The organism is Streptococcus castoreus DSM 17536, assembly GCF_000425025.1.
GTDB classification, from domain to species: domain Bacteria; phylum Bacillota; class Bacilli; order Lactobacillales; family Streptococcaceae; genus Streptococcus; species Streptococcus castoreus.
Window position 1 is genome coordinate 57,672 of sequence record NZ_AUKZ01000003.1, and the last position, 57,671, is coordinate 115,342.

Here is a 57,671-nt window from a genome sequence, read left to right on the forward strand (position 1 = left end):
GGCGATAGCACCCATACCGTTATTACAGCGCATACAGGACTACCCCAAGCTAAGTTGTTCACGGATATTCACAAGATGAAAAAGGGAGATCTATTTTTTATTCATAATATCGACAAAACCCTTGCTTACAAAGTCGATCAGATTTTAGTTGTAGAACCCGATGATTTTCCCCCGGTTTTAGTGACAAAAGGTTTTGACTATGCAACGTTACTAACTTGTACCCCATACGGCATTAATAGTCATCGACTGTTAGTACGTGGATACCGTGTTCCTTATCAAAAAGCTTTTAAAAAAGCTGACGCTCAAAGACCATGGTACGCAAAACCTATTTTTCTTGTAAGTTTGCTACTGTTTGTTATACTAGTGATGATTCTTTTAATCAATTGGTATCGAAAACGATACAGAAAGGACTAGTGTCGTGTCTAAACAAAAATGTGTTGGCTATGTTTTAATGATTTTGGGACTTGGGCTCCCCTTATGTTTTGTAACACTAATGTTTCTTAACCAATGCCAAGAAAAGTTTGCTTATCAAAACTTTCGATTAGAGAGTAAACCATGGGTACAGTCACAAAAAGAGTGGGTTAATCGTTACAATCAAGAACAAACATTAGCCGACAAAGCTACAACAGATCCATTTGTAGATGCAAAAAGCCAGCTGCAACAAAGCCCTTTTGACGACAATATTATTGGTTACCTTAATATTCCAAAGCTCCATATGATACAACCGATTCGTTTAGGGGCAAGTGAACGTAATCTTGAAAAGGGAGTAGCGCAAGTTACCGGAACGAACTTACCCATTGGTGGATTAGGGACGCGATCGGTTATTGCAGGGCATCGTAGTTGGTATGATAATGAACGTTTTTTTAGGATAGCAGAATTATCTCCTAACGATCAGATTGTTATTGATTTAGGTACTCATCAATTAGAGTATCGTGTTAAGAATATTGAGATTATTGATGCTAAAGATTGGCGCCAATTAATGGCTAAAAAAAATCAAGATTTATTAACGTTATTGACCTGTAACCCTCTTTATCCCCCTTTTAATGAAAGGCTATTAGTTAATGCAGAGAGAATATCAGCTGGCTCTTCTGGTTTATCCACGAAAAGGCAAAATAGTGTGAATCAATCGCAACTAGCAAGTCCATTGACAGCCTACAAGACTTCACTTGCCAATTTGCTATTAGCATCACCGTTTGGGATCTGGTGCTGTTTGGGCTGGTTACTGGAAAGTTATCTCATATACCGTCTATTTCGGCAATGTAACAGTAAAAAGTAATGTTCGTTTTTTATATTTATTTTTATGAATTGAAAAATCATTTTATCTTTTTTAATGAATCATGTTGTGGAAATCTGGCAGAAAAAAACATTTTTTGCTATAATGAGTTGTAAGATAGACTCGCAGGTGAGATTCCTGCCTTGTTTTCTAGAAAGGTGAAGGCCACTGCTTACAGTTTAGCAAGCCTGTATCGTAAATTATTATGACATCAGTAGTAGTCGTTGGTACCCAATGGGGTGATGAAGGTAAAGGGAAAATCACAGATTTCTTATCTCAAGAGGCAGAGGTGATTGCACGTTATCAAGGTGGTGACAATGCTGGACATACCATCGTTATTGATGGCAAAAAGTTCAAATTGCATTTGATTCCATCTGGTATTTTTTTCCCGGAAAAGATTTCTGTTATTGGTAATGGGGTTGTGGTTAATCCCAAATCCTTGGTGAAAGAATTGGCTTACTTGCACGAAGAAGGTGTGACAACAGACAACCTTCGTATTTCAGATCGTGCCCATGTCATCTTGCCTTACCACATTCAGTTGGATCAATTGCAAGAAGATGCCAAAGGTGACAACAAGATTGGAACAACTATTAAAGGGATTGGACCAGCCTATATGGATAAGGCGGCACGTGTTGGTATTCGTATCGCTGACCTTTTGGACAAAGATATTTTTGCTGAGCGTTTGAAAGTGAATTTGGCAGAAAAAAATCGCCTATTCGAGAAAATGTATGGTAGCACACCGCTTGAGTTCGAGACTATTTTTGAAGAATACTATGCGTATGGTCAGGAAATTAAGCAATACGTGACGGACACATCGGTTATTTTGAACGATGCTCTTGATGCTGGCAAACGTGTTCTTTTTGAAGGTGCACAAGGGGTCATGCTTGATATTGATCAAGGAACTTACCCATTTGTTACGTCATCAAATCCAGTAGCAGGTGGTGTAACGATCGGTTCAGGTGTTGGACCAAGTAAGATTGATAAGGTTGTCGGTGTCTGCAAAGCCTATACTAGCCGCGTTGGAGATGGTCCATTCCCGACTGAACTCTTTGATGAAATTGGCGAGCGTATCCGTGAAGTTGGTCATGAATATGGCACAACAACTGGTCGTCCTCGTCGTGTGGGTTGGTTTGACTCAGTAGTCATGCGTCATAGTCGTCGTGTATCAGGTATCACTAACTTGTCACTGAACTCCATTGATGTCCTTTCAGGACTTGATACGGTTAAAATCTGTGTGGCTTACGACCTTGACGGGGAACGTATTGACCATTACCCAGCAAGTTTAGAGCAATTAAAGCGTTGCAAACCAATCTACGAAGAATTGCCAGGCTGGCAAGAAGACATCACAGGTGTTCGTGGTTTGGATGAATTGCCTGAAAATGCCCGCAACTATGTTCGCCGTGTCGGAGAATTGGTTGGTGTCCGTATCTCAACGTTTTCAGTTGGTCCAGGACGTGAACAAACCAATATCCTTGAAAGTGTTTGGGCATCTCTTTAATCTCAATATTTTTGGCAGTCGATTTCCCTTTGGGAAATCGTTTTTTGATGTTATTTATACAGCAGGTATAAGGCAAATAAACCATCCGTTCACTAATGCCATTCTAGAAGTCAGATAGGATACTCACTTTTAGAGTTAGGACAAATGGGTGGTTTTGATAATTTGACAATGCCAATGTTTTTGGAACAATTTAGAAATAGCAATGAATCTTATGACTGAGGAAAACGTTTTGGTAATCTTCTAAATCTTCAGGGTGATAGACCTTGACTCCTGCCATATGGTAATCTCTACCTAGTAACTGATATTTATTTTCCCCAAATTGGTGGAAAGGGAGAAGTTGCACTTGATTAATATTAAGCTGATTGAAAAGTTCCGAAAAAGCTTGGGCATCTTCAAGAGAATCATTGAAATCTGGGATGACAGGAATTCGTAGCACAATTTCTTTGCCAGCTTTGAATGCATAATGAATATTCTTGATGATTAATTCGTTAGGCACGCCAGTGACCTTGCGATGTCTTAGTTGGTCATAATGTTTCAAATCAGTGTAGATAAAATCAACGTAACCCATTAAGGTCACAAATTGCTCATGTTTGGCATATGCTGTGGTTTCAATAGCTGTGTGAAGTCCCATTTCTTTGGCTGCTTTCAAAAGGGCTAAAGCAAAGTCAAATTGTGCAAAGATTTCACCACCAGATAGGGTCATGCCGCCACCAGATTCTTCATAAAAGTCCCTATCTTTGAGAACTTCGGTGATGATTTCTTCTACGGTTTTTTCTTGTCCAATGGTTTCAGTTTTAAGACCATCGGCAGTCAACATTTGTTCAGGAGATTTTTGTTGGGATTCTGGGTTGGCACACCAAGGGCATCTTAGCGGACAGCCTTTTAAAAAGACTGTTGTCCGAATGCCCGGACCGTCATGGATGCTAAAATGTTGAATGTTAAAAATAATACCACGTTCAGCCATAAGAATAAATTCCTTTCGTTCTAAGTCAATCATAGCAGACAAACGTAAATAAATCAATTACGAATGAAAGACAGTTCCCCTTTTATTTTAGGCAGATAACTGTTACAATAGAAAGGAGGTGAATTATGAATCGATTAGAACATATTATTCAATTAGTTTCTCAAAAGAAAAAAATAGGTGTTAATAGCTTGTCAGAGCAATTACAGGTTTCAAAAGTGACGATCCGTAAGGATCTTGATAAGCTTGAAAATAAGGGATTATTGCACAGAGAACATGGCTATGCTGTCTTAAATAGTGGTGATGATTTAAATGTTCGCTTATCCTACCATTACAATATCAAAAAACGTATTGCTGAGAGAGCCGCTGAATTGGTGCAAGATAACGATACGATTATGATTGAGTCAGGCTCGACCTGTGCTCTTCTAGCAGAAGTGCTCTGTCAGACTAAACGAAATCTGAAAATTATTACCAATTCTTGCTTTATTGCTAATTATATTCGCCAATACAATAGCTGTCAGGTTATCCTTTTAGGAGGCTATTACCAGCCCAATTCAGAAGTAACGGTGGGACCTTTGTTGAAAGAAATGATTTCCCTTTTTCATGTGAATCGTGTTTTTGTTGGAACGGATGGTTTTAATCCTAACATTGGTTTTATGGGCAAGGACATGATGCGTTCTGAAGGTGTCCGTTATATGTCAGAAGCAGCTGACGAGATGATTATTTTGACCGATTCTAGCAAATTTTCAAAGCCTAGTCTTGTTCATCAGCTCTCTTTAGAAGCTGTTCATCGCGTGATTACAGATAGTGGGTTGGACAAGCAGTCTCGTGAGCTTTTAATGGCTCATCATATCACTCTTGATTTTGTATCTTAGAAGGTAGGTGGTGCAGATGAAGGAAGAGCGAAGACGTCTCCTTGCTAAGGTAGCTTACTTGCACTACATTCAAGGAAAAAGTCAAACCCTCATTTCAAAGGAGATGAATATATACCGGACAACGGTTTGTAGGATGCTGGCAAAGGCTAAAGCAGAAGGTATTGTTCGGATTGAAATAGCCGATTATGATGCTAATTTATTTGGTTTAGAAGAGTATGTTCGCCAAAAGTATGGTTTGGAAAAGCTAGATATTGTTTCCAATCAAGTAGAAGATAGCCCAGTGGATACGCTTGTTAAGGTGTCTAAAACAGCAGCAGAAGTCCTGCGCCACACCGTCAAAGATGGGGACAAGATTGGTTTGTCATGGGGAGCAACTTTATCGAGTTTGATTGACGAATTGGATCCCAAAGCTATGAAAGGCGTTCTTATTTGTCCTTTGGCTGGTGGTCCAAGTCATATCAATGCCAAGTATCATGTCAACACTTTGGTTTATCGTTTGGCGAGAATTTTCCATGGGAGTAGCGCCTTTATCAATGCTATGGTTGTTCAAGAAGATAAGCAGCTAACCAAGGGGATTTTACAGTCCAAATATTTTGAAGAAATCCTAGCGAGTTGGGATCAGCTTGATCTTGCCTTGGTGGGAATTGGTGGAGAGCCTAATAGCCATGAGGAAAGTCAGTGGCGAGACTTGTTAACAAATAAGGATTATGAACAACTCAAAAGTGAAGAGGCCGTTGGGGAAGTTTGTTGTCGCTTCTTTGATCAAGGCGGTTGCCCTGTTTATAAGGGGTTGCAAGATCGAACAATTGGCATTTCCCTAGAGCAATTAGCACGTGTTCCAAAAACCATTGCTGTTGCAACGGGGCAATATAAGGCTAAGGCAATTTTAGCTGCGTTGAAGGCTGGATTTATCAATTATCTTGTGACTGATAAAGGGACCATGATGACCGTTTTAGCCTTGGACGGAGAGACAGCTTTTGCCCAAAACATTTTTTGACATTTGAAAGGATTTAAATAGAGCTTGAGACGAGAAGTCTTGGCTTTTTTTGCGTTTAAGGAACATCTTTGGGGTTTGTTAAAAATATCTTAATAAGTGGATACTGTTTTGGGCTAATTGTTCTATTCTTAAAGACCAAATGGTGAAAGATGTTACTATTAATTTTTCTTAGTTTTACAAAATAAACACCAGCACATTAGTGCATCATAATAAATATCGCACAAATATATTGATCCTAAGAATGAAAGTGGTAGAATAAAGTTATCAACGAAACGAAAACAGTTACAAACGCAATAGAATTGTCTTTGAAAAAAAGACTTGTGACCGTTGCATAAAACTAGAAATAAAAAAAGGAGTCAACAATGGAATTGATTGTACCGGATCAAATGATTATGGGTTTAATTTTAAATGCAGGAAATGCCAAGCAACACATTTATCAAGCTTTAAAATTTGCGAAGTCTAAGGATTATGAAAACAGTGATAACGAAATAGCCTTAGCTGAAGATGCCTTGTTAGAAGCGCATAACTTACAAACACAATTTCTTGCTCAAGAAGCTAGTGGTAACAAATCGGAAATAACAGCTTTATTTGTTCATTCGCAAGACCATTTAATGACAACCATTACAGAGATTAATCTCATTAAAGAAATTATTGAACTTCGTAGAGAGTTAGTGACCAAATAAAACTTAATCATTAAAAAAGGAGGCTAGATATGATCAAAATCGGTTTGTTTTGTGCAGCAGGATTTTCGACTGGAATGTTGGTGAATAACATGAAAGTAGCAGCAGAGGAAAAAGGAGTTGCATGTGAGATTGATGCTTATTCGCAAGGGAAGTTGGCAGATTATGCTCCAACCATTGATGTCGCTCTCTTAGGTCCTCAAGTGGCTTACACTTTGGATAATTCAGAAGCAATTTGTAAGAAGAATGGGGTTCCGATTGCAGTTATTCCAATGGCAGACTATGGGATGTTAGATGGAAACAAGGTGCTTGACTTAGCCCTTAGCCTTATCAAAGAATAGGAGTTAACTATGGCAAAGATGAATGTTCAAAAAATAATCATGCCAATCATGAAGTTCGTTAATATGCGTGGCATCATTGCGTTAAAAGATGGTATGTTAGCCATTTTACCGCTAACGGTTGTCGGAAGTCTTTTTTTGATTATGGGTCAGATTCCTTTTCAAGGGGTAAATGATGCGATTGCTCGTGTCTTTGGACCTGATTGGACAGAGCCATTCATGCAGGTTTATCATGGGACCTTTGCTATTATGGGCTTGATTTCCTGCTTTGCCATTGGTTATTCTTATGCGAAGAATTCTGGTGTTGAGCCGCTACCTTCTGGCGTTTTATCCTTATCATCCTTCTTTATTCTATTGAAGTCATCTTATGTGCCAGCCAAGGGTGAAGCAATTAGTGAGGCTATTAGTAAAGTGTGGTTTGGTGGTCAAGGGATTATTGGGGCTATTATTGTTGGTTTGGTGGTCGGGGCAATTTATACCGAGTTCATTCGTCGCCACATTGTTATCAAAATGCCAGAGCAAGTACCACAAGCGATCGCTAAACAATTTGAAGCAATGATTCCGGCCTTTGTTATCTTTACGCTGTCAATGATGATTTATATTATTGCTAAACTGATTACTGGCGGTACCTTTATTGAAATGATTTACGCTGCCATCCAAGTACCTCTTCAAGGCTTGACTGGCTCGTTATATGGTGCTATTGGAATTGCCTTTTTTATTTCTTTTTTGTGGTGGTTTGGAGTGCATGGGCAATCCGTCGTCAACGGTATTGTGACAGCTTTGCTCTTATCAAACTTAGACGCTAATAAAGCCTTGATGGCAACAGGTAACCTCTCTTTGGATAAGGGAGCGCATGTGGTAACTCAACAATTTTTGGATAGTTTCTTGATTTTATCAGGTTCCGGCATTACCTTTGGTTTGGTTGTCGCCATGGTTTTTGCCGCCAAATCAAAACAATATCGGGCACTAGGTAAGGTTGCTGCTTTCCCAGCACTTTTCAATGTTAATGAACCGGTTGTCTTTGGCTTTCCAATTGTGATGAATCCAGTCATGTTCTTGCCATTTATCTTGGTACCAGTAGTAGCAGCGCTTCTTGTGTATGGTGCTATTGCCATTGGTTTTATGCAACCTTTTGCAGGAGTTACTTTGCCTTGGTCAACACCAGCCATTATTTCAGGCTTTATGGTTGGTGGTTGGCAAGGTGCTTTGGTACAAGTAGCTATCTTGGTCATGTCAACTGTAATTTATTTCCCATTCTTTAAACTTCAAGATAACATTGCCTACCAAAATGAAACAGCAGCAGAAACAGTTTAATGCTTGGGTTGAATCTCAAAGACCATCTCTAGTTGGGGATGGTCTTTTGGAAAGAAAAGGGTATTTGCACTATTGTGCAAGATTGAGTGACTTTTAATTCTCGAGTGCAAGCATTTCCAATAGCCTTGAGATATGGTAAAATATTTACGAAAGAAAGATTTATACTTACGAAAGAAATAAAGGAGATGGAAAATGACTGAAATAAAGCCCCCATATTTTGGCGAATTAACAGGTAGGATGAGCCAGTACCGCGAAGCTGTTTTAGATAAGAAACCTTATATTGATGCGGAACGTGCTATCTTAGTTACAGAAGCCTACAAAAAACATCAAAACAAGCCAGCTAACCTTAAACGGGCTTATATGTTACAAAATATCTTGGAAAATATGACAATTTATATCGAAGAGGAAAGTTTGATTGCCGGCAACCAAGCCTCGTCAAACAAGGATGCTCCAATTTTTCCAGAGTACACTTTGGAATTTGTTATGAACGAACTTGATCTCTTTGAAAAACGTGATGGAGATGTTTTTTATATCACGGAAGAAACCAAGCAGCAGCTACGAGAGATTGCCCCATTTTGGGAAAACAATAACCTACGTGCTCGCTGCGGTGTCTTGCTTCCAGAAGAAGTACAAGTCTATATGGAAACGGGCTTCTTTGGCATGGAAGGCAAGATGAATTCAGGAGATGCCCATTTAGCTGTTAATTACCAAAAGCTGTTGGAACATGGGTTGAAAGGGTTTGAAGAAAGAGCACGTGCTGCTAAGGCTGCGCTTGATTTGACTATTCCTGAAAATATTGACAAGTACCATTTTTACGACTCAGTCATTATCGTGATTGATGCGGTCAAGACTTATGCAGAGCGCTATGCTCGTTTGGCAAGAGAATTAGCAGAAAAAGCCAACCCAAAACGTCAAGTAGAATTATTAGAAATTGCACGTATTTGTGACAAAGTTCCTTATGAGCCAGCAGAGACCTTTGCAGAAGCCGTGCAATCGGTCTGGTTTATCCAGTGTATCTTGCAAATCGAGTCCAATGGACATTCGTTATCCTATGGTCGTTTTGACCAATACATGTACCCGTATGTGAAGGCTGATTTGGAAGCTGGACGTGAAACGCAAGATTCTATCGTTGAACGCTTGACCAATCTTTGGATTAAAACTTTGACCATTAATAAAGTGCGTAGCCAAGCCCATACCTTCTCATCAGCGGGTAGCCCACTTTACCAAAACGTGACGATAGGTGGTCAAACAAGAGACAAACAAGATGCGGTTAACCCACTATCATACCTTGTCTTACGTAGTGTAGCCCAAACCAAATTACCACAACCAAACTTAACTGTTCGTTACCACAAAGGTCTAGACAATGCCTTTATGAATGAATGTATTGAAGTCATGAAACTTGGCTTTGGCATGCCAGCTATGAATAACGATGAAATCATTATTCCATCTTTCATTAAAAAAGGTGTTCTCGAAGAAGATGCCTACGACTATTCTGCTATTGGCTGTGTGGAAACAGCTGTGCCAGGCAAATGGGGCTACCGTTGTACTGGTATGAGTTACATCAATTTCCCTAAAATTTTGCTGATTACCATGAACGACGGTATTGACCCAGCTTCAGGCAAACGTTTTGCGACAGGTCATGGTCACTTCAGAGACATGACGTCTTACGAAGAATTAAAAGCAGCATGGGATGCAACTTTACGCGAAATCACCCGCATGAGTGTTATCGTTGAAAATGCCATTGACTTGGGGCTAGAACGTGAAGTGCCAGATATTCTTTGCTCAGTCTTGACAGATGATTGTATCGGCAGAGGCAAGACCTTGAAAGAAGGCGGAGCTGTCTACGACTATATTTCTGGGCTTCAAGTGGGAATAGCAAATCTTTCGGATTCCTTAGCTGCGCTGAAAAAATTAGTTTTTGAAGAAGGTCGCTTGACCCCAGAAGAACTCTGGCATGCCCTTGAAAGTGACTTTGCGGGTGAGCGTGGCGAGGAAATTCGTCAGATGCTGATTAATGATGCCCCAAAATATGGTAACGATGATGATTATGCGGATAATTTAGTGGTGGAAGCTTATAACACCTATATTGACGAAATTGCTAAGTACCCGAATACCCGTTATGGTCGTGGTCCAATCGGAGGTATTCGTTATTCTGGAACGTCATCAATCTCAGCCAATGTTGGTCAAGGAAAAGGGACCTTAGCCACTCCAGACGGGCGTCATGCAGGAACACCTTTAGCAGAAGGTTGTTCACCCGAACACAGCATGGATAAAAAAGGACCAACATCAGTCCTTAAATCGGTTGCCAAATTACCGACAGATGAAATTGTCGGAGGTGTCTTATTGAATCAAAAAGTCAACCCACAAACCTTGTCAAAAGAAGCAGACAAGATAAAATTGATAGCCTTGCTTCGCACGTTCTTCAATCGCTTACATGGCTATCATATCCAATACAATGTGGTTTCTCGTGAGACCCTGATTGATGCCCAAAATCATCCTGAAAAACACCGTGACTTAATCGTCCGTGTCGCTGGCTATTCTGCCTTTTTCAATGTCTTGTCGAAAGCCACTCAGAATGATATTATTGAACGTACCGAACATACGCTTTAGGAGATATGTGTTATCGATAAGGGGATCTTCTGACGAGAATCCTCTTGTCGATATAAAGTAGACTGGCTTTTTTAGAAAAGTTGAGCTATCATAGAGTAAACTAACGTAGGGTAGGAATGCTATGAAAGAAGAAAAACGAAAACAACTAGTAAAAGTTGCCTACTTGTATTACATTGAAGATATGAAACAAGATGACATTGCTAGAGAGTTTGGTATTTATCGAACAACCGTTAGTCGGATGCTGACTCAGGCGAAACGTGAAGGTATCGTCCAAATTAACGTTGAAGATTTTAACCCAGAAATTTTTAAATTAGAGACCTTTTTCAAAAAAGAGTATGGACTAAAGCATATCGAAATTACTCCAACTTCTGAAACGGATTCTGAAGCAGATAGAGAAGATCGCTTGGCTGCTTTAGCAGGACAATGGTTACGTAAAAATATTAAAGAGGGTGATACCATTGGTTTGGCTTGGGGAGCAAGTATTGGCAAAGCAGTTAATTACATAGCCCCTAAATTTTTAGATGACGTTACTTTTGCGCCTATAGTCGGAGGACCAAGTCGCATTAATTCAAAGTATCATATCAATACTCTTGTTTATGAGTTGGCCAGGAAATTTCATGGACAAAGTATTTTTGTTAATGCAGCTGTCGTTCAAGAAAGTAAGGAATTAGCAGACGGAATTTTCAATTCTAAATATTTTAAAGAACTTCGTGAGACTTGGAAACATTTAAATATGGTGATTTTAGGGGTAGGAGGAGTTCTTTCTTATCGAAAAAGTCAATGGCGTGATTTGATTGATGAAGAAGATTATGAGGACTTAAAATTAAGAGAAGCAGTGGGAGACTGTTGTTGTCGCTTTTTTGACCAAAATGGTAAAATTTTAAAAGGTCGTTTGGACCAAAGAACAATTGGGTTACCACTTGAGGATTTAAGCACGATTGAAAATTCTGTTGCAATTGCAAGAGGAAAGGCGAAAGCTAGGGCTATAAGAGCCTTGCTCAAAAAAGGTTATATTAATACCTTGTTAACAGACCAAGAGACCTTGATGGCTATATTAAAATTAGACAAGAAATGCTTATAAAAAAGATACTAGAGCGTTAATAAACAATACTTCCTTGTGGTGATACCATAATATTTTCGCAACTTTATCACATCGGAAGTATCAATCTTGACTCGCTTCGCTTGCTAAGAATCTATCTTTAAATTTAGGATTGTTTTCATTCATTTTTAATAAAATAAGTTTGTATACGTCCTGATACGATCATATTTGATCGTTTTTTTATGAGTAAAATAAGCACATTTGTGCTCATTTTAGAGAAAATGAATTATTGTTCGATTATGTAAACGCTTACCAACACTATGTTTCCACCAAATAAGATGGCTAATGACTATCAATTGATGTAGAAAGAATAAATTAGCTACGGTAAGATAAACTGAGAAAAGGAATAAGCCCCTAAAAATATTTTAAAATGCAGAAAGGAGGGTATGCAAGATGGAAGTTACTCGTAAAGAATTAATCAATCTAGAGTTAACAGAAGAGACGAAGGAGACTGTCATTCAGTCATTAGCTAAACAAATTGATGCTTGTGGTCTGATTGAAAGTTTTGATACTTATTATGACAGTGTCTTGGAGCGAGAAGCGTTAACCTCAACAGGTATTGGGTTTGGGATTGCAATTCCTCATGGGAAAAGCCTTGCTGTAAAAGAATGTGCGGTGGCTTTTGGGCGTCTGAGTCAGGAAGTTGATTGGGAAAGCCTTGATAACGAACCAGTTAAAATGGTCTTTCTCTTGGCAGTTCCAGAAAGCTGTTCAGGAAATCAACATTTGAAAATTATAGCTAGCTTGTCCCGTAAGTTAATTCATGAAGACTTTAGAACTTCATTAGAGAAAAGTAAGAATTCTCAAGAAATTGTAGATTTAATTAATGACTGTTTACAAAATATGATGTCATAAAAGGAGAATATTTATGTTAAAACTAGTTGCTGTTACCGCTTGTCCTTCAGGAGTTGCCCATACTTACCTTGCTGCTGAAAGTTTGGAGGTGGCTGCAAAAAAATTAGGAATTAGTCTTTTTGTTGAAACACAAGGGTCTATTGGTATAGAAAATGAATTAAGCAAACAAGCTATTCAAGAAGCAGATGCTGTTATTTTAACAAATGCTATCGCTATCAAAAATGAAGAACGTTTTAAAGGAAAACCAGTTATACGAGTTAGTCCAGCTGATTGTATAAAAAAAGCAGATGTTATTTGTAAAAAATTACAAGAAAAACTAGCTAAATAAAGGAGTAGCACATGATTGAATTGTTAAAAGATACTCGAAAGAGTATGATGACAGGTGTTTCTTACATGATTCCTTTTGTTGTTGCCGGTGGGGTTATGTTAGCACTTAGTGTCCTTCTATCAGGAAAAGCAGCAGTTCCAAGTAATGGTTATTTAGCAGATGTTGCTAAAGTAGGTATAGCTGGACTGTCTTTAATGGTGCCTATTTTATCAGGTTACATTGCTTTTGCGATGGTTGACCGTTCTGGTTTAGCACCTGGAATTATTGGTGGGTTGATTGCTAGTCAAATTGGAGCTGGATTCTTGGGAGGAATTTTATCGGGGTTAATTGCAGGAATTGTTGTTTATTATCTTAAAAAAATTCAACTTCCTAAATCGTTCAAATCATTAATGCCAATTTTTATCATCCCTTTATTAGGAACATTTATTGTTGGTGGCATTATGTACTGGGTTATAGGGAAGCCTATGGCTGCTGCTATGACAGGGATGACTGCTTGGTTAGAATCACTTGGTTCAGGAAATCTTGTTCTTTTAGGACTTATTTTGGGTGCAATGATTGCTTCAGATATGGGGGGACCAATAAATAAGGTTGCCTTTGGATTTGGTTCAGCAATGGTTGGTACAATTAACTCTTCTACGGGTCTGCCAAGTGGAACTGCTCTTTCTATTATGGCAGGAATCGGAGTGGCAATTTGTATTCCGCCTTTAGGAATGGCCCTTGCGACATTTTTGGCTCCTAAAAAATTTACTGAAGAAGAAAAAACTTCTGGAAAAGCGGCTATTGTTATGGGAATGGTAGGAATTACTGAGGGAGCTATTCCATTTGCAGCGGCTGATCCGCTAGCATGTATCCCGGCTAATATTGTTGGTAGTTCTATTGGAGCGGCTTTAGCTATTTGGCTAGGGGCAGGTAATCCTGCCCCTTGGGGAGGTTGGATTGTTGTGCCAGTTTCACATCAACCTTTCATTTATATTTTATCAAGTCTGATAGGGGCTGTTATTACAGCTGTGACAGTAATTTTGTTGAAAAGAACTGTTAAAGAATTGACTTTAGAGGATAATGGTGTGGAAGAGGACGACTTTGATCTTGAATTTGAAATACTCTAAAGAGTATGTTTGTGCAATTTGCCAAAACAATTGCACAAACGTGCTTTTTGTATAAATCCCATTTTTCTTTTGTCTTAAGAAGATTGATACGAAAGCCTTTTATCCCTAAAAAACTTTTTGTTGACAATTTATATAGTTATTATTTTTAGATCGTTTTACAATAGAAGTATAAAGTAACTTGTGCTATCAATGAAAGGATTATATTATGGCAGCAGGAGTAATTGATAAGAGTAAAAATATTGCCAATTTAGTTTTTAATGGGAATCCTCGCATTCAGCTTATGAAAGAGAATCTTTTTAAAGAAGAACGACAAATTTCTTTAGAAAGGGCTCTTCTTTATACAGAAAGTTATCAAAAAACGGAAGGACAACCAGTAATTATTCGTCGTGCTAAAGCAGTTCAGCATATCTTAGAGAATGTTCAAATAAGTATTCGAGAAGGAGAACTATTGGTTGGAAACAGGACAGTACGACCTCGCTCAGGGATTTTATCACCGGAAATGGATCCTTACTGGATAATCAAGGAAATTGATACTATTGCTACAAGACCTCAAGATCAGTTTGTCTTTACAGAAGCTGATAAAACAATTTACATGGAAAAGCTTTATCCCTACTGGAAAGGTCGATCAATGAAGGACTTCATCAATGCGCAATTAACAGATGATGTCAAAGAAGCTATGGCTGATGAAGTGTTTAAACTTAACCAAACAGATAAGGGTCAAGGACATATTATTATGGACTTTCCAGCTATATTGGAACATGGGATTCAATATTATATTAATATCTTATCTGATAAAATGACTGAGCAGCCAGATAATAGCTTTTTTAAAGCAGGCTATATTATTTTCCTGGCAATGAGAGATCACTTTCTTAGATATGCAGATTTAGCACAAGCTATGTCTGCAAAATCAAATGGAAAACGGCGTAATGAGTTAGAAAAAATCGCACAAATATGCCACAAATTAAGTAAAGAAAAACCAGAGTCTTTTTATGAAGCTTTGCAATTATTATGGATGACAAGCATTGTTGGTCAATACGAGTCAAATGCTTCCTCCTTATCTCTAGGACGAACTGATCAGTACCTCTACCCATTTTACAAAGCCTCTCTTGAAGCGGGTGAATCAGAAGTATTCATGTATGAAGTTTTAGGGGATTTTTATATCAAAACCAATGATGTTGTTCTTTTGAGAAGTCAAAGCAGTGCTAAATGTTTTGCCGGCTTTCCAACAGGCTATACCATTGCTTTAGGTGGTTTAGATGAATATGGTCATACAGCGGTTAATCCTTTATCCTATATTATGCTAGATATTTACCATGAGATTCTATTGCCACAGCCTAATTTGTCTGTGCGGATGAATGAATTGATTCCACGTCGTTTTCTCTTAAAAACATGTGAAACGATTCGTCTAGGAACTGGGATACCACAATTATTTAATGATGAAGTGTGTATTCCGGCCTTTTTAAGCAAAGGTGTTAGTTTAGATGATGCTCGTGATTATGCCACAGTTGGTTGTGTAGAAACATCTATTCCAGGACGTACTTATGGTCTCCATGATATTGCACTTTTTAATCTCCTAAAAATCATGGAACTTAGTTTATACCACTTGCGCCATAGAACTGAGGTGACCTACCAAACACTGTGGAAAGATATTGAAAATAAAATTGATTATTATGTCAAGTTGGTCGTTAAAGGGTCTAATATTGTTGACCTTGGACACCGTCATTATGCTCCAACGCCATTTTTATCTATCCTAATTGCCGATTGTTTAGAAAGTGGTAAAGATGTGACTGAGGGTGGAGCAAGGTACAATTTTTCAGGAGTTCAAGGGATTGGACAAGCGAACCTTAGTGATTCGATGTACGTTGTTAAAAAAATGGTATTTCAAAATCAAGAAATGCCTTTAGCAGAGCTAATTAAAGCTTTAGAGTCAAATTATGAAGGACAATATGCAGAGCTTCAAAAACATGTCATTCAAGATTTTGAAAAATATGGTAATGATAATGATGAAGTTGATGATATAGCAGTCAAACTATTTAGGCATTATGCTAAGGAATTAGAAAAATATCAAAATGTTCGCGGAGGTCAATTTATCCCGGGAGCTTATACTGTTTCAGCTCATATCCCACTAGGAGAAGCCGTTGGAGCAACACCTGATGGTCGTAAGTCTAGGGAGCAGTTAGCTGATGGGGGGTTGTCCCCTATGGTTGGTAGAGACCATTTAGGTCCAACTGCGGTCTTAAAATCTGTTAGTAAATTAGATAATTATCTTACTGTTAATGGCAGTTTATTAAATGTAAAATTTCAACCTAATACCTTAAAAGGGACTGAAGGGCTGAATAAATTTGCTGATTTCTTGATGGCATATACGAAATTAAAAATTCAACACATTCAGTTCAATGTGCAATCTAAAATGACTTTGTTAGATGCTCAAAAACACCCTGAAAAATATACAGGTCTGCTTGTTAGAGTAGCAGGTTATAGCGCCTTTTTCGTTGATTTGAATAAACAGATACAAGACGACATTATTGCACGTGTAGAACATCAACTCTAAGTGGCTAGATAAGGAGGATAGATGTCTGGTAAAGGATTAGTTTTTAATATTCAACGCTACTCAGTTCACGATGGTGATGGTATCCGAACAATAATCTTTTTAAAAGGCTGCCCTCTAGCTTGTCCATGGTGTGCTAATCCAGAGTCAAGAAAAGCTGTAAGTCCTACAAAGTGGATTAAAAATGGGGTTCAAGAGACTGTTGGTGAGTGGCGAGAAATAAATGACCTTGTTGATGAAGTGATGAAAGATGAGGTTTTCTTTCGCACATCTGGCGGAGGTGTGACCATTTCAGGAGGAGAAGTATTAATGCAGTATGAATTTGCTGCTAAATTACTGAAAGTTTTTAATGAATTGGGAGTTCATACAGCAATTGAAACAACAGGCTGTTTTCCCTTAGAACGTATACAAACTTTGACTCCATACCTTAATCAAGTTCTATTTGATTTAAAGATTATGAACCTACAACTGGCTAAAAAAATTATTGGTATTGATGTTGGTCTATCTAAACTAAATTTTGAATTTTTGTTGACACAAAAACAGATTCAATTAATTCCTCGAATTCCTTTGATTCCAAATTATACAATACCTATTGAAAATTTAGAGGCTATCGCTCAGTATTTAAGCGATCTATCAATTAAAGAAGTTCATCTATTACCTTTTCATCAATATGGTAGCCAGAAATATGATTACTTGGGCTGGGAATATCAAATGAAATCCACTCCCACATTGTCATCAGAACAATTATTGATATGCCATCAGATTTTTCAACAACATCATATCAAGGCAAATATTGATGGCTTATAATAAAAAAAGAAAGAAGAATACTTATGGAATATATGTTAGACACTTTGGATTTGGAAGCGATTAAAAAATGGCATCGTATTTTACCCCTTGCAGGTGTGACCTCAAATCCAACAATTGCTAAAAAAGAAGGAGCGATTGATTTCTTCGAACGAATAAGGGAGGTACGTACGATTATTGGTGATAAGGCTTCTATTCATGTGCAGGTTATTGCCCAAGACTATGAGGGGATTTTAAAAGATGCTGCTGACATTAGCAAACAATGTGGGGACAGTGTTTATGTTAAAGTTCCAGTCACTACAGAAGGTCTTGCGGCCATTAAAACCTTGAAAGCAGACGGTTACCTTATTACAGCGACAGCTATTTACACCGTTTTCCAGGGCTTGTTAGCTATTGAAGTAGGTGCTGACTATCTGGCTCCGTATTACAATCGTATGGAAAACCTTAATATTGACCCAGAAGCTGTGATTGAGCAGTTGGCAAAAGCCATTGTTCGTCAGGATTCGAGCAGTAAAATTTTGGCAGCTAGTTTCAAAAATGTTGCCCAAGTGACGAGATCGTTTGCCTTGGGAGCACAAGCTATTACAGCTGGACCGGATATTTTTGAAGCAGGTTTTGCCATGCCGTCTATTCAAAAAGCAGTTGATGATTTTGGGAAAGATTGGGAAGCGATTCACCATCGTCAGAGCATTTAATTGATGTCGTCAAAAAATTCAAAAAGGAGCATAACAATGAAAGTATTTGCAAGTCCATCACGTTACATCCAAGGGAAAAATGTCTTGTTTACCAATGCAGACACCCTTAAACAATTAGGGGATAACCCAATTTTACTCTGTGATGCCATGGTTTATGGTATCGTCGGTGAAACGTTTGAAGGCTATTTGACAGATAACGGCATGAGTCCTGTTCACGTAGCCTTTAATGGGGAAGCATCTGATAATGAAATTAACCGTGTGGTTGCCATCGCTAAAGACAATGGTAGTAATGTCATCATTGGTCTTGGTGGTGGAAAAACCATTGACAGTGCCAAGGCGATTGCGGATATTTTGAGTATTCCAGTGATTATCGCCCCAACCATTGCATCAACAGATGCCCCAACATCAGCCTTGTCTGTGATTTACACTGATGAGGGGGCTTTTGAGAAATACATTTTCTATGCTAAAAATCCAGATCTTGTATTAGTAGACACACAAGTCATTTGTCAAGCACCAAAGCGGTTATTGGCTTCAGGAATTGCGGATGGTTTGGCAACTTGGGTTGAGGTGCGTGCTGTTATGCAAAAAAATGGTGAGACCATGGCAGGTGGTAATCAAACATTAGCGGGGATTGCGATTGCCCAAGCTTGTGAACAGACCTTATTTGCTGATGGACTCAAAGCAATGGCTAGCTGTGAGAAAAAAGTGATTACACCAGCTTTAGAAAATGTCATCGAAGCCAATACTCTCCTTAGTGGTCTTGGCTTTGAAAGTGCTGGACTTGCGGCAGCACATGCGATTCATAATGGTTTTACAGCGCTGACAGGTGACATTCACCATTTAACCCACGGAGAAAAAGTTGCTTATGGAACCTTAACACAACTTTTTTTGGAAAATCAGTCAAGAGAAGAAATAGATCGTTACATTGATTTTTACCAAGCGATTGGCATGCCAACGACCCTCAAAGAAATGCATTTAGACACCGCAAGTCAGGAGGATCTCTTGAAAATCGGTCGTCAAGCAACTATTGAGGGAGAAACCATTCATCAAATGCCATTTGTGGTTACCGCAGAAGATGTTGCAGCTGCCTTAGTTGCAGTAGATGCTTACGTGTGTAATCGCCAAAAACAATCCAGTTGAAGGCAGCTATCGTAACGTGGAACGCATGATTTGATAGAAAACACGCATTTCGTAACAATGCGTTTAGGCTGACATGGACTCCGAGGGGTATTCAGGTTGAAGAAAAAAGGTTGTTTTCAACTGACTTCTTCAGCCTTTTTAGTTTTTGAGAAAATGCAACCATTTCCACAAACATTGATTTGAGAAATGAGATAGTCACTTTATGTGGTATAATGGGGCAATAGATTTGTCGAGGAGGTTTCAAATGCTGAAAAAAGTTGGTATTGTTAGTTTATCTAGTGGCATTTTAGGTGAAGATATGGTCAAGCATGAGTTGGATTTGGGACTAAAACGCTTGGAGAATTTAGGTCTTGAAGTGGTTACGTTGCCCAATACGTTAAGGGGGCTAAATTATCTGAGGGAACATCCTGAGGCTAGGGCAGCCGATTTATTGACAGCTTTTGCAGATGCTTCCGTTGATATGATTTTATGTGCTATCGGTGGCGATGATACCTATCGTCTTTTGCCCTATCTTTTTGAGACGAATCAGCTTCAAGATGTCATTCAGCAAAAAGTTTTCCTGGGTTTTTCTGATACGACCATGAATCATCTCATGCTCCACAAATTGGGGCTTAAGACCTTTTATGGTCAGTCTTTTTTAGCAGATATTTGTGAACTAGACGAAGAAATGCTACCTTACTCTCTCGCTTATTTTAAAGAATTAATTGAAACAGGAACGATTTCTGAGATAACCCCTAGCAATCTTTGGTATGATGAGCGGACAGATTTTAGTCAAAAGGCGCTGGGCACTAAACGTCAAGAACATGCTAATCATGGCTTTGAATTATTAAGAGGACCGTCAACTTTCAAAGGACCTATTCTGGGTGGCTGCTTGGAATCTCTTTATGATATATTTGATGCTTCAAGGTATTCAGACAGTGTAGCCCTTTGTCAAGAATACGAACTCTTTCCTTCTGTCACAGATTGGAAAGGGAAGATTTTACTACTGGAAACTAGCGAGGAAAAACCAAATCCGAATCACTATCGGAAAATGCTTCAAAGGCTTAAAGATACGGGGATTTTTTCTGTTATATCGGGGGTCTTGGCTGGAAAACCGATGGATGAGACCTACTATGATGCGTATAAGCAAGTTTTATTAGAGGTCATTGATACGGACATTCCGATTCTTTACAACCTCAATGTAGGGCATGCCACACCAAGAGCGATTGTTCCTTTAGGGGTTATGGCAGAAGTTAATGCGGCTCAACAGATAATTCGCTTTGAAACGTGATCTGATTGCCTTGATTTAATGATGTAAAAGAGTTGTAGCAACTCCAAACCTTCTTCTAAGAAGAATCTTTCATTAAAAATAATGGCTTAATTGTTAAGAGTTGATAGAAAGTAGCACTAGAAACAGAGAGTTTCTTTTTTAAAATGCTTATGGTTAAGCCGTTTTGGATCGAAATTTTCTTTTTAAAACGAAAAAGAGTGAAGAAATAAGTCCCCAAAAGACATTTTCTCACTCTTTTTTAGTTGCCACATTTCTAAAGTTGGCAATCTTTTTAATATTTCACTCCAATAAGTCCTAATATCAGCCAAATAGCTGAATGAAAGGAATTTTTAACCACTTTTATCAAAGTAAATTCAGCTTGTTGAGCAGTCGCTGCATTAACTTTGTGTCATACATTTCCGCACGATGTCAACGAACAGAATTTTTGAATTGGCTTTGCAAGCTAGACCATTTTCTTTAAGTTATTAGAACCCTTTTTTTCAGACCGCTCATTTCCTATTTTGTGGATTGGCAAAATTTCTCTTCATAAGTCTTTTAAATATTATTAATGGCTTGTTTGCAAAGATATACTGGGTAAGATTTCTCGAGTAAAAACTCGAGATGAGGAGGTGAATTCGTCAGTTTTTACTCGAGACATCTTACGAACTCAGAATAAGCTAAACTTCATAACAGGGAAAACAAACGGTTAAGGAAATAGCTTCCAAGTAGATTTTTAAAACTAAAAAACTCCTCAAAAATGGAGTTCTTTACGGTTTTTGAGAATGAAATGTAAAGGGATTGAGGGTGATTATGATTTAAGAGCATTAAATGCCTTTATGTGTTAAACAGCCATTCGACTATTTTACGGATGCCTTAATCCTCATTTCTTTTCCGAGGCATTTGAACATAGTCGGTAGGACTCATGCCAACTAATTTTTTAAAGGTACGTGAGAAATTTGAAGGGGACGAAAAAGCGAAAGTTTCAGCAATCTGTGTTAAGGTAATCCCCTCAGATAATAATTGCTTGGCAGCTTCAATCTTTAAGTTAAGGAAGTATTGTTGAATGGTGACATGGGTTTCCTCTTTAAAAATTTTTCGCAATTTAGACTCGCTCATATGAAACTGTCTTGCAATATCACTTGTTTTGATATTAGAGTTAAGATTATTTTTTAACTGTTGAATGATAGCTATAATAATCGGAGATGACGCCGACACGAGTTGATTGTTTATTTTTTCGATTTGCTTAGTGTAAAACACAACAGCAGCATCTCGTAGTTGCAGGACTTGTGTTAGCATCTCACTGGATTCGTTATCCTTAATAAATTGATCACGTGAACGATAGGCTGTCTCAACATCAAGACCAGCTTGAATCGCTCCTTGTGCCAATCGATCAAATACGAGGATTGAATAATTCTTTTCCGAACGTAATTGACTTCCGCTAACACTAGGGGTGACAACATTACTTAATTGATTAACGGTTTCTTTTAAAAAAACCAAGTCTCCCTTTTTGACAGCCCGTAAAATGGCATTTTCATAGTTATACAGGTAGGTGTAAGAAGTGGTGATGTTTTTGAAAAAATAGTGAATGCTTTCTAAATCAAATTGTGTATTCCACTGATCAGCGTACCGATGCAAAGGTTCTGAAAACCGATCTTCAACAGTACCAGTCAAACAGTAATTCACTAAAATTAGTAATTCACGGATTTGACTGAGAGGTAGAAAAGGGAGCTTTGATAAGCTCCTAAAAAGATAATCTTGTTCTTCTTTACTGATTTCTACTGTCATCATCTCTTTCTTAAAACTCAACTTGTCGATTGCATTGCTACGCCAAGGACCAATAGTAATATAATGGTTATCAATATGATAAATTAAGAACATTTCGCCTAAAGGACCGTGATAGAATAAAAAATCAGTCTCTGACTCGCTCAAGGTGTTTAACATGTGGTAATGATTATAATAAAGCGTGTTAGTTTTGTCAGATTGAAATTCATTAATGACAGTAAAGGATGCATCACAAATAATAATTGCTAATTGTAAATTACTATGTAAAGCTTTCAATAGTAATGTGTTAATCATAATGTAAAACTCTCCTCCATAACTTAATTTTAGCGAAGATCTTTGAAAAGTCAAAAGGCAATAAAAAGTTTGTAGGATTTGAATCAAAATACTAAATAAGTTTAATTGAGTGGAAAAAAAATAACAGATTAAATCTTGTAAAAAAATATAGATATTCTAATTATAAATTTAGTGGTGTATCATTTTATATTAGGAAGTTGTTCTTTCTAATTTTTTAAAATAAGGAGAGTTTATGAGATATGCATCTAGTAAGCTAAGGATAGTTTTTCTTTTTTTGGCACTACTGTGTGTGATTTTAGTAGTTCCTAGGCAGACAAGAGTCCTATCGGCTACTTCCCACTCTGTAATAGCGACCATTAAGGCAAAAGTTAGAATAGATGGAGAAGAATTAGGTAATCGTCAGTTTACCTTTAACTTAATGAAGGATGGACAGGTAGTTGATACTCAACTCAGTGATTCAGAGGGCAATATCACATTTAAGCCTTTGGTATTTAATAATGCAGGTAAGTACGAATATAAAGTTGTTCAACATGTTCCTCAGGGAGACAGTGAAAAAATACAGTATGACTTGAATGAACGAGCAATAACTGTACAAATTACAGAGCAAGATTTAAGAAATGTTGAAGTTTCTAAGAAGTATTATGGAACAAGCGTAAGTAAAGAACATATCACAATGGGAGAAGTTTCAGGTGGTAAAGATTTTCAAGTTTTTTGCATCAATGAACAGAAAACATTGCCGCCAAATACACCCAATAAACGAACTTATAGTGTGCTTAAAAATCCTTCAACAGCAGAGTTAGAAAAAGTTGTTACACATAATTTGTATGGTGATAAGTTAGGTGAGAATTTAAAGAAAATCTTTTTCTATTTCCAAGCATTTCCGGATAAATATTCTGTAGATAAGCAGAAACAGATTGTTTGGGCTGCAACAGGTGCCTATGGTTCTACACTAGATTCCGTAGGACAATATGATACAGATTTAGACACTATATTCAAAACAGAACTACCAAGTGATTACAATTTAGTACTCTTTAATCCTGATGAAACAGAGGAAGAAAAAGGTATTTATCAATCATTATCTATGGGGTACGGTGCAGCTATTTCTCATCGAAAAGGATTGGAAGCGGAAGTAAGTACAGAGTTGCCAATGTTTGTTAATAAGATTAAGGAGACTTCAGTATCATATAGGACGGCTTTGGCTGCTACAAATGAGATTTATGAAGCTTATAATGATACTAATAAATATGGCGATTCAACTCTGGATGGTTCTTGGGGAATTAACCTCTATGTTAGACCATGGAATACAGCAAGTCGCGGAGATGTTGCTCTTTGTTTTAACGATCATAAATCCCCACCAGAAGAACTTGGGGATCATCAACATGTTAAGTACACTAAAAATGACAATCCCTTAGAGTGGTATAAAAAAGCTAATAAACCACGTTTACAAGGTAAGGAATTTGCTGATGCTATCTCAAAAATCATCTATTACGGTTACCCTATGAATGGTTTAAAAATAGGAACTAAGGATAATGAGGAGGATTTTCACAGGGCAACTCAATACGCACTTTGGTATTATACCGATTCTGAAAGTTGGGAGCAGATAGGTGCAACCAGAGGGTCTTCTGATAGTGTCAAGAAGATCTTTGATCAGTTGATTCAATCTGATGCATCGCAGGTTCCTAAGGATTTGAAACTTAGTTTATATGTCGCTGGCAATTCTAATAATGGAACAGACTATCAACATATTATCGGTATTAGCACCGATTCCCCCACTCATAACTTGACTATCTCTAAAAAGGTAACAGGTAATGGGCGAGATGAAAATAAGCAATTTAGCTTTGAAATAGAGCTAAAAGATGCCAAACAGCAGCCGTTGGAGGGAACCTATAAAATGGGGGACAAAGATTTGACTTTAGTAAATGGTAAAGCAAATCTCTCATTGAAACATGGTGATAGCGTGACGATTTCAGATCTACCAAGTGGTTATTCTTATAAAGTTACTGAAAGTTCTGCAGATGGGTACGAGGTCTTAGTTGATGGTAAACCAAGTACCAATCGAAGTTCAGCCCAAAGCAATGTGACTTCGGATAAAACAATGGCTTTTGAAAATCGGAAAAAAGAAAAAACAGGTGCTAAAATTTTCATTCGGAAGTATGCCGAGGGTGATTATGCTTCCTTATTATCAGGAGCAACTTTAAATCTCAAACAGACATCTGGTACAGGATTTGAAGGAGCCACCTTTATAAGTGATTCTTTAGGCAAAGAGTTTACTCTCCCAGAAGGAACTTATGAATTAACAGAAACTAAAGCTCCAGAAGGCTATGATTTGGCAGATAAAATAACCTTTAAAGTTGAAAATGGAAAAGTCTATATACAGCAAAAAGATGGTCGTTTCATAGAAAACAAGACCAAAGAAGTTGCCAAACCCTATTCTGTAACAGCCTACAATGATTTTAATGATGATAGTTCTGTAAATGATGACCATGATACCTATGGTAAAAACTATTATGCCAAAAATCGTGATGGCAGTAGCCAGATTGTTTATTGTTTCAACGTTGATCGCAAGTCTCCACCAGATTCTTACGATGACGGGGCAAATATTGATTCTGATGTAAATGAAGGCAAAGAAATTAAATACACTCATATATCAGGTCAAGATTTGTACAAATATGCGGCTAAGCCACGGGATAAGGATCCTCAATTATTCTTGAAACATATCAAGAAAGTTATTGAAAGAGGATTAAGAGACAAAAATCAAAGCATTGAATATGGTGGCTTGTCAGCAACTCAACTTCGAGCAGCAACTCAATTAGCCATTTATTACTTTACAGATAGTGCTGATCTGGATAATTTGAAAGGTTACCACGGTTTTGATGCATTAGATTCGAAGACTTTAACCGTTGCTAAGATTTTGATTGATTATGCTAAAGGTGATGCAGAACCTACTATTGGAGACCTTGACTTCTTTGTTCCAAATAGTAATAAGTATCAGTCACTCATTGGAACAAGCTATCATCCAGATGACCTTGTTGACATTATCAGAATGGAAGATAAAAAAACTGTTGTTCCGACAACTCATCAATTAACGCTTTCAAAAACAGTTACAGGATCAACAGCTGATAAAAATAAAGCCTTTACATTTGATCTGACACTAGCAGATAGCAATGGTTCTCCGTTGCAAGGTAACTACAAAACAACGAAAGAAGATTTAGTCGTTAACAACGGTAAGGCTAGCGTAACATTGAAAGATGGTGAAAGTTTAACCATTTCAGGATTACCAGATGGTTACGCTTATCAGATTACCGAACGAGATGCGGATGGTTATGAGGTTAAAATCAATAATCAAGCAAAATCAGACCGTAGCATTTCGGAAAAGAACGTGACTTCGGATAAAATAGTAGCCTTTGAAAACCATAAAGAAGGTGTCGTTCCTACAGGAATAGCAGATAGTATAATAACGTATCTGACACTGGCAGGTATAACGTTTGTTGGTTTACTTCTTATGCTTAAAAGTCGTCTCAAAAAAGACCGTTAAGAAACGAGAAGAAACATGAGCATAAAGAATGGAGCAAATGCTAGTCAGACGAATACACGTTATCAACTGATTAGGCAGCTATGTCTTAAAATGGCGATAATAGGAATTATTGTCTATGGTTTGGGACATTTTGTATTAGGGATTCGCATGATTAAAAACTCGGATATGTTTCCCATGCTCAAACCAGCAGATTTTATTTTCTATTATCGGTTAGAAAAACAAGTCAAAGTGAATGATGTTGTTATTTACGACCATGACAAACAAGAAAAAGTTGGAAGGATCATTGCCCAAGCTGGTGATACTGTTGATATTAATAGTGAGGGAACACTTCTGATTAATGGACACATTCATAAGGATGCGCTAGAGTTACCAACCCTAGCACATTCGAGTGGACCAACTTACCCATACAAAGTCCCTAACAATAGTTATTTTATCTTGTATGACAACCGAACCATTCAAGAAGATAGCCGCTATATAGGTGCGGTTTCAAAGAATAGTATAAAAGGTGTTGTCACGACTTTGGTGAGAGTAAGAGATTTATAAAAAGATAATAAATTAACAAATTTACGAGGAGAAAAAGAAATGAAAAAAAGTTATAGTGTTTTAGTTGCAGGATTGTTGTTTTCAGGCATTTTAGCCCCAAGTGTGTGCGCTGAGGGGGGAAAAGTTCCTGAAAGTTCAGTGTTGGAAATTCAAAAGACATTTGATATTAAAAACGATAATAATATTACACCGAAAACAGAATTTACGTTTAGTATTGAGCCCAAAACAGGTACAAGTGGTACAAAAGATGGCTTTACTGTTTACCAAGGTGTTGAACTTCCTGAAAATGAGAAACGTTTGAAAGTAATGTATGAAAATACTGATAAAATGCTTAACAAGGTAAAGAAGGTGACTTTCGACTTTAAAAAGGTAACTTTTAATCAACCAGGTATCTATCGTTATACAGTAAAAGAAAATCGGGGGAGTTTTGCAGGTATTACCTATGATGCTAAGACATATACTGTTGATGTATATGTTCTACAAAATGATAAAGGGGTTAATGAGCCTAAATACATTGTGTCTAATGATGATAAGAAACCCGATGCTAAGACACCAATTTCATTTACTAATAGTATAAAAACAACTTCATTGAAGATTGAGAAAAAAGTTACGGGTACTGCGGGTGATCGTAATAAAGATTTCAATTTTTCTTTGACTTTAGAGCCTAATGATCAATATAGCGCTGGACAAAAATTAACCCTTAAAAAGACCACTAAAGATGGAAATACTGAGGACATTGATGTTTTGGTAGGTACCAAAAAAGAGTTTACATTGAAAGATGGAGAATCAGTTAATCTTTCTAACTTGCCATATGGTATTAGTTATTCTGTTGATGAAACATCTGTGGATGGTTATCGACAGTCTGCTCAAATTGTGGAGACTAATGAAGATTCAACAGCCTATACTGGAACTTATAGTTTGGGAACCAAAAAACTTTCAGATGACACCGCTGACGTTATCACAGTAACCAACAATAAAGAGGGTATTGTACCAACAGGTGTGGTATCTACGATTGCTCCTTATGCAGCGTTGATGCTTGTTGCAATGGGTGGTGCTGTTTACCTTGTTAAAAAGAAAAAAGCTTAATCATGATCGCATGTTAAAGGAAATAGTTTGGTTATAAAAATCATTCGATGGTTGGATCGCATTATAGATGGTACCCTTATCATTGGGTTAATGCTTTGTTTAGCAATAGCTGCAATGGGATTGTACAGTTCCTATGTGCTTATTCAAAAAGCAGATGCTGTTAATTATAAGCAGTACAAGAAAAAGAAAATTGATTTTGAAGCATTAATGAAGCTTAATCCCTCGGTTATTGGATGGCTAGAGGTAGAGGGAACTCACATTAGTTATCCTGTTGTCCAAGGGAAAACTAACTTGGAGTATATCAACAAGACGGTAGAAGGAGAGTATTCGTTGTCGGGAAGTATTTTCTTAGACTATCGGAATTCCCCTACTCTCCAAGATTCTTACTCTGTTATCTATGGTCATCACATGGCAGGAGATGTGATGTTTGGAGAACTTCCAAAATTCTGCCAAAAAACATTTTTTAATAAGCATCAGCGAGCATTGCTCCATTTAAAAGATAAGGTGATTTCGATTAATCTATTTGCTTGTTTAAAGATAGATGCCTTTGATGAAACCTTATTTAATCCAACGATTCACAACAATCAAAATCAAGCAATTCTATCAAACTATATCAAAGAAAAAGCGATACAATATCGCGCTCCCTCTAAAAAGACGGATCAAACCGGTATTTTAGCATTATCAACTTGTGAAGATACATCAACAAATGGTAGAATATTGGTCGTCGGGGAGTTTGGAAATCATTAGTTAAGAAAGTCAGGGTGATATATGAAAAAATGCTTAGCACCTGTACTTCTTTTGATAGGAGTTGTCCTAAGTCTGGGACCTGTCGTTAGTGCAGATGGCAATGAACAACAAGTAACGGCTGATATTGTCTTTGAGAATCGGTTATCAATCAAAGACAGTAAGCCTACTACAGAAGAAGTATTTATGTTTACCCTTACTCCAGAGAACAGTCAGTTACCCATGCCTATAGAAGGAAATAAGGTAACCATTACTGGAACAGGTAAAGGGAAATTTTCAAAGTTAACGTTTACAAAGCCAGGAAGCTATCATTACACCTTAGTACAAGGAAGTGGTAGTACACCTGGATACAGCTACGACACCACTAAGTATAAGGTAACAGTGTTTGTGTCATATAGCGAAGAAACTTCTTCGTTGAAGGCTTCTATTGTTGCGACCGAAATTGGTAAGCAAGAAAAAAAAGAACTCATCTTTGAACCGGTATATATGAAAAAGACAGCGAATAAGTCAGGTAATATTCCAAAAGCAGGAGAAGTCACATCTGTTTATTATCTGGGACTAGGTCTCTTAGTAATCGGCTTAGCTGCTGTAATGGCATTGAAACCTAAACGTTAATCTGACCTAAAATGTCATTAAACTTTTCTCTGATATTACATAATCGGAGTAGGAGCTCTAACAGCGCACAATGTGATGCAATAGCCTTATTCTCTCTCTATCAAAATTAAGGCATTTGTCTTTAGAGCCAAACAGTGGATCTTTATGGATTCCACCTAAGACTAAGGAGATTCTGACCACCCTCAATGTCAGTCCCTTAGTCTTTTTTGAGTGCTTAAATAAGGCGTCTTAAATAATTTTTATTACCGAATGCTTGTAATCAAAAACTCCTAGAAGTGGTAAGAGGGCTATATGTCTAAATATTTAAATCATGATTTTCTATTGTGAGGTATTTAGAAGGTTTACCTACGTTATAAAATCTTTGCAAGGAAACTTTTTATACCCATTTTAATTGATTTTCTTGATTAATTTCTCGTTATCATAAAATTCATACCCGTGTTTTGGATAAAAATGATAGGACTCAGTCCATTGTTCTTTGGGACGCCCTAAATGAATTCTCACATGGGTTTTACCAATTTTCGTTAAGAAATCTTCTGCAAATACCAGCAGTTGACTGCCAATACCTTGATGTTTTAGACTTGGCTTGATAAAGAGACGATGCAAATTGACCTCTTCAGTATTTGGAATGGAAGAATAAGCGATTGATCCAATAACTCTATCTTGGTCGCTGAGAGCTAACCAGAAATGATCTCCTTTTTCGAGATAGTTTTTCTGGATAGCCAGTAAATCAGGGTTGATACTAGGCACTTTTCCCAAAGCATTTTTGGCTTCAAGTACCATAAAAATTAAGTCATCCCTATAGTTTTCTTGATACTCAATTATTTTCATATCAGTTTTCCACCTTAAGAATAAGTCTTTCGGATTATAGTATAGCATAAAAAAGAAATTTTTCGGGGACACCCCATCTTCAAACAACCCAAAAAGCCTTTAAACAAAGGCTTTTTACTGTATAGTATGATGCCCCCTACAGGGCTCGAACCTGTGACCCATAGATTAAGAGTCTACTGCTCTACCAACTGAGCTAAGGAGGCAAGAATGCTGTATTGGCACCGGTGATCCACGTTTTGTATTGAACCCGCACAACATAAGCAGGTGGGTAACATACCCTTTCTTGAAGTTGCTTCCGCGTGAAACGGCTTGCATACTAGAAAGAGACTTTGTTTCCCGAAAATACAAAAAAATAGTCGGTCAACACTTAGATGTGGACTCGTATGCCACAGCAATAATTCTGTATATTTATGATACCATTTTTTCAGATTTTTTCAAGTCCTAAAATAAAAAAATGTAACCGTTTGCTCGTGTTTTGCGGTTATGACTTGTTAGAAAACCTATCAATGCGCGCTTTGTTGGCTCCTAGGGCACGTTCGTATTTTCCTGTTTCATTTGGGGCAAAGTAATTTTTACCGGTAAGTTTATCAGGTAGGTATTGTTGCTTAACCCACTTTTCTGGATAGGTATGGGGATAAAGGTAGTTTTGGGCATTGCCTAATTCTTTACTGCCAGTATAATGCCCATCTCTCAAGTGTTTTGGGATTGGTAAATGACCTGATGTTCTCAAATCGTTTAAAGCAGCATCCATAGCCAGATAGGCAGAATTGGATTTTGGAGAAAGGGCTAGATCAATAACCACATTCGCAATTAGAATGCGTGCTTCTGGAAAGCCAAGCTTTTGTGCTGCATCAAGAGCAGTGACTGTGTGCATTTGTGCTTCGGGATTAGCAAGACCGATATCCTCGTAGGCAATAACAATTAAGCGTCTTGCAAGACTTGGTAAATCACCAGCTTCTACTAACCTTGCGGCGTAGTGAAGACTAGCATTGACATCGGAACCACGGATTGATTTTTGGAGAGCAGATAAAACATCATAGTGTCCATCGCCATTCTTATCCATGGTAATGTAGCTGCGCTGCAGGGAATTTTCAACGGTATCTAAAGTAATATGACGATTGTTATTCTCATTAGGGGGAGTTGACATGACGGCTAGGTCTAGAGAATTATAGGCGCAGCGGAGATCACCATTGGTGGCTGTAGCAATAAAATCAAGAGCATCCTTATCAAGGCTTACCTCAAAAGTAAAGCCTCTTTCTTTGTCGGTAATGGCGGTTTGGATGGCTTGTTTAATAGCTTCGTTTGATAACGGTTCTAATTCAAAAATTTGGACACGGCTACGAATAGCGGGGGTCACAGAGAAGAAGGGATTTTCAGTTGTTGCACCAATCATGATAATATTGCCATTTTCTAGTAAGGGTAATAGAAAATCTTGTTTGGTTTTATCAAGTCGGTGGATTTCATCGAGTAGCAGGACCAGCCCTCCAGAGAATTTGGCTTCTTCAGCGATTTCTTGGAGACGTTTTTTGCTATCAGTGGTAGCGTTGAAAGTTCTGAATGCAAAATTGGTGGTACCTGCGATCGCACTAGCAATCGAAGTCTTTCCGATGCCGGGAGGACCGTAAAGAATCATAGAAGATAGCATGTTGGCTTCTACCATGCGTCGAATGATTTTTCCTTCACCAACGAGATGGCTTTGACCAATCACTTGGTTAATGGTTTTAGGGCGCATTCTCAGTGCTAAATTATCAGGCATGTGATTTCTCCGTTATTTGCGTTTGAAAAATGAGGGGCTAATAGCAGCGACAAAATTAGTGATTATGGTCATACCTTCTGGGGTTCCAATGCTTTCTGGGTGGAATTGAATCCCAAAGAGTGGCAAGGATTTATGTTCAAATGCCATGATTTCTTGATCATTGCAATCTCTAGCAGTAACGATAAAGTCTTTTGGCAACTTATCTACAACAATAGAGTGGTAGCGCATGACGGTTAGTTGATTAGGTAGGGTGCGAAAAAGCTTTGTTGAGCATTGGATTTCAATGAGACTTTGTCGCCCATGCATGACGTGTTTGGCGAGCCGTAACCTTCCTCCCAAGGTTTCAGCTATGGCTTGGTGACCTAAGCATACTCCTAACATTGGTTTTATTTGATAAAAGTCCTTAATGAGTTGAGGTGTCTGATTGGATTCTTTTGGGAAACCCGGACCCGGTGAAAAAACAAGGGCATCAGCTTTTTGAGCGATTTCATACAGGTGCGGATCTTGGTTAGACAAGACAATGGTTTGGTCAAATTCACTTAAATATTGGGCGAGATTATAGGTAAATGAATCGTAATTATCAATTAAGAGTATCATAGGTTCCTTAAATAATGAATCATAGAGATGGGTTTAGTCATCGGCGGCTTGATGCAAGTAGTTTAACTTATCCTTGTTAACGTTTAGACGGTAGAGTCCTTGAACAGCATTCCCTCCGAAAACAGTTTCTGCGTTTTCTAAATCAGCTAGCGTCAGCCATTTTTCTTGAACTTGACTAGTATCTAAAAGGTGTTGACGGTAAATTCCAGGTAAAATACCAGCTTCGATTGGTGGGGTATAAAGCCTTTTTCCCAGTTGAACAAAGAGATTTCCGATAGACGTTTCTAGAAGTTGTCCTTTGGGGTTGTAGTAAATTTGTTCGTAAGGTTTGGTATTGATGTGTGGGCGGTAGCTGGTTTTAAAATAGGTAAAGGGAGAGTCTTCTTGTTTGGTTTTTTGTAGAGTAAGCAGAGCATTGAGAAATGTTGGTCTTAGGGATTCCAATATTTGGTCGGATAAGCTCATCTGACCATTTTTTCCAAGAGTGATGTGTAAACGATAGGAGCGGTCATCTTTGGTTGCTAAATAAGCGGCTAAACTTTGCCTTAAACGGATTTCATCATAAGGATAAGCAAAATAAGCGGCGGCTTCTTTAAGTCGATTAAGATGGTAATCAAGTAAAGTTACTTGTTGTTGTGTTACCTTGGCGGTTGTTTTCAGCACAAAGTCTTGCTTTTGACGGTAGAGAAAGGCAGTTTTTTGGTGTACTTCCTCGTATTCGTCTTTCCATTTGCTTTGCCAAGTAATCCCCCCTCCGACCCCGTAAGTTGCTTGATTTTGGCTTAGTTGGAGTGTTCTGATAGGGACATTAAAGAGTCGGCGACCATCAGGTAAGCTAATACCAACGGTGCCACAATAAACTCCTCTGGGTTTGTGTTCCAAAGCATTGATAATAGCCATAGTAGAGATTTTGGGTGCTCCTGTGATTGATCCGCAAGGGAAAAGGGCTTTTAAAATATCAAAAAGATGACAATCTGATTTGAGTTTTCCAACAATCGTTGAAGTCATTTGCCAAACGGTTGAATATTGTTCTACTTCGCAGAGTTTATCGACAGTAATCGTACCTGTTTCACAGATTTTCCCCATATCATTGCGAAGTAAGTCGACAATCATCATGTTCTCAGAACGGTTTTTGGGATCGCTTGCAAGCCAATCGTGTTCTTGCTTGTCAAGTCGTGTGTTGAGCCCACGCTTAGTCGTTCCTTTCATAGGACGAGTGGTTAGGCGTAGCCCTTCTTGCTTGAAGAAGAGTTCGGGACTGGCGGAAATCAAGGTGAAATCATCATGAGCGATATAGGCATTATAGCCAGCCGCTTGTTCAATGACCAATTTATTGTAAATAGCTAAGCTGTCAACAGCGTTCAGCTCCTGGGTTAATTGAATGGTGTAATTAACTTGGTAGGTATTGCCCTGACGCATTTGATGATGGATCTGTTCGATGACTTTTTGGTATTCTGTTTTGGAAATACTAGTGGTCCACTGTTTAGGAATGTCAAGGTTATCATAGTCCGTAGGAAAAGCCTCTATCTGGCATGTGCTGTGCACCGTAAAATAGGCAAAATACTCTCTGCCTAGACCCCTATCATGTGTTTTTAATGCCTTATCAAAAAAAGAAGCCGCTTCATAACTTAGATAGCCAACAACGTAATAGCCCAGTTCTTGATAGTGCTCGACTTGTTCAATGACGGTGCCGACTTGATTGTGTTCTTTGGCAATTAATTCTACGAGCGGGTGATCAAAAAGGTAGCGCTGTCCCAACTCTTTGAAGTCAATAATTGTTTTTCTGTGCATATCTTAATTATATCACAAAAGCCTTTGCAAGATTGGGGACAGGGTATCATTTCTCTTTGTGAAATTGTTTAAAAAGGGGTTAAATTTTCTAAAGCCATGAGGTCTAAGGAACGAACTAATTGTTTGCAGTGTTAGAGGACAATACTGTCATAAAGCTGTTAACGGAGCGAAGAAGTCCGCTTTGTTTGCTTTGGATGTGTTGACCGTTATAACAATCAGGTTTGATATGTGAATGGTTAAGGGAGAGTATTGATCTGCTGATGTGATTGTGCCATTTTGCATCTAAAAATAAAGAAACCGGTTTAGCCTTTTAAAAAGGACTCTTGATTGATTACATTTATTAGTGTTGCAAAAGGCAATGGTAAAGCGCTTACCAACAATAGAGTTACCATTTGTTTATTGATTAATGATAGTGAAAAGATGATTGATTTATGCTATAATTGATGTGTTTAAAGTCCGCTTTAACCAACTTTTTTCTTATTAAATCTAAAAAATTCAAAGTGTAACATGGTGGCATTGTAATGTTTTGAAAACAAATGGATTTGGGATAAGGAATATTATGTTAAAAAAGGGTATAAGCGCATATCTGAAGATTAGAAATAAGAATCAACGAGCAATGAAGCATTTTCAAAAATAGATAGTAAAAATGAAACGATGATTTATGGGCTAATGATTCAAAAGGTGAGGTAAAACCACAAGCTCTCCACAATAGGGCTTGTCATTTATAGATGACGTGTAATGCTCAAACCACGCTAAAAGTGAGCTAGAGGGAAACGTTATGAAAAAGACTGTTTTTTCTAAATTTGCACTACTTGTGATGATTACTTCGTTGGTTTCTCTAACTTCAATTAGACCAATAAAGGATACAGGTAGTTCTAATGTTTATGCCGCCGAATACAAAGAAACCAAGAATGGAACGCTTCCGTTTGTAAAGAAAAAGGTCTTGGTTTTAGGGGACTTAGATGAGAAAGGCAGGGCGACATTTGCTCATATTCAATTAAAGAATTCAGATGAACCGACTAAAAAGCGTAAATCTCGATTGAAAACGAATCCTGTTGGTTGGCATAATTTTAAATTTTATTTTGGAGATGGTCGCAAAAAAGCTTGGTTGATGAATAGAGGCCACCTCATTGGTTATCAATTTAGTGGTTTAAATGATAATAAAAAGAATCTAATACCAATAACGAATTGGTTAAATACGGGGCATTATCGGAGCATGAATTCCTCTAATCAAGATAGTATGCTTTATTATGAAAAGCGTCTGGATTCTTGGTTGGCTACTCATAAACATTATTATTTGGATTACAAGGTAACCCCAATATATCAAGGCGATGAACTAATTCCAAGACAGGTCGCATTGCAATATGTTGGTATTGATGAAAAAGGGAATCTCCTTGCGATTAATATTGGTGGTAAAGCGACACAAGATGCTAATGGCATAAGCAAAGTCGTTTTGGATAATATCTCGCCTAATGCAAAAATAGACTATTTAACAGGTAAAGCACAAAATATTGTAGCTTCAGCTAAGGAACAAAAAGCAACAGCGCTAAAACGAGCTAAAGAGAAGCGCCGAGCAGAAAAAGCTAAGCGAGCTAAAGAGAAGCGTCAAGCAGAAAAAGCTAAGCGAGCTAAAGAGAAGCGTCAAGCAGAAGAAGCAAAACGAATTGAAGCAGAACGCCAGGCAGCAGAAAGAGCAGAGCAAGAACGCCAAGCAGCTGAAGCTGCTCAAGTGGCTGAACAACAGCGTCAAGCAGAACTTGCCCAAGTACAAGCCCAGTCTGGCTATACTAGAGATGCGAGAGGGAGATGGCATAGACCAAACGGTCAGTATGCTTCAAAAGCAGAAATAGCTGCGGCAGGACTTCCATGGTAAAAGTTGGCTCACCTTTTTCTTGTACCTTAAACCGACTAATAGAGAAAAAGTAAAATCATGCAAGAGACTATTTGATATGAGGAACTCTGAAAAGAAACCTTAAATTTACCAGTGGGTGATGACAATATTTAGAAAGAAAAAGGACATGAAACATGACGAAATATGGTTTTTTATCAGTATTAGAAGAAGAAATGGACAAGTATTTTCACTACGATTATGCGATGGATTGGGACAAGAAAAACCATGCGGTTGAAGTGACTTTTGTTTTGGAAGCCCAAAATAAGAATGCCATTGAAACCATTGATGATACAGGAGAAGTAACCCATGAGGATATTGTCTTTGAGGACTATGTAATCTTTTACAACCCTGCCAAGTCACAGTTTAAGGCTGAGGATTATTTGGTGACGCTTCCTTTTGATGCTAAGAAGGGTTTTTCTCGTGAATTTTTGACTTACTTTGCACAATTTCTCAATGATGTTGCTATTGAAGGCCACCGCGATTTAATGGATTTTTTAGCAGATGACAACAAGGTTGATTTCAGTTTGGAATGGAACGCACAAGCTTTTGAAGAAGGTCAAAAGGGTCTGAAAGAGGGAGTAAGTTACCCTTACCCGAGGTATTAGAATGCAACATGTGATGATGCTGACACCAGGGCCTTTTGCGATGATTGCCACAGGCATAAAGACGATTGAGTTGCGTCTTAACGATGAAAAGCGCCAGAAGGTTCAGATTGGCGATACAATTACTTTTATTAGGACAGATGATAGCAGTCAGGTGTTGCGGACGACAGTTGTTAAGCTTCATTATTTTGATGATTTTGACCAACTTTATCAGTCCTTACCTTTAGAAAAATGTGGTTACCGGGAAGAAGAATTGGAGACGGCTCATCCAGAAGACATGGAGCGCTACTATTGTCGGGAGCAGCAGGTCCAATACGGGGTGGTCGGCATTGAGTTATCAGTACTGTAGGGAAGCAGGTAAATAATGGAAACATCGACGTAGGAATGCCCTTTTCAGGCGTAAAAATTGCTTTAATTCACGATCATCATGTTTTGACAATTCTACGAGATAACCTCCCATCCCTTATCCTAATAAATGGGATTTACCAGGAGGGAGGTCGTGAAGGTTTGGAAATGCCATTTGGTTATGCGCAACGTGAAGTTAGGGAGGAGTTGGGAATCGGGATTTCCAAAGATATGGTGGTTTTGGAAAAAGTTTATCAAGGAATAACCAGTCCTATTAGTGATTCTATTTTATGGTAGCGAAGATTAGTAGGATCCTTATTGAAACAATTAATTTTGGTGATGAGTGGCAGACTTACAAGTTGCTACTGATTGATGGCTTTTTAATAGATGACAAGGTTATCCCTCAGTTACAAGAAAGACTGAAAGATTATCTTGCTCAAGAGAAACTGGTGGAAAGTGACAAGCCATCTAGAAATCATCTTTAGGAGAAAGACGGGAACTGAGATTTTAATAGACATTTGTCAAAAGACCAAAGATTTTTTACAGGCAGCATAGTGCTATTAGTGAAGCAAAGGAAATCTCTAAAATGGAAAGGAATAAGTATGCAAACATGGCAAGAAGTGACAGTTCAGGTACATCGTGATGCGCAAGAGGCTGTCTCAAATCTTTTGATCGAAACAGGCAGTCAAGGGGTAGCTATCAATGATAGTGCAGACTACATTGGGCAAAAGGATCGCTTTGGAGAATTGTACCCAGAGGTAGAGCAGTCGGATATGGTGGCGATTACAGCCTATTATCCAAGTAATACCAATATAACGGATATAACCCTGACCATCAATGACCAATTGGCAGAACTGGCTAACTTTGGCTTACAGATGGGACAAGTTACCGTTGTCAGTCAAGAATTGGCTGAGGAAGACTGGGCGGATAACTGGAAAAAATACTATGAGCCCGCCTGTATTACCCATGATTTAACCATTGTCCCTAGTTGGACAGATTATGAAGCTTCTGCGGGTGAAAAAGTGATTCAGCTAGATCCGGGAATGGCTTTTGGTACAGGAACTCATCCCACAACTAAGATGAGCCTTTTCGCTTTAGAGCAAGTGTTGCGTGGCGGAGAAACTGTTATTGATGTAGGCACTGGTTCGGGTGTTCTCTCCATTGCCAGTTCCTTGCTTGGTGCCAAGACTGTTTATGCTTATGATTTAGATGATGTGGCGGTACGTGTTGCCCAAGAAAATATTGATTTAAACCAAGGGGCAGACAATATTCATGTCGTTACGGGGGATCTTCTAAAGGGTATCGAACAAGAAGCCGACGTGATTGTAGCTAATATCCTGGCAGATATTTTGGTACTGCTAACAGACGATGCCTACCGCTTGATCAAAGATGAGGGCTACCTTATCTTATCAGGTATCATTTCTGAAAAATTGGATATGGTTTTAGAAGCTGCTTTTAGTGCAGGCTTTTTCCTTGAAACCCACATGATACAAGGTGAGTGGAATGCCCTTATTTTCAAAAAAACAGATGATATGTCAGGAGTGGTTGGTGGCTAATGCAACAGTATTTTATCAAAGGCAAAGCAGAAAAACGGCTTCGGGTTACCGATAAAGATACCATCAAGCACATGTTTCAGGTCATGCGTTTGACTGACGAAGCAGAATTAATTTTGATTTTTGATGACGGGATTAAGTATTTGGCTAAAGTGTCAGATAGTGTCACCCATGAGTTAGAGATTTTGAAAGCCTTGACCGACAATGTGGAATTGCCGGTTGATGTGACGATCGCTTCAGGCTTTCCTAAAGGAGACAAATTAGAATTTATTGCCCAGAAAGTGACCGAATTAGGTGCCAAAGCACTATGGGGTTACCCTGCAGACTGGTCGGTGGTCAAATGGGATGGTAAAAAATTAGCAAAAAAAGAAGATAAATTGGGTAAAATTGTGTTGGGCGCTGCCGAGCAGAGTAAGCGAAATAAGGTACCAGATGTCAAACTTTTCGGACAAAAGGCAGATTTCCTAGAGGCGCTAGTTTCCTTTGATTCTATTTTCGTTGCTTATGAAGAAACGGCTAAGGCAGGTGAATTAGCTACTTTGGCGCATGAACTTGGACAGGTTAAATCAGGTGCCAAGATACTTTTTATTTTTGGTCCAGAAGGAGGGATTTCCCCAAGTGAAATAAAGTCTTTTGAAACAGCTGGCGCAATTAAAGTTGGCTTGGGTCCTCGTATTCTGCGAACTGAAACGGCGCCACTGTATGTGTTAAGCGCTATTAGCTATGCTTTGGAATTGAATCAATAATCATTGATCATGATGTAGACTTGAAAGGATTTGTTCTTTCATAATAAAAAAGGTGTTTTCGACAAAGTCTTTTGAAACAGCCCCTGCTTTCATCTAGTTGTAGATGTCATGGAAAAAGTTGACAGGTTATGAAAAAATGACTATGCTGATAAAAAGATTGTTAGGGAGGAAGCTTTTTGGTTACCATTAAAGATGTTGCAAAATTAGCAGGGGTATCCCCTTCAACTGCCTCACGGGCTATCAACAACAATAATGTGATTAGTCAGGCAACAAAAGACCGTGTCAGAAAAGCCATGGAAGAATTAGATTATTCTCCCAATTATTCCGCACAAAATTTGGTCAAGCGTCAGTCGAATGCTGTTGGGATTGTTTTGCCTGTTCGAGTAAATCAAGATGCTTTAGGGAACACCCCCTTTTTTATGCAAATGATTCAGGGCATCGCGGGGGTTTGTACCGATAATGGTTATATGCTTAGCCTTGCGACCGGTCGCGATGATGACGAATTGCTTAAGAATGTGCAGAATATGATTCGTAGTGGTCATATTGATAAGCTGATTTTTCTGTATTCCAAAATCGATGACAAGGTTTTTGATTTTGTCAAAAAGCAGACCGTTGACTGTGTGGTGGTTGGGCAATCTTATGTAACGGACAACGGCAATGCCAAATTTGTGGATAATGATAACCGCCAAGCTGGCTATGATGCGACAGCTTTTCTTCTTGATCGAGGTGTTAACCAAATTACCTATGCCTATACTGACATGGACGAATTGGTTCAGGCGGAACGCTATATTGGTTATGCGGAAAAAATGGCATCGCAAGGCTTGGTAGCCCAAACCCTCAATCTTTCGTCAGAAACAAGAGAAGATTTTAAACAGAGTGTCAAGGCATATCTAATTCAGCAGCCGCAGACAGCTTTTGTGATGTGTGACGATATGCTGGCAATCCATTTGCAGCGTGTTTTAAAACAAGATCTAGGTAACCGCCAACTTGCAATGATTAGTTTTAATAATTCTGTTTTAGCGGAATTAGCAAGTCCTTCCTTAACATCAGTTGAAATTTTTCCCTATCAATTAGGTGAAAAAGCAGCTGAACTGGTTCTAGCAATTAGCGAGGAAAGGTCAGAAATTCTCTTGATTCCTCATCAAATTATTGAAAGAGAGTCTACCAAAATCATAAATGAACCATAACCTTCTGGATTCTAAAATAAGAATGCGGAAGGTTTTTTGTTTCCCCCTCTCCTGCCAAAAGCATTTTCCCTAAATCAAGGTCACGATATTTTTTAGAAAACGCTTTACAAAATCAAGGAAGGCGAGTATAATGAGGTTATCAAACGACGCAAACGTTTGCATAAATGGTTTGCGACCATTATCCGATTAGAACAGGTTACCTTTTGCAAAAAGTGTCTTATTCTAATTTAGGAGTTTAAAAAAGGAGAGGTAGAATGAAGACATCATTCAAACAAATGTTTCGTTTTGAGTTTTGGCAAAAATTCGGTAAGTGCCTTATGGTGGTTATTGCGGTTATGCCAGCAGCCGGTTTAATGGTTAGTATTGGAAACTCTATTCCAATGGTCAACCAAAATTCTCAAACCTTAGCGACGATCGGCAATGTCGTTGCACAAATTGGCTGGGGAGTGATTGGAAACCTACACTTACTCTTTGCCCTTGCTATTGGTGGCAGTTGGGCAAAAGAAAGAGCTGGTGGTGCCTTTGCTTCAGGGCTTGCTTTTATTTTGATTAATCGCATTACAGGTGCTATCTATGGCATTAACAGCACTATGCTAGCAGATCCAGAAGCAAAAATTAAGAGCTTTTTAGGAACTGAAATGGTGGTTAAAAACTATTTTACCAGTGTTTTGGAGTCTCCTGCCCTTAACACAGGTGTTTTTGTTGGAATTATCGCTGGTTTTGTAGGGGCAACAGCTTATAACAAATACTATAACTATCGCCGTTTACCCGATGTCCTGGCATTTTTTAACGGGAAACGTTTTGTCCCATTTGTTGTTATTTTGCGTTCTGCCATTGTTGCTTTATTATTGGCAATCATTTGGCCAGTGATCCAATCTGGTATTAATGGCTTTGGAATGTGGATTGCCTCATCGCAAGATTCAGCGCCAATCTTAGCGCCATTCCTATATGGAACTTTGGAACGGCTTTTATTGCCATTTGGTCTACATCATATGTTGACGATTCCGATGAATTACACTGCTCTTGGAGGAACCTACGATGTTATGACAGGTGCAGCAGCTAACACACAAGTATTTGGGCAAGACCCGCTGTGGCTTGCTTGGGTCACTGACCTTGTTAACCTAAAAGGCTCAAATGTTTCTGCTTATCATCATTTGATGGATACCGTAACACCAGCTCGTTTCAAAGTTGGTCAAATGATTGGCGCAACAGGATCATTGATGGGAGTGGCATTGGCCATGTACCGTAATGTGGATGCTGATAAGAAACATAAATACAAAATGATGTTTATCTCCGCAGCGGCAGCCGTATTCTTGACCGGGGTAACAGAACCCCTTGAATACATGTTTATGTTTGCTGCAATGCCACTTTACTTTGTTTATGCCCTTGTTCAAGGAGCATCATTTGCTATGGCTGACCTTGTAAACCTACGTCTGCATTCTTTTGGAAACATCGAATTATTGACTCGTACACCAATGGCACTTAAAGCAGGTCTAGGGATGGACTTGATTAATTTCATTTGGGTATCGCTCCTTTTTGCGGTTATTATGTATTTCATTGCAGATACAATGATTAAGAAAATGAACCTAGCAACAGCAGGTCGCTTAGGTAACTATGATGCGGATTTGTTGGAAGATAACCAAGCAGCTACTAAGACATCTGTTCAAGTAGCAGATAGCAAGTCACAAGTTGTTCAAATCATCAATCTTCTTGGTGGGCGTGACAATATTATAGATGTTGACGCTTGCATGACCCGCTTACGTGTGACGGTTAAGGACTCTGCTAAGGTGAGTGCACAAGAACATTGGAAGAAAGCTGGTGCCATGGGCTTAATTCTTAAAGGCAGTGGTGTTCAAGCAGTTTACGGTCCTAAAGCTGACATTCTAAAGTCAGATATTCAAGACTTACTTGAGTCAGATGCTCTTATTCCAGAAGTTAATGTGGAAAATATGACTGGCAAACCTACTCCAGCAAAAGACTTTAGACAAGTGACGGAAGAGATTTTATCAGTGGCAGATGGAACAGTTCTCCCTATCACAAGTGTTAAGGATCAAGTCTTTGCAGCGAAAATGATGGGAGATGGTTTTGCGGTTGAACCAACTAATGGGAATGTTTATGCTCCAGTTTCAGGTCTTGTGACCAGCATTTTCCCAACCAAACATGCCTTTGGTTTATTAACAGATAACGGATTAGAAGTGCTTGTACATATTGGTCTTGATACGGTCGCTTTGAATGGTGTGCCATTCTCAGTGAAAGTGGTAGAAGGGCAACGTGTTCATGCAGGTGATCTTTTGGTCGTGGCTGATTTAGCTGCTATCAAATCAGCGGAGCGTGAAACAACTATTATTGTCGCCCTTACCAATACAGTAGAAATTCAAGATGTTACCTTGACAGCCCTAGGAGTTCAACCGGCTAAGAGTTTGGTGGCAACAGTAGAGCTGTAACAGAATAGAAAAGAGAGTGATAGATCTGAGCAAGATATAGCTTGGTCTCTATGACTCTTCTTGTCTTATAAAGGAGAAATGATGATCAAGCTATTAACGCTTAACACCCATTCTTGGATGGAAGCCAATGCCCTTAAAAAATTATTTGATTTGGCTGAGCATATCCTAGCAGAAAACTATGATGTTATTTGTTTGCAAGAAATTAATCAATTAATTGAAAGTGAGTTGGCGATAGATTTACCAGGTTATCAAGCTATTGTAGGGACACCTGCCATTCATAAAGATCACTTTGCCTTGCTTTTGGTTCATTACCTTAAAAAGCGAGGGCAACATTATTATTGGTCTTGGGCATATAACCATATTGGCTATGGCATTTACCATGAAGGTGTTGCTGTTTTATCTAAACAACCGATCGAGGTTTCTGATGTTCTTGTGTCGGCTATGGATGATGAGACGGACTACCACACGAGACGATCTTTAGTGGCTAAAACGAAATTGGCTGGTCAAGAGGTTGCTATCGTCAACGTGCACTTATCTTGGCTTGATAAAGGATTTCTCGGAGAATGGCAAAGACTGGAACAAAAGTTACTCGCTCTGGATTGCCCCTTGATGTTAATGGGAGATTTTAATAACCCCACAGATAAAAAAGGGTATCAAGTGATTCTAGATAGTCCTTTAAACCTGCAAGATAGCCACAAAGTCGCTGACCAAGTTTTTGGAGATCATAGCATCGTGGCTGACATTGACGGTTGGGAAGACAATAAAGACGCCTTCAAAGTAGATCATGTTTTCACAAGTAAAGACTTTGTGATTCAATCCTCTAAGATTACTTTTGAAGGTGGAGATGCCCCAGTGGTAAGTGATCATTATGGCCTAGGTGTTGAGTTAGAATGGGTTAAGGATAATCAGAGACCTTGATGCCCTACAGGCTTAGTCAGCCTTACTCTGCCAAAGAAATAGCTGTCTCTATTAAAATCTGAACTTTGGTGAGAAGAAGCTTTTATAATTGAAAAACAAACAGATCTATCCAGCTTCAAGGGCAGAAGAGACCTGTTTGTTTTTTTTCTTTAGTGATGAATGTCCTCTAAGATGAGGTGTTCGACCTCTTCTAAACTTAGTTTAGCAGTCAATCGTTTTTCCGGAATAAGTTTCAAGTAATCCTGCTGCTGCCACCAGCGTTTGAGACTTTCCTCGCCAAACTGCAATGCCTTTTGCCTACTGGCATGCCGTTTTACAGTTTCCTCAAAAGGTAAGTCATAGTAGTAAGCATAGATTTTTCCTTGGAATCGCTCTGCAATGCCTTCCCAAACAGGTTGATACCAATCAGCTTTTAAAATCCCTTCTAGGATAATGTAGTCACAGTGTTGCTGTCCATAATCGAGCAAATTCAAAATAAGGGAAATGGTTGGGGTGTCAAAACCATCATGAGCAAGAAGCATTTCACGGCGTAACTTGTCTTGTGAAAGAAGTAAGCAGTTTTCTCCTAATGCATTTTGGAGGGCTCTTGCTAAGCTGCTTTTCCCACTAGCGGAATTTCCCCGGATAATAATGCGTTTAGTCATATAGAAAACTTTCTAGAGTGAGTTCCCTAATCAATCATAGGACTTTTCAAGTAAGCATCCACTAGACGCTCGGTCGCTGCGATAGAATCTTTGTGGGTACGCTCATAAGAGTGGCTTGACTCGATGCCAGCCCCAAGAAGAGCATGACGAACTTCAGCCCCCGCCCGCATAGCAGCAGAAGCATCGCTGCCATAATAAGGGTAAATATCTAACTTATAAGGAATCTGGTAGTCTTGGCAAAGAGCAACGAGCTGTTGACGCAAATCGTAGTGATAAGGACCAGAACCATCTTTAACGCAGATGGATACCGTGTATTCATCAGTGGCTTGGTCATCTCCCATAGCGCCCATATCAACCGCCAAGTACTCGACCACTTGATGAGGTAGGCTAGAATTGGCACCGTGCCCAACCTCCTCAAAAGCAGAGAAATAAAAATGAGTGGTGTATGGTAACGCAACCTGTTCTTCTTTGTAAAGCTTCAAGAGTTCCATAAGAATAGCTGCACTGACCTTATCATCTAAATGACGTGATTTGACAAATCCTGATGTTGTCAGCTCAAAACGTGGTGCAAAGGAAATAAAATCGCCCACTTCAATACCAAGTGCCCGTGTTTCATCAGCCGTTGTGACTTTTTCATCCAAACGCACCTCCATATTTGTTTGGTTGCGCTCAGCCGTTCCAGCATCTTTATAAACATGGACGGAGGTTTGGTGAAGTAAAATCGTTCCAGAAATTTCCCTACCAGATTTAGCAACGTGAACGGTACAATTTTCTCCTTCGATGGCATTGTAGACAAAACCACCAATCAAATCCATTTTTAAACGACCATCAGGTTTGATCCCACGAACCATGGCGCCAAGAGTATCTAGATGAGCTGTCACCACACGATGCTTGGTATCATTTTTTCCTTTGACAGAAACCATAATACCACCCTTTTTAGTCCGAATGGGTTCATAACCAAAGGTCGTCACCTCCTTTTGCACATAGTCCATAACGGCATTGGTAAAACCTGTCGGAGAGGGAATATTAACTAATGTTTTGAGATAATCTACGGTTGTTTTCATACAAACTCCAATCTAAAAATCGTTTTTTAATAAGGTGCTACAGTAATAACACTGACTTATCTGAACCCAACTTGCAACGACCATGACATTTTTGTCATGGTGTTTTTCAAAACTTTTTGCTTATTGCGACTGTCTCTAAGATAACTTGTGCCAGTCGTTCAACATCAGCATTAGTACCGCGTAGTTCAAAGTCGCCAAGCATTGGGAAACCGAATCGTTTGGCATACTGTTTCGCCGTCAAACAATATTGATGGTTAAAGTTTTTGTTACCAGAACCAATAATTCCTAGACAATGCTTAACATTATCGTGTGCAGCGATAAAATCTCCGAGAGGGTTGGTCAGGATCTCGACTTCTCCAGAATCAATGCCATTGCCCCCCTCCAAGTAAGTTGGTAAAATCGCAATAAAGGACTCTTTAATAGGAAAGGTTTGGCGCTTGAGGTCTTTGACATTAATTGCTTTGATTTTCAGCTGATGCTTTTCTTCTAAATAAAATGTCATTCGCTTAACAAAACTAAGGGTATTGCCACTAAGGCTGATAAAAACAATAGTTAAGTCTGACATAAAAGCCTCCTTTGATAAGATATATATACAAACAAGCTTAGCATAATCCATCATAATAAACAAATCAAACAAGCCATCTTCCATACCAGACACAAGAAGAAAAAATCGCCATGCTTTTTCAAAAAGGGGTGATGACATTCTGAAACATAGATACCTTAAATAGGAAAACAGAGTTTTCTAGATTTAGTCGAAAATACAAAAACCGTTAAGAGACATTCTTGGAAGCAGATGATAAAACAGCTTGCCCAACCTGTTTTGAGTTTTTAAGCTATCTTCAGTGATGATTGCCCAAGAAAGTTAAAGTTATGAGGAACTATAATAGTGTGAGAGCATTCAAAAAAGCTTGATAGCAAGAAAATATCCTTGACAACCAAGCTTTCGACTAGTCGTGTTGACGGTTCTGATAAGATTTCGGATTTTCTCCGGTATTCTTTTTAAAAAACTTTGAAAAATGCGATGGATCAGCAAATCCCAAAATATCTGAAATTTCATGAATGCTATAAGCCGCACGTAGCAATGCTTTAGCTTTTTGAATTTTCATGTTAGACGTGTATTGATAAATGGTGAGGTCCGTTCCTCGTTTGAAAACTTGTCGGAGTTTGGACTCACTCATATGGAAATGCTCCGCAATCTCAGGAGTTAATAAGTTTTTGTGCAAGTTAATATTGATGTATTGAATGATAGCGTTGACAGTTGGCGAAGCATGCTTCAAGTGCCTGTTGCGGATGTCACCGATCTTTTGGGTATAAAAGACCAATGACGCATCACGAATTTCCAAAACTTTAGGTAATGAAGTTGCCAGTTCACTCGTTTTCATAAATTCTTCTCTAGAACTATAGGCTTCAACAATATCCATCCCACACGAAATAGCGATTTGAGACAAGCGATCAAAGGCGATGATCGAATAATTCTTCTCAGAACGCAGGGTATCTCCGCTAATGTCAGGGACAAATGAATTCCGAACAGAAAAAACGAGTTCCTTTAGCTTATCCACATCCCCTTCTTGAGCAAGGTTTGTTAGCAGGTGCTCGTAATTATATAGCGAAATCTTAGTATCAAGCGTCTTACCAAACACTTCTGTTTTTTTGGCTTCCAAACCTTCCAAAAAATCATTGACAAATCGGTGCAAAGGGGACGACAAGAGATCTTCAACTTTCCCTGAAAAAAGATAATGAGTCACTAATAAAAGGTCACGAATCGTATTTAATGGGTAAACAGGAAGCTTTTTTAGAGCTTGATAAAGCATGGTTTGTTCATCTTGAGATAAATCTTTTTCAGAAACAGCCACTTGAAAAAATGTCTGATCAAACACATTGCTACGCCAAGGACCCAGTAAAATATAAGAGTCGTCGTAATGATACATTAGAAAAAGCTCATGAAAACCTCCTTGAAAGAAAAAATACTGACGGTTTTCTTTCTCCATTCTTCTAATTACTGTATCAAAATGATAAAAGAGTTCAAACGAATCGTCGTTCCAAAAACGCCGGACGGTTTGACAATTCTGATCAAATACCGTGATGGACATTTTTAAACAAGCATGCAGAGATTTTAGTATTAAAAGCGTATCCACACCAGTTACTTCTCCTTTTATAATAGTATATATAGTATATGGCAATAATATAGTTTACCTAAATTTACCTTAAAAGCAAGGAATGCGACGTGATAAACAGAAATACGTTTTAAAAAAACAAATGTAACTATTTTTCGACAAAAAACAAAACAAAATATGCTGATTAAAACCGTATAAAGATTAAAAAAAAGTGGTTAAACCATTATAATTATCTAGTAAACTAAAATAGAATGTGTACTCTTGAAAGGGAGTAGAAAGGGATTTAACATGTTTTTGAAAAATAAAAATCAAAAAGTTACTAATAAGGTAATTGGTTTAGGAGCAGCGTCAGTCTTGATTGCAGCAGGATTCGCTTCTGGTTCAAATGTTGAGGCGAGAACAACAAGATCGAGATCAACAAGATCAAGTTTAACATTAAGCGCTGACTTTCCAGTTGTCATTTCTGAGAAACCTTGGACCGATCCTCAACCGTCACTTTGGGATAGTGCTGCATTTGGGCGGATGAAGTATGAAGCTGCTAAAAAGGCTCAAGAAGAGCTAAAAGTTGAAAAGTCAAAACTAGAGGATGAAGTTGGTAAGTTAAAGGATGAGGTTGATACTTTAAATGACAACATTAAGACTCTGGATAAAGTTTTGGATGAAACAGTTAAGTCTAAAATTGCGATCGATTCAAAAGCTAAAGAAACAGAAGGTAAGTTGAAAGAAAGCCAGCAAGAACTTGCTAAAGCGACTGCTCAATCAAAAGAACTTACTGAGAAGTTAGCATCTAGTCAAGCACGTAACACTGAGTTAGAGCAAAATCTTGAAAGCTACAACCGTTTGATTGAGTCAGCTAAGCGTGAAATGGCTGAAAAACTAGCTGAACTTGAAAAATTATCTGCTGAAAATGCAGACTCAAAAGCTCAAGTTGAAACTCTTAAAGCAGAGGTTGCAAAACTTAATGAAAACCTTGCAAGCTATAACCGTTTGATTGAGTCAGCTAAACGTGAAATGGCTGAGAAATTAGCTGAAATCACAGAGTTAACGAAACAAAAAGAAGCATCTGACAAAGCGCTTGCTGAAGCACAAGCTAAAGTTACTGAACTTGAAAAAGCTAAAGCAGAAGCAGATGCTAAGATTGCAGAACTTGACAAAGAAGTTGCTACTCTTAAAGAACAATTGGCTAAGAAGACAGAAGAACTTGAAGCTGTCAAGAAAGCACATGCTGAAGAACTTGCTAAACTTAAAGAAATGCTTGATAAGAAAGACCGTGACAACTCAAGTCTACAGGCAGAAATTGATCGCTTGAAGAAAGAGATTGCTGACAAGATGAAATCATTGTCACCACAAACTCAAGGTAACGTTTCAAATAAAGGAACAACTGCTTCATCAGCTAAAACTGGTCAATTACCATCAACAGGTGAAGAGACTAATCCATTCTTCACAATTGCAGCCTTATCTGTTATCGCTGGTGCTGGTATGGTTGCTGTATCTTCTAAACGTAAAAAAGAAGAAAACTAATCCCCTTTTATTCCTAAATAGATATGACAATTTAAAAAGAGACTAGAAATGCTGATATTCTAGTCTCTTTTCTTACGATTCGTCTGTTAGAAATGAAAAGGATTAGGTGTTTTTGATGTCCTGACTCACCTGTTTTTTTGAGCGTTGACTTTCCTGAATAATGGTTTCGAGGCTTTATTATATCTGATGAAAGCGGTTGTATCAATCATAAAAACGACCCCTTTCAATGCAATGTCATGAAAATATGACTCTAAAAGAAAAGGGGGATGTGAGATAGGGTAATGAGAGCAACTCTCCACCTTTTGCTTTTGAGGGTGAACGTGTTAAAATAGGTAAAAGAAAAGTTATACGAGGATGAGAATGGCTAAAGAAATCACTTTAACGGGAGAAGAAGTTGTTATCATGGCAACCAAATACATGAATGATACGGATGTGGGTGTTGTCCAAAAAGCCTTGGATTATGCAACAGCTGCTCACTTTTATCAGATTAGAAAATCGGGTGAACCTTACATCGTTCATCCTATCCAAGTCGCAGGGATCTTGGCAGATCTGCATTTGGATGCTGTGACTGTTGCCTGTGGTTTTTTGCATGATGTGGTGGAAGATACAGATATTACCTTGGATAATATTGAGTTGGACTTTGGCAAGGACGTGCGTGATATTGTTGATGGTGTGACCAAGCTTGGAAAGGTCGAATACAAATCACACGAAGAGCAATTAGCAGAAAATCATCGCAAGATGCTTATGGCGATGTCCAAAGACATTCGTGTTATTTTGGTGAAATTGGCAGATCGTCTGCACAATATGCGCACACTCAAACATTTGCGTAAAGACAAGCAAGAACGTATTTCGCGTGAAACCATGGAAATCTATGCCCCATTAGCACACCGCTTGGGAATTAGTCGTATCAAGTGGGAATTAGAAGATCTGGCTTTTCGATACCTCAATGAAACCGAATTTTACAAAATCTCGCACATGATGAATGAAAAACGCCGAGAGCGTGAAGCTTTAGTGGATGACATTGTTAATAAAATCAAGACCTATACCACAGATCAAGGCTTGTTTGGTGATGTTTATGGTCGCCCTAAACACATTTATTCTATCTATCGCAAAATGCGTGACAAGAAAAAGCGATTTGATCAGATTTTTGACTTGATTGCGATTCGCTGTATTATGGAAACGCAAAGCGATGTTTATGCCATGGTGGGTTATATCCATGAGTTGTGGCGTCCCATGCCGGGACGTTTCAAAGATTATATTGCTGCCCCAAAAGCCAATGGTTATCAGTCGATTCATACCACTGTTTATGGACCAAAAGGACCGATTGAAATTCAAATTCGGACCAAAGAAATGCACCAAGTAGCTGAGTATGGAGTTGCCGCTCACTGGGCTTATAAAAAAGGGATCCGTGGTAAAGTGAATCAAGCTGACCAAAAAGTCGGCATGAATTGGATTAAAGAATTGGTGGAATTACAAGATGCTTCTAATGGGGATGCCGTTGATTTTGTGGACTCTGTCAAGGAAGATATTTTTTCTGAACGTATCTATGTTTTCACCCCGACAGGCGCCGTCCAAGAATTGCCAAAAGACTCCGGTCCTATTGATTTTGCTTATGCCATCCATACACAAGTTGGCGAGAAAGCGACAGGTGCCAAGGTCAATGGTCGCATGGTCCCTCTAACTGCCAAACTAAAAACGGGGGATGTGGTTGAAATTGTAACCAATCCGAATTCCTTTGGTCCAAGTCGTGACTGGATTAAACTGGTAAAAACCAATAAAGCTCGCAATAAGATTCGTCAATTCTTTAAAAATCAAGACAAAGAACTCTCTGTCAGTAAGGGACGTGAAATGCTCGTTTCTTATTTCCAAGAGCAAGGTTATGTTGCCAATAAATACTTGGATAGAAAACGTATCGAGGATATTCTTCCTAAAGTCAGTGTTAAGAGTGAAGAATCATTATATGCCGCAGTTGGCTTTGGAGATATTAGCCCTGTCAGTGTTTTCAATAAATTAACCGAAAAAGAACGCCGTGAGGAAGAAAGAGCCAAAGCCAAGGCGGAAGCGGAAGAATTGGTTAATGGTGGTGAAATTAAGCATGAAAACAAGGATGTTCTCAAAGTTCGTAGCGAAAATGGCGTCATTATTCAAGGGGCATCAGGGCTTCTTATGCGGATTGCAAAATGTTGTAATCCAGTGCCAGGAGACCCTATTGAGGGCTACATTACGAAAGGTCGAGGCATTGCCATCCACCGGGCAGACTGTAACAACATCAAGAGTCAAGATGGCTATAGAGAACGTCTTATCGAAGTTGAGTGGGATTTGGAAAATTCCAGCAAGGATTACCAAGCCGAAATTGATATTTATGGTCTTAATCGTAGTGGTTTACTTAATGATGTGTTACAGATTCTCTCCAATTCAACCAAAAGTATTTCCACTGTCAATGCCCAGCCGACAAAAGATATGAAATTTGCCAATATTCATGTTAGCTTTGGCATTCCAAACTTGACACATTTGACAACAGTTGTTGAAAAAATCAAAGCAGTCCCTGATGTTTATAGTGTCAAACGAACTAATGGTTAAGCAAAACCAGCATCCTATATTTCACCATAGGAATCAAATAGAGGTTCAAAGTTAGTGAGATAACAAGTTGAGTTCTCTACTAGCCTAAGCTTGCAAAATCGTGTTTTTAGCAATATCAACGCTAAGCAAAAACACAAGACGGTCTCTAGATAGGCTATGAAGTTCATGCTTTTTGTCTGGTGATCTCATTTGTGAATCCAGACATCAAGTAATTGGAGGAACAACTAGTCTATCCTAGCTTTTCCAAATATAATCCTTGGACTGCGATAGCCGCTAATTATACTAAATATAACATAAGGAGAAACGTGTGAAAATTGTCATTCAGCGCGTCAAAGAAGCTTCTGTTTCCATTGAAGGGGAAATTGCTGGCGCTATTAAACAAGGCTTACTCTTATTGGTTGGCATTGACCCTTGTGACCAAGCAGAAGATATTACCTATGCTGTGCGAAAAATTAGTCATATGCGTCTCTTTTCAGATGCTGATGGTAAAATGAACTTGTCTATCCAAGATATAGGTGGTAGCATTCTTTCTATTTCTCAGTTCACGCTTTTTGCAGACACCAAAAAGGGCAATCGACCTGCTTTCACAGGGGCTGCTAAGCCAGATATAGCTAGCCAATACTACGACCGATTCAATGAGCAACTGGCTCAATTAGTACCTGTCGAATGTGGTGTGTTTGGAGCAGATATGCACGTTAGTCTTATCAATGATGGTCCAGTGACTATTATCCTTGATACTCAAAATAGGTAGATGTCATGGAAAATAAGGCAAAACAGACTGGATACAAGTACCTTTAGATAGTTTGTAAACACTCCAAAGATCAGCTGCGGATGAGTGCTAGTGCTATTAGGGTATTGATTCAGATCAAATCTTGGCTTTACGATACGATAAAACATTAAAACCGAGTGAAATCTTGCTTTTTTAAACAGTGATTTCACCCGGTTTTTAGTGATTCATTTAGTTAGCAACCTTAAACAGGTTTTGTTGGTTCTTTTCGTGGGAGATTGCAGGTTCCGTTGTCTTTAAATCGCGTAGATAATGGTATGCCTCCCTTTCTTCTTCGGTGTAACGATCCTTGTCGTAAGCTAAGTGATAACTAGCATTCTCACCTTCAGGGCGCTTGCTCATATAAACGGTGATGACTCTATAATTACCGATATAATCACTCTCTACTTTACCAGTTAAGGTGTAATTAGGGAGATCAAACATGTCTAGGTTGTTAAACAAGACTTTATGTTTTTCACGGTCGTCATAACCATCTCCGAAGTCAATAGATTGTTCGTCAGCAACCATTAAAAAATCATCTTTTAATAAATGATTGTCTTGGGCATCCACATAATTGATTATAAGTGGAATCTTTTTACTCTGGTCAACGTAACGATAGGGTTCCGTACCTTTTTTCAAAATATAGTAGGTCTCAGAAATAAGGTCAGTGTTTGGTGCCAATTCTTTTACACCAGATTTTTGATTAATGGTGTAGGCTTGCTCTCGGGCTTTTACCCGATAGGTGAAACTTTCTTGATCAATCGGTAAAGCTGTTTTTATTGGACTATTGTTATGTGTCACAACAGAATTCTCGCGTGCTTTAATAACATAATCTGGATAGGTTGTCTTTAATATTTCTTGTGCTTGGTGTAGCAACTCCTCTGAAGTGATGGTTTCACCAACAGTTGCCTTCCATTCAGTGCTGTTTTTTGTTATTGGTTTAAAGTCATCGTCTAGATTTAAAGGAAGAAAGTTGACGGTGTAGTTAATAGCTACATCTTTGGCGTGCTCTTTGATTTCTTTTTCTTTGTATGGTCTGACAATGACATGTCCATCTAGAACATATTCTTGAATTGGATGAAGTGGAACAGTCACGGTATTTGCTTGATCAGCAAAATAGACTTTCCCAAATCGGTCTCTTATTTTAGCGTCAGGTGCAAAATCAACCACTTCGTAGTGGTTTGAACCTAGCCGTGTTTCAGATAAGAGTTTATCTTGAATGGCGGCTAGAAGTTTTTTCTTTTCTAGATGTGGTGAATTGAGACCTAGTTCTAAAAATTTAATGTAGAGCGGTTTATTGCTGCCTTCTATTATGCCGTCGACATTAATAACGAGTTTGCTATGCGTTGGACTAGGTTGATCTAAAAGCCAATCTGGACCAGCAATCGCATAAACAGCGTGTGCAGTTCCCAAAATAAAGGCAAAAAGCACAGTTATTATCCCAAAAGCGAAACGTTTTTTCATAAGCACCTCCAAAAGATTAAGTTTTTGCCGGCGAAACAAGTCTAGCAAATACTTGATGATAACACAAGAAAAAAAACATTAAAATATTTTATTTTACTAAAAAATGAATAAAACCAAAATGACATTATTGTCGTTTTTTAGTATTATTTTCTGAAAGATCAAGGGTTTTATAAGCTTTTAAGATTTTTTGGTTATCATATTATTTTAATAAAATAATTATTTCATTATTGTTCTGTCATTATTTTGTTAAGAAGATATAAAATTATTTTTAGCGGGTATCGAGTGACAATTTCACTTGTATAACCAAATTAAGTAGTTATGAAATATGAAAATCGTTTTTTAATTAATGGTTAGGATCAAAACAATCGTCTAAAACTCTTAGAAAGTGGCTATTTAATGATAAAAAAATGATAAAACATAAACTGTTTTTAAAGATATGCCCGAGACATATAAAGGTAGACTTAAGAATGGGTTTTTGAATGGGAGTTTTGACTTTTTGCTATGAAGTCTAGGTTCTGAAAAATTCAAGGCAAAAGTTGCCTTCTGTGATATAATTTGACTAAATCGTTTTACGAAAGGAATCGTTATGGAGCTGAAAGATTATTTTCCGGAAGTGCAAGAGGGAGCGTTTCCTTTAGCTGATCAGGACTGGATTAGTATTGAAAACGGAGGGCGGTACTTGTATATTCCGAAATCGTGTTTAACTGAGAGAGAACAGCTCTTGTTGGGACTAGGGCGAGAGGGCTTCCATCAAGTTGGTCAGCAATCACCGTGGTATCATTATTTAATTGACCGTAAGGGAAATTTACCAGAAAGCTTTGATTATTGTCAATTTATTTACTTAAATCATTATCAGCCGTTGTCAGCTGAGTTGGTCGAATTATTAACAAGTGTTATTGATGGGGTTGAGGCGGTATTGCCGATTGGTCCGACGAGAACAGCTTTTTTGCGACATCAGAGGAATTCTCCTGATTTGTTGCAATTATTAAAGCAGCTTTTACCAACGATTGAGAGTGATTTTGGTCTAGCTCTCACGATTTTTATTGGGAATACTTGGGATAAGTTAACTGGCAGTGTTTTACGAGACTATTTTGAAGAAGAAAATAGGCTTTTAAACACTTATTTGACTCAAAAATCTACGGGTAATTTGTTGACCTTTCCGGAATTAATGTTGTGGTCTTTGGTGTCACATCAGCCATTACCTACTTTAACGCAACATTTTAGTCAATTATTGATCAATCAAAAAGAGGTGGCTGATTTGGTTCAGGCTTTGTGGCAAGCACATGGCAATCTGGTTCAAACAGCACAGCGTTTGTATATTCATCGCAATTCGCTTCAATATAAGATTGATAAATTTGCGCAACAGTCGGGGCTTTATTTGAAGAACTTAGATGATTTAGCTTTTGCCTATTTGTTGCTGTTGAAACACTAGTTTTGTGCAAGGTGCCTAAAGAAATTTGGGTGCTTTGTCTCTATTATGGAAACGCTATCTTTGATATAATGAAATCATCAAATAAAAGGCTTCAGCGGGTTCTAGCAATGCAGTCAGCTAGTGAGCCTGCTGGCCAAATAGGAGTGACACATGGTTGAATTAAATTTAAATCATATTTATAAAAAGTATCCAAACACAACGCATTATGCGGTTGAAGATTTTGATTTGGACATTAAGGATAAGGAATTTATCGTTTTTGTAGGACCTTCAGGATGTGGAAAATCAACCACTCTTCGTATGATTGCTGGGCTTGAGGATATTTCCGAAGGGGAATTGAAAATTGATGGTGAGGTTGTCAATGATAAATCACCTAAGGACCGTGATATTGCGATGGTTTTCCAAAACTATGCCCTTTATCCGCACATGACTGTTTACGATAACATGGCGTTTGGTCTAAAGCTGCGTAAATATAAAAAAGATGACATTGATCGTCGCGTTAAGGAAGCCGCAGACATCCTTGGTTTAACAGAATTCTTAGAGCGTAAGCCAGCTGATCTTTCTGGTGGTCAACGTCAGCGTGTTGCCATGGGACGTGCGATTGTTCGTGATGCTAAGGTGTTCTTGATGGATGAGCCTTTGTCAAACTTGGATGCGAAGCTACGTGTGTCTATGCGTGCTGAAATTGCTAAAATTCACCGCCGTATCGGGTCAACAACCATCTACGTTACTCATGATCAAACCGAGGCGATGACTTTGGCAGACCGCATCGTTATCATGAGCGCTACTAAAAATCCTCAAGGAAATGGAACGATTGGTAAAATTGAACAAGTTGGTTCACCACAAGAATTGTATAATTTTCCAGCTAATAAATTTGTTGCCGGTTTTATTGGAAGCCCAGCTATGAATTTCTTTGATGTAGAAATCAAAGATGGTCGTATTATTAGTGATGACGGGCTTGATATTGCCATTCCTGAAGGACAAGCAAAAATGCTTGAAGCCGCTGGTTATAAAGGCAAAAAAGTCACTTTTGGAATTCGTCCAGAAGATATTTCAAGCAATCAAATCGTGCATGATACGTATCCAAATGCCAATGTTACCGCAGAGGTTATGGTTTCGGAATTACTCGGCTCAGAAACCATGCTTTATGTGAAACGTGGTCAAACAGAATTTGCCTCTCGAGTTGACGCACGTGATTTCCATAGCCCGGGTGAGCAAGTTAACTTAACGTTCAATGTGGCTAAAGGACACTTTTTTGATCCTGACACAGAACAGGCTATTCGTTAGTGAAACCTCCTGAAATATAACAAAATCCTCAGATAGTTTGGGGATTTTGTTACCCAAGACCGTGCAAACGGTTGCGCAACGCTCTAAAAAAGGGTACAATAACCAAAAAGACTATTAAAAGAAATAATAGAAAGGTAGAACGACATAGCAATACACAATGTGTTGTCAGAAATGTTCTAGAAAAAACAGATGCAAAAACATTGGTGGCATAAAGCAACAATTTATCAAATTTATCCGAGATCCTTTATGGATACAAGTGGTAATGGGGTTGGGGATCTTAGAGGTATTACCACTAAACTTGACTACCTTCAAAAACTAGGGATAACTGCGATTTGGTTATCGCCAGTCTATCAGTCTCCGATGGACGACAATGGTTATGATATTTCTGATTATGAAGCCATTGCTGATGTTTTTGGAACAATGGCGGACATGGATGAGCTTTTAGAAGAAGCAAATAGAAGAGGAATTAAAATCATTATGGATTTGGTGGTTAACCATACCTCTGATGAACACGCTTGGTTTATTGAAGCAAGAGAAAATCCGGATAGTCCAGAAAGAGATTACTATATCTGGCGAAATGAACCGAACAATCTAATATCCATTTTCTCAGGGTCTGCTTGGGAATTGGACGAAGCTTCAGGTCAGTATTATTTGCATCTCTTTAGTAAAAAACAACCAGATTTGAATTGGGAGAATGCACAGCTGCGCCAAAAAATTTATGACATGATGAATTTTTGGATTGCTAAAGGTATTGGTGGCTTCCGCATGGATGTGATTGATCTTATTGGAAAAATTCCTGATTTGGAAATCACCGGAAATGGTCCTCGATTGCACGAGTACCTCAAGGAGATGAATCAAGCAACCTTTGGTAAGCATGACTTGATGACTGTTGGGGAAACGTGGGGAGCGACACCAGAAATTGCTCGTCAGTATTCTTGTCCAAAAAATCAAGAATTATCCATGGTTTTTCAATTTGAACATGTCGGATTGCAACACCAGCCGGATGCTCCCAAATGGGATTATGCCAAAGAGCTAGATGTTCCTGCTCTTAAACGCATTTTTAGCAAGTGGCAAACAGAACTTAAATTAGGTGAGGGTTGGAATTCTCTTTTTTGGAATAACCATGATTTGCCGAGAGTTTTGTCAATTTGGGGAAATGACGGCTATTACCGAGA

48 protein-coding genes, 1 tRNA gene, 1 other RNA gene and 1 pseudogene (2 of these 51 cut by a window edge) are annotated in these 57,671 nt (G+C 38.5%); 38 read left to right on the plus strand and 13 right to left on the minus strand.

The window, feature by feature from the left end; translation table 11 throughout:
- The 3 genes from H346_RS0100295 to H346_RS0100305 form a co-directional block, all read left to right on the plus strand.
- On the plus strand, nt 1–414 hold the final stretch of the coding sequence (locus H346_RS0100295; RefSeq protein ID WP_037562395.1) for a class C sortase. 435 nt of this gene lie to the left of the window's left edge; only the last 414 of its 849 coding nucleotides appear in the window; its start codon lies beyond the left edge, outside the window; the stop codon is at nt 412–414.
- Nucleotides 415–418: 4 nt separating this feature from the next.
- The gene (locus H346_RS09495; protein WP_051188336.1) at nt 419–1,276 is read left to right on the plus strand and encodes a class C sortase; all 858 of its coding nucleotides are present in this window, start codon (nt 419–421) and stop codon (nt 1,274–1,276) included.
- Between the two features lie 202 nt (nt 1,277–1,478).
- Nucleotides 1,479–2,771, plus strand: a complete 1,293-nt coding sequence (locus H346_RS0100305) for an adenylosuccinate synthase (protein WP_027969299.1) — start codon at nt 1,479–1,481, stop codon at nt 2,769–2,771.
- 190 nt (nt 2,772–2,961) lie between these two features.
- On the opposite strand, the gene H346_RS0100310 is transcribed toward H346_RS0100305, so the two are convergent.
- The gene (locus H346_RS0100310; RefSeq protein ID WP_027969300.1) at nt 2,962–3,735 is read right to left on the minus strand and encodes a glycyl-radical enzyme activating protein; all 774 of its coding nucleotides are present in this window, start codon (nt 3,733–3,735) and stop codon (nt 2,962–2,964) included.
- Between the two features lie 125 nt (nt 3,736–3,860).
- Between H346_RS0100310 and H346_RS0100315 the strand changes: the two genes are divergently transcribed.
- The 15 genes from H346_RS0100315 to H346_RS0100385 all read left to right on the plus strand — a co-directional run bounded on the left by H346_RS0100315 (nt 3,861) and on the right by H346_RS0100385 (nt 20,391).
- Entirely contained in the window at nt 3,861–4,607 is a 747-nt protein-coding gene (locus tag H346_RS0100315; protein WP_027969301.1) for a DeoR/GlpR family DNA-binding transcription regulator, read from the plus strand.
- A gap of 16 nt (nt 4,608–4,623) precedes the next feature.
- Nucleotides 4,624–5,604: a sugar-binding transcriptional regulator gene (locus tag H346_RS0100320; RefSeq protein ID WP_027969302.1), complete on the plus strand. Its 981-nt coding sequence runs from the start codon at nt 4,624–4,626 to the stop codon at nt 5,602–5,604.
- 362 nt (nt 5,605–5,966) lie between these two features.
- The gene (locus H346_RS0100325; RefSeq protein WP_027969303.1) at nt 5,967–6,287 is read left to right on the plus strand and encodes a PTS lactose/cellobiose transporter subunit IIA; all 321 of its coding nucleotides are present in this window, start codon (nt 5,967–5,969) and stop codon (nt 6,285–6,287) included.
- Nucleotides 6,288–6,316: 29 nt separating this feature from the next.
- Complete coding sequence (locus H346_RS0100330) at nt 6,317–6,625, plus strand: PTS sugar transporter subunit IIB (protein ID WP_027969304.1); 309 nt, start codon at nt 6,317–6,319, stop codon at nt 6,623–6,625.
- 9 nt (nt 6,626–6,634) lie between these two features.
- Nucleotides 6,635–7,936, plus strand: coding sequence for a PTS sugar transporter subunit IIC (locus H346_RS0100335; protein WP_027969305.1), 1,302 nt, complete (start codon nt 6,635–6,637; stop codon nt 7,934–7,936).
- A gap of 192 nt (nt 7,937–8,128) precedes the next feature.
- On the plus strand, nt 8,129–10,546 hold the full coding sequence (locus H346_RS0100340; protein WP_027969306.1) for a glycyl radical protein: 2,418 nt from the start codon (nt 8,129–8,131) through the stop codon (nt 10,544–10,546).
- 121 nt (nt 10,547–10,667) lie between these two features.
- Nucleotides 10,668–11,627 carry a sugar-binding transcriptional regulator gene (locus tag H346_RS0100345; RefSeq protein ID WP_027969307.1) on the plus strand — a complete coding sequence of 320 codons (960 nt, stop codon included), beginning with the start codon at nt 10,668–10,670 and terminating at the stop codon, nt 11,625–11,627.
- A gap of 411 nt (nt 11,628–12,038) precedes the next feature.
- The gene (locus tag H346_RS0100350; RefSeq protein ID WP_027969308.1) at nt 12,039–12,500 is read left to right on the plus strand and encodes a PTS sugar transporter subunit IIA; all 462 of its coding nucleotides are present in this window, start codon (nt 12,039–12,041) and stop codon (nt 12,498–12,500) included.
- 13 nt (nt 12,501–12,513) lie between these two features.
- A complete protein-coding gene (locus H346_RS0100355; protein WP_027969309.1) occupies nt 12,514–12,828 on the plus strand; it encodes a PTS fructose-like transporter subunit IIB in 315 nt (104 codons plus the stop codon).
- A gap of 11 nt (nt 12,829–12,839) precedes the next feature.
- Nucleotides 12,840–13,934 carry a PTS fructose transporter subunit EIIC gene (locus H346_RS0100360; RefSeq protein WP_027969310.1) on the plus strand — a complete coding sequence of 365 codons (1,095 nt, stop codon included), beginning with the start codon at nt 12,840–12,842 and terminating at the stop codon, nt 13,932–13,934.
- A gap of 205 nt (nt 13,935–14,139) precedes the next feature.
- Nucleotides 14,140–16,485: a formate C-acetyltransferase gene (locus H346_RS0100365; RefSeq protein WP_083940698.1), complete on the plus strand. Its 2,346-nt coding sequence runs from the start codon at nt 14,140–14,142 to the stop codon at nt 16,483–16,485.
- A gap of 21 nt (nt 16,486–16,506) precedes the next feature.
- A complete protein-coding gene (locus H346_RS0100370; protein WP_027969312.1) occupies nt 16,507–17,289 on the plus strand; it encodes a 4Fe-4S cluster-binding domain-containing protein in 783 nt (260 codons plus the stop codon).
- A gap of 23 nt (nt 17,290–17,312) precedes the next feature.
- A complete protein-coding gene (locus H346_RS0100375) occupies nt 17,313–17,981 on the plus strand; it encodes a fructose-6-phosphate aldolase (RefSeq protein ID WP_027969313.1) in 669 nt (222 codons plus the stop codon).
- 36 nt (nt 17,982–18,017) lie between these two features.
- Nucleotides 18,018–19,121: a glycerol dehydrogenase gene (locus H346_RS0100380; protein WP_027969314.1), complete on the plus strand. Its 1,104-nt coding sequence runs from the start codon at nt 18,018–18,020 to the stop codon at nt 19,119–19,121.
- Nucleotides 19,122–19,365: 244 nt separating this feature from the next.
- On the plus strand, nt 19,366–20,391 hold the full coding sequence (locus H346_RS0100385; RefSeq protein WP_027969315.1) for a S66 family peptidase: 1,026 nt from the start codon (nt 19,366–19,368) through the stop codon (nt 20,389–20,391).
- A gap of 852 nt (nt 20,392–21,243) precedes the next feature.
- Here the strand turns inward: H346_RS0100385 and H346_RS0100390 are convergent.
- Nucleotides 21,244–22,446 carry a YSIRK-targeted surface antigen transcriptional regulator gene (locus H346_RS0100390; protein WP_027969316.1) on the minus strand — a complete coding sequence of 401 codons (1,203 nt, stop codon included), beginning with the start codon at nt 22,444–22,446 and terminating at the stop codon, nt 21,244–21,246.
- Between the two features lie 232 nt (nt 22,447–22,678).
- On the opposite strand from H346_RS0100390, the gene H346_RS10020 reads away from it, so the two are divergent.
- Genes H346_RS10020 through H346_RS0100415 form a run of 5 tightly spaced genes read left to right on the plus strand, consistent with a single transcriptional unit; the run spans nt 22,679 to nt 28,969 of the window.
- Nucleotides 22,679–25,981, plus strand: coding sequence for a pilus ancillary protein 1 (locus tag H346_RS10020; protein ID WP_051188337.1), 3,303 nt, complete (start codon nt 22,679–22,681; stop codon nt 25,979–25,981).
- A 15-nt stretch (nt 25,982–25,996) separates the two neighbouring features.
- On the plus strand, nt 25,997–26,524 hold the full coding sequence (lepB, locus tag H346_RS0100400; protein WP_051188338.1) for a signal peptidase I: 528 nt from the start codon (nt 25,997–25,999) through the stop codon (nt 26,522–26,524).
- Nucleotides 26,525–26,563: 39 nt separating this feature from the next.
- Nucleotides 26,564–27,610 (plus strand): QVPTGV class sortase B protein-sorting domain-containing protein, encoded by a 1,047-nt coding sequence (locus H346_RS0100405; RefSeq protein WP_027969318.1) that lies wholly within the window; start codon nt 26,564–26,566, stop codon nt 27,608–27,610.
- A 27-nt stretch (nt 27,611–27,637) separates the two neighbouring features.
- Entirely contained in the window at nt 27,638–28,357 is a 720-nt protein-coding gene (gene srtB / locus H346_RS0100410; RefSeq protein WP_027969319.1) for a class B sortase, read from the plus strand.
- Between the two features lie 21 nt (nt 28,358–28,378).
- Nucleotides 28,379–28,969, plus strand: a complete 591-nt coding sequence (locus tag H346_RS0100415) for a Spy0128 family protein (protein WP_027969320.1) — start codon at nt 28,379–28,381, stop codon at nt 28,967–28,969.
- Nucleotides 28,970–29,356: 387 nt separating this feature from the next.
- Here the strand turns inward: H346_RS0100415 and H346_RS0100420 are convergent, their stop codons facing one another.
- The 6 genes from H346_RS0100420 to pabB form a co-directional block, all read right to left on the minus strand.
- The gene (locus tag H346_RS0100420) at nt 29,357–29,797 is read right to left on the minus strand and encodes a GNAT family N-acetyltransferase (protein ID WP_027969321.1); all 441 of its coding nucleotides are present in this window, start codon (nt 29,795–29,797) and stop codon (nt 29,357–29,359) included.
- Between the two features lie 130 nt (nt 29,798–29,927).
- A tRNA-Lys gene (locus tag H346_RS0100425) sits at nt 29,928–30,000 on the minus strand.
- A non-coding RNA gene (ssrS, locus tag H346_RS10115) (6S RNA) lies at nt 30,001–30,195 on the minus strand.
- Between the two features lie 83 nt (nt 30,196–30,278).
- The gene (locus H346_RS0100430; protein ID WP_027969322.1) at nt 30,279–31,553 is read right to left on the minus strand and encodes a replication-associated recombination protein A; all 1,275 of its coding nucleotides are present in this window, start codon (nt 31,551–31,553) and stop codon (nt 30,279–30,281) included.
- A gap of 12 nt (nt 31,554–31,565) precedes the next feature.
- The gene (locus H346_RS0100435; RefSeq protein WP_027969323.1) at nt 31,566–32,150 is read right to left on the minus strand and encodes an aminodeoxychorismate/anthranilate synthase component II; all 585 of its coding nucleotides are present in this window, start codon (nt 32,148–32,150) and stop codon (nt 31,566–31,568) included.
- A gap of 33 nt (nt 32,151–32,183) precedes the next feature.
- Complete coding sequence (pabB, locus tag H346_RS0100440) at nt 32,184–33,941, minus strand: aminodeoxychorismate synthase component I (protein WP_027969324.1); 1,758 nt, start codon at nt 33,939–33,941, stop codon at nt 32,184–32,186.
- 778 nt (nt 33,942–34,719) lie between these two features.
- Here pabB and H346_RS0100450 point away from each other — a divergent pair.
- The 9 genes and pseudogenes from H346_RS0100450 (at nt 34,720) to H346_RS0100490 (ending at nt 43,627) form a co-directional block, all read left to right on the plus strand.
- Complete coding sequence (locus H346_RS0100450; RefSeq protein WP_027969325.1) at nt 34,720–35,814, plus strand: DNA/RNA non-specific endonuclease; 1,095 nt, start codon at nt 34,720–34,722, stop codon at nt 35,812–35,814.
- Nucleotides 35,815–35,966: 152 nt separating this feature from the next.
- Nucleotides 35,967–36,437 (plus strand): DUF3013 family protein, encoded by a 471-nt coding sequence (locus H346_RS0100455; RefSeq protein WP_027969326.1) that lies wholly within the window; start codon nt 35,967–35,969, stop codon nt 36,435–36,437.
- A 1-nt stretch (nt 36,438) separates the two neighbouring features.
- Nucleotides 36,439–36,783, plus strand: coding sequence for an ASCH domain-containing protein (locus tag H346_RS0100460; protein WP_027969327.1), 345 nt, complete (start codon nt 36,439–36,441; stop codon nt 36,781–36,783).
- Between the two features lie 35 nt (nt 36,784–36,818).
- A pseudogene (locus tag H346_RS09505) lies at nt 36,819–37,264 on the plus strand (NUDIX domain-containing protein).
- Nucleotides 37,265–37,381: 117 nt separating this feature from the next.
- Nucleotides 37,382–38,335: a 50S ribosomal protein L11 methyltransferase gene (gene prmA, locus H346_RS0100470; RefSeq protein WP_027969328.1), complete on the plus strand. Its 954-nt coding sequence runs from the start codon at nt 37,382–37,384 to the stop codon at nt 38,333–38,335.
- On the plus strand, nt 38,335–39,078 hold the full coding sequence (locus H346_RS0100475) for a 16S rRNA (uracil(1498)-N(3))-methyltransferase (protein ID WP_027969329.1): 744 nt from the start codon (nt 38,335–38,337) through the stop codon (nt 39,076–39,078). Before prmA ends, H346_RS0100475 begins: the two co-directional genes overlap by 1 nt.
- Nucleotides 39,079–39,254: 176 nt before the next feature.
- Nucleotides 39,255–40,265: a LacI family DNA-binding transcriptional regulator gene (locus tag H346_RS0100480; RefSeq protein WP_027969330.1), complete on the plus strand. Its 1,011-nt coding sequence runs from the start codon at nt 39,255–39,257 to the stop codon at nt 40,263–40,265.
- Nucleotides 40,266–40,519: 254 nt separating this feature from the next.
- On the plus strand, nt 40,520–42,709 hold the full coding sequence (locus H346_RS0100485; protein ID WP_027969331.1) for a PTS transporter subunit IIBC: 2,190 nt from the start codon (nt 40,520–40,522) through the stop codon (nt 42,707–42,709).
- An 81-nt stretch (nt 42,710–42,790) separates the two neighbouring features.
- Nucleotides 42,791–43,627 (plus strand): endonuclease/exonuclease/phosphatase family protein, encoded by an 837-nt coding sequence (locus tag H346_RS0100490; RefSeq protein ID WP_027969332.1) that lies wholly within the window; start codon nt 42,791–42,793, stop codon nt 43,625–43,627.
- A 149-nt stretch (nt 43,628–43,776) separates the two neighbouring features.
- Here the strand turns inward: H346_RS0100490 and H346_RS0100495 are convergent, their stop codons facing one another.
- The 4 genes from H346_RS0100495 to H346_RS0100510 all read right to left on the minus strand — a co-directional run bounded on the left by H346_RS0100495 (nt 43,777) and on the right by H346_RS0100510 (nt 47,425).
- Nucleotides 43,777–44,271 (minus strand): kinase, encoded by a 495-nt coding sequence (locus tag H346_RS0100495; protein WP_027969333.1) that lies wholly within the window; start codon nt 44,269–44,271, stop codon nt 43,777–43,779.
- A gap of 26 nt (nt 44,272–44,297) precedes the next feature.
- Nucleotides 44,298–45,335, minus strand: coding sequence for a M42 family metallopeptidase (locus tag H346_RS0100500; protein WP_027969334.1), 1,038 nt, complete (start codon nt 45,333–45,335; stop codon nt 44,298–44,300).
- Nucleotides 45,336–45,441: 106 nt separating this feature from the next.
- Complete coding sequence (gene nrdI, locus H346_RS0100505; protein WP_027969335.1) at nt 45,442–45,900, minus strand: class Ib ribonucleoside-diphosphate reductase assembly flavoprotein NrdI; 459 nt, start codon at nt 45,898–45,900, stop codon at nt 45,442–45,444.
- 382 nt (nt 45,901–46,282) lie between these two features.
- Complete coding sequence (locus H346_RS0100510; RefSeq protein ID WP_425262072.1) at nt 46,283–47,425, minus strand: YSIRK-targeted surface antigen transcriptional regulator; 1,143 nt, start codon at nt 47,423–47,425, stop codon at nt 46,283–46,285.
- Nucleotides 47,426–47,737: 312 nt separating this feature from the next.
- Between H346_RS0100510 and H346_RS09510 the strand changes: the two genes are divergently transcribed.
- From H346_RS09510 to dtd, 3 genes are all read left to right on the plus strand, one after another.
- Nucleotides 47,738–48,970: an LPXTG cell wall anchor domain-containing protein gene (locus H346_RS09510; RefSeq protein ID WP_051188339.1), complete on the plus strand. Its 1,233-nt coding sequence runs from the start codon at nt 47,738–47,740 to the stop codon at nt 48,968–48,970.
- Nucleotides 48,971–49,330: 360 nt separating this feature from the next.
- Nucleotides 49,331–51,550, plus strand: coding sequence for a RelA/SpoT family protein (locus H346_RS0100520; RefSeq protein ID WP_027969337.1), 2,220 nt, complete (start codon nt 49,331–49,333; stop codon nt 51,548–51,550).
- A 307-nt stretch (nt 51,551–51,857) separates the two neighbouring features.
- Complete coding sequence (gene dtd / locus H346_RS0100525) at nt 51,858–52,301, plus strand: D-aminoacyl-tRNA deacylase (RefSeq protein WP_027969338.1); 444 nt, start codon at nt 51,858–51,860, stop codon at nt 52,299–52,301.
- Between the two features lie 207 nt (nt 52,302–52,508).
- On the opposite strand, the gene H346_RS0100530 is transcribed toward dtd, so the two are convergent.
- Complete coding sequence (locus tag H346_RS0100530) at nt 52,509–53,780, minus strand: staphylokinase domain-containing protein (RefSeq protein ID WP_027969339.1); 1,272 nt, start codon at nt 53,778–53,780, stop codon at nt 52,509–52,511.
- A gap of 586 nt (nt 53,781–54,366) precedes the next feature.
- Here H346_RS0100530 and H346_RS0100535 point away from each other — a divergent pair.
- The 3 genes from H346_RS0100535 to dexB all read left to right on the plus strand — a co-directional run.
- The gene (locus H346_RS0100535; protein ID WP_027969340.1) at nt 54,367–55,212 is read left to right on the plus strand and encodes a helix-turn-helix domain-containing protein; all 846 of its coding nucleotides are present in this window, start codon (nt 54,367–54,369) and stop codon (nt 55,210–55,212) included.
- Nucleotides 55,213–55,362: 150 nt separating this feature from the next.
- Nucleotides 55,363–56,496 (plus strand): ABC transporter ATP-binding protein, encoded by a 1,134-nt coding sequence (locus tag H346_RS0100545; RefSeq protein WP_027969341.1) that lies wholly within the window; start codon nt 55,363–55,365, stop codon nt 56,494–56,496.
- Between the two features lie 189 nt (nt 56,497–56,685).
- On the plus strand, nt 56,686–57,671 hold the 5' portion of the coding sequence (gene dexB, locus H346_RS0100550) for a glucan 1,6-alpha-glucosidase DexB (protein ID WP_027969342.1). The gene runs 631 nt beyond the window's last position; only the first 986 of its 1,617 coding nucleotides appear in the window; it begins with the start codon at nt 56,686–56,688; the stop codon falls past the right edge of the window.

What these genes read in the sequence shown, in the direction of transcription:
- H346_RS0100305 (WP_027969299.1), top strand. Translation starts at nt 1,479, where the DNA reads ATGACATCAGTAGTAGTCGTTGGTACCCAATGGGGTGATGAAGGTAAA.
- H346_RS0100310 (WP_027969300.1), bottom strand. Translation starts at nt 3,735, where the DNA reads ATGGCTGAACGTGGTATTATTTTTAACATTCAACATTTTAGCATCCAT.
- H346_RS0100315 (WP_027969301.1), top strand. Translation starts at nt 3,861, where the DNA reads ATGAATCGATTAGAACATATTATTCAATTAGTTTCTCAAAAGAAAAAA.
- H346_RS0100320 (WP_027969302.1), top strand. Translation starts at nt 4,624, where the DNA reads ATGAAGGAAGAGCGAAGACGTCTCCTTGCTAAGGTAGCTTACTTGCAC.
- H346_RS0100325 (WP_027969303.1), top strand. Translation starts at nt 5,967, where the DNA reads ATGGAATTGATTGTACCGGATCAAATGATTATGGGTTTAATTTTAAAT.
- H346_RS0100330 (WP_027969304.1), top strand. Translation starts at nt 6,317, where the DNA reads ATGATCAAAATCGGTTTGTTTTGTGCAGCAGGATTTTCGACTGGAATG.
- H346_RS0100335 (WP_027969305.1), top strand. Translation starts at nt 6,635, where the DNA reads ATGGCAAAGATGAATGTTCAAAAAATAATCATGCCAATCATGAAGTTC.
- H346_RS0100340 (WP_027969306.1), top strand. Translation starts at nt 8,129, where the DNA reads ATGACTGAAATAAAGCCCCCATATTTTGGCGAATTAACAGGTAGGATG.
- H346_RS0100345 (WP_027969307.1), top strand. Translation starts at nt 10,668, where the DNA reads ATGAAAGAAGAAAAACGAAAACAACTAGTAAAAGTTGCCTACTTGTAT.
- H346_RS0100350 (WP_027969308.1), top strand. Translation starts at nt 12,039, where the DNA reads ATGGAAGTTACTCGTAAAGAATTAATCAATCTAGAGTTAACAGAAGAG.
- H346_RS0100355 (WP_027969309.1), top strand. Translation starts at nt 12,514, where the DNA reads ATGTTAAAACTAGTTGCTGTTACCGCTTGTCCTTCAGGAGTTGCCCAT.
- H346_RS0100360 (WP_027969310.1), top strand. Translation starts at nt 12,840, where the DNA reads ATGATTGAATTGTTAAAAGATACTCGAAAGAGTATGATGACAGGTGTT.
- H346_RS0100365 (WP_083940698.1), top strand. Translation starts at nt 14,140, where the DNA reads ATGGCAGCAGGAGTAATTGATAAGAGTAAAAATATTGCCAATTTAGTT.
- H346_RS0100370 (WP_027969312.1), top strand. Translation starts at nt 16,507, where the DNA reads ATGTCTGGTAAAGGATTAGTTTTTAATATTCAACGCTACTCAGTTCAC.
- H346_RS0100375 (WP_027969313.1), top strand. Translation starts at nt 17,313, where the DNA reads ATGGAATATATGTTAGACACTTTGGATTTGGAAGCGATTAAAAAATGG.
- H346_RS0100380 (WP_027969314.1), top strand. Translation starts at nt 18,018, where the DNA reads ATGAAAGTATTTGCAAGTCCATCACGTTACATCCAAGGGAAAAATGTC.
- H346_RS0100385 (WP_027969315.1), top strand. Translation starts at nt 19,366, where the DNA reads ATGCTGAAAAAAGTTGGTATTGTTAGTTTATCTAGTGGCATTTTAGGT.
- H346_RS0100390 (WP_027969316.1), bottom strand. Translation starts at nt 22,446, where the DNA reads ATGATTAACACATTACTATTGAAAGCTTTACATAGTAATTTACAATTA.
- H346_RS10020 (WP_051188337.1), top strand. Translation starts at nt 22,679, where the DNA reads ATGAGATATGCATCTAGTAAGCTAAGGATAGTTTTTCTTTTTTTGGCA.
- lepB (WP_051188338.1), top strand. Translation starts at nt 25,997, where the DNA reads ATGAGCATAAAGAATGGAGCAAATGCTAGTCAGACGAATACACGTTAT.
- H346_RS0100405 (WP_027969318.1), top strand. Translation starts at nt 26,564, where the DNA reads ATGAAAAAAAGTTATAGTGTTTTAGTTGCAGGATTGTTGTTTTCAGGC.
- H346_RS0100415 (WP_027969320.1), top strand. Translation starts at nt 28,379, where the DNA reads ATGAAAAAATGCTTAGCACCTGTACTTCTTTTGATAGGAGTTGTCCTA.
- H346_RS0100420 (WP_027969321.1), bottom strand. Translation starts at nt 29,797, where the DNA reads ATGAAAATAATTGAGTATCAAGAAAACTATAGGGATGACTTAATTTTT.
- H346_RS0100430 (WP_027969322.1), bottom strand. Translation starts at nt 31,553, where the DNA reads ATGCCTGATAATTTAGCACTGAGAATGCGCCCTAAAACCATTAACCAA.
- H346_RS0100435 (WP_027969323.1), bottom strand. Translation starts at nt 32,150, where the DNA reads ATGATACTCTTAATTGATAATTACGATTCATTTACCTATAATCTCGCC.
- pabB (WP_027969324.1), bottom strand. Translation starts at nt 33,941, where the DNA reads ATGCACAGAAAAACAATTATTGACTTCAAAGAGTTGGGACAGCGCTAC.
- H346_RS0100450 (WP_027969325.1), top strand. Translation starts at nt 34,720, where the DNA reads ATGAAAAAGACTGTTTTTTCTAAATTTGCACTACTTGTGATGATTACT.
- H346_RS0100455 (WP_027969326.1), top strand. Translation starts at nt 35,967, where the DNA reads ATGACGAAATATGGTTTTTTATCAGTATTAGAAGAAGAAATGGACAAG.
- H346_RS0100460 (WP_027969327.1), top strand. Translation starts at nt 36,439, where the DNA reads ATGCAACATGTGATGATGCTGACACCAGGGCCTTTTGCGATGATTGCC.
- prmA (WP_027969328.1), top strand. Translation starts at nt 37,382, where the DNA reads ATGCAAACATGGCAAGAAGTGACAGTTCAGGTACATCGTGATGCGCAA.
- H346_RS0100475 (WP_027969329.1), top strand. Translation starts at nt 38,335, where the DNA reads ATGCAACAGTATTTTATCAAAGGCAAAGCAGAAAAACGGCTTCGGGTT.
- H346_RS0100485 (WP_027969331.1), top strand. Translation starts at nt 40,520, where the DNA reads ATGAAGACATCATTCAAACAAATGTTTCGTTTTGAGTTTTGGCAAAAA.
- H346_RS0100490 (WP_027969332.1), top strand. Translation starts at nt 42,791, where the DNA reads ATGATCAAGCTATTAACGCTTAACACCCATTCTTGGATGGAAGCCAAT.
- H346_RS0100495 (WP_027969333.1), bottom strand. Translation starts at nt 44,271, where the DNA reads ATGACTAAACGCATTATTATCCGGGGAAATTCCGCTAGTGGGAAAAGC.
- H346_RS0100500 (WP_027969334.1), bottom strand. Translation starts at nt 45,335, where the DNA reads ATGAAAACAACCGTAGATTATCTCAAAACATTAGTTAATATTCCCTCT.
- nrdI (WP_027969335.1), bottom strand. Translation starts at nt 45,900, where the DNA reads ATGTCAGACTTAACTATTGTTTTTATCAGCCTTAGTGGCAATACCCTT.
- H346_RS0100510 (WP_425262072.1), bottom strand. Translation starts at nt 47,425, where the DNA reads ATGTCCATCACGGTATTTGATCAGAATTGTCAAACCGTCCGGCGTTTT.
- H346_RS09510 (WP_051188339.1), top strand. Translation starts at nt 47,738, where the DNA reads ATGTTTTTGAAAAATAAAAATCAAAAAGTTACTAATAAGGTAATTGGT.
- H346_RS0100520 (WP_027969337.1), top strand. Translation starts at nt 49,331, where the DNA reads ATGGCTAAAGAAATCACTTTAACGGGAGAAGAAGTTGTTATCATGGCA.
- H346_RS0100530 (WP_027969339.1), bottom strand. Translation starts at nt 53,780, where the DNA reads ATGAAAAAACGTTTCGCTTTTGGGATAATAACTGTGCTTTTTGCCTTT.
- H346_RS0100535 (WP_027969340.1), top strand. Translation starts at nt 54,367, where the DNA reads ATGGAGCTGAAAGATTATTTTCCGGAAGTGCAAGAGGGAGCGTTTCCT.
- H346_RS0100545 (WP_027969341.1), top strand. Translation starts at nt 55,363, where the DNA reads ATGGTTGAATTAAATTTAAATCATATTTATAAAAAGTATCCAAACACA.